This window comes from Microcoleus sp. Aus8_D2 (assembly GCF_036702665.1).
Lineage (GTDB): Bacteria > Cyanobacteriota > Cyanobacteriia > Cyanobacteriales > Microcoleaceae > Microcoleus.
On record NZ_JAUBUN010000052.1, the window covers coordinates 1 to 48,592 of the forward strand.

Consider the following 48,592-nt stretch of genomic DNA (forward strand, 5'->3'; position numbering starts at 1 on the left):
GTTTTGATTGGTTTGGCGATCGCTGGTTTAGGTGTCGGGTTACTAATGCCGAATATGAATGTGTGTTTGACCTCATCGACTCCGGCTGTGTTGCGGGGGCGAATTCTGGGCGGACTTACTACCAGTTTTTTTCTAGGTCAATTTATTTCACCGTTTGTGAGTCAACCTTTGAGTCAATGGGCGGGCTTAGGTACAACTTATGGGTTGGCGGGTGGATTGATGCTGGGAATGATGGTGATTACCGTTGGACTGATGGCTCGTTGGAAATCAGAAATACGGTCTTAGTCTACACTCCAAACCCTACTTTTTTTCGATCTATTTTTTCAACAGCTCAGAAACAGTCTTAAATGCGTAACCTTTTGACTGCAAAGACTTGACAATTATCTCAGTTGCTGCTATGGTTTTCGAGCGATCGCCTCCGCCGTCGTGCATCACCACAATCGAACCCGATCGCACATTATCAATCACCCGATTTGCGATATCATCTACCGTGTGAGTTTTCTCATAATCTTGAGAATCCACATCCCACATAATCAGTTTTTTGTGCATTTGGGCGAGCAAATAAGACAAAACTACAAATCTCCGCCCCCAAGGCGGGCGAAAATTGATACTGTCCTGCTTCACCCCATAATCGCGCAAAAGTTTGTCAGTTTTTTCAATCTCCGAGAGCAAATATTCCCGGGGTTTAAACATCATATCTTTGTGAGAGTAGGAATGGTTTGCCAACTCATCTCCCCTCGCCACAATCATTTTCACAATTTCGGGATGTTTCTCAATATTGCGGCCGATTTCAAAAAAAGTCGCTTTAACTCGATAGCGGTCTAAGATATCTAAAAGCTGATTTGTATAGGGAGGATAGGGGCCGTCGTCGTAGGTGAGAGCAATAACTTTTGTTTCGGTATCGGCACGGTTGATGCCGAAATAATTGTGAAACTTAGTAACGTTAATCAGCAACGATGCTGCAAAAAAGAATGCTATCGTGAACAGCAGAAACTTTGGTAAATTTTTACCGATTCGCATAGCTGGATGGAAGCTCGATCGAGCATTAAAGTGGATTGCTGTCAGATTACCACAATTTGCTGCTCAATTATAACCTCGATCGCCCTTGTGAAGTCTGCAAAAAAACGCCGGCAATAGTGCCGGCGCATACCTGTTGTTGAGGTTCAACGCTAGAAGATGGAAGAGAATACAGGTGAAAAGTGCGATCGCGCGTGAAGTGATTTGAAGAGAGAGCCACCTAGATGGCGACAGCGCGATCGCAAATTCCCGCATTTCAAGCTATACCCTCCACCAACAAAGTAATCTTGTCAATTCCTACCACATAAACCAATTCCCCGGGTTTAAAAGTTATGCCTTTATCGCACTTAGCGGGCCACCAACTACATTGGAAGCGGACGCGGCCGCATTCGCCCGATCGAATTTCTTCTGCAACGATGGCTTCTTCAAAATAGTCAAAAAACATGATTGCGGCTCCTAAAAATGGGTTGGCTTCAGTTTTGAAGGCGAACAGTTTATGCTGATACCGAAAGATTTAAATTCTGCCTTCTACATAACTGCCGTTTGATAACTCCCCACAGACAGATGCTTTGCAATTACCCTTCCACAATCAGAGTCACATTGTCAATAGCGATGACTCGAACCGCGTCTCCGGGTTTAAAAGTAATTTCTTGGTCAGATGTTGCAGGCCACCAACTACTTTGAAAGCGGACGCGACCAGATTCTCCCGGACGAATTTCTTCTTCGACGATCGCTTTTTGGTCTGGGGCGATATCTTTTGGCGCTACATGGGTATGGGCTGTTTCTGCATCGCCGAGAGCGGGTTTTTCTTCACCAGCAGCCGTCTCTTCTGCTACCTCAGTGCTGGAATTGTCCGCACTGCTGACGGCTGCTTTTGTTTGACTAACAGCGCCGACTTGTTCCTCATCAGCGAAAGCTAAGATGCCTTCTTCTTCCATAAAGCTTGCTTCTTCGACATAGTTAGTAGACATGGCGGATGGCTCCTGAAGATAGGTTGTGTTTAACTTGTGGAGGCAAAAAGCTCTCGCTTTTCCAGTTTGATTCAAATCTCAGATTTTTTATTCCACAATTGCAAGCTGGAACTTAAATCTTCCCTTATTCAAACCGATACAAACCCTCAACTTAAGTCTTGGAGATTCCTGAATTTTAGACTGACTTTCAATCTCTCAGATTTAATGAGAGTGTAAATCTAAAATCTAAAATCTAAAATCTAAAATCGACTGACCACTCCACACCTCAGAGTTTTTCCGAACTAAGCTTCAACTACCAGAGTAATATTGTCAAGTCTCAGGACGCGAACCACAGCACCGGGTTTCAACGTTATTTGTCGTTAGCGGAACCCTAGAAGAGGATCGATCGCACGGAGCCGGCAACCAACTTCTTTGGAAGCGCACGCTGCCGCATTGATCGGGCCGAATTTCTGCTTCTACGATCGCTCTTTCCAAATGGCTGACAGTCATATTTTTGGCTCCCAATTTCAAATTCTTCGTAATCTTCAAATGCGATAAACTTATAACCAGACTCGGTAAATCCCTAATTCCCAACTACGCTTCAACTATCAGAGTCACGTTCTCAAGTGCCAGGACGCGAACCACTGCACCGGGTTTCAAAGTTATGTCTAGATCGCACTTGGCAGGCCACCAAGTGCTCTGAAAGCGCACCCGGCCGGATTGGCCGGGACGGATTTCTTCTTCTACGACGGCTTTTTTCAAATGGTTGAGACTCATAACTTGGGACTCCTGAGTGCTGATTTCTCGGATGCGCTTGAGAGGCAAAAACTTGATAGCTCGATTAGCTGGCTCGATCGGCAGCTAGGCTGCAACAATCAGAGTAATGTTCTCAATTCCGATGACGCGAACCACGTCACCCGGTTGAAAAGTCATCTCTTGTTCGCACTTGGCAGGCCACCAACTGTTTTGGAAGCGCACGCGGCCGGACTCTTGAGGGCGAATTGCTTCATCGACGATCGCTTTTTCGGAATTGTCAAAAGTCATGATTGCTGGCTCCTGATTATAAGTTTGACTGAACTTTGAGATGCAAAAAACTGATGGCTAGGGTCGTTACTCCATCGCCAGCTAGGCTGCGACAATCAAGGTAATGTTGTCAATGCCGACAACACGAACCACATCCCCAGGTACAAAAGTTATGTCTCGTTAGCGGAGCCCTCGAAGAGGATCGCATTTTGCAGGCCACCAAGTGCTTTGAAAGCGCACCCGGCCGGACTCTTGAGGGCGGATTTCTTCATCGACGATCGCCTTTTCATCAGTGTTAATAGACATAGCAGCTTGCTCCTGAATGTAAGTTCGACTTGATTTGTGCGGATGTCAGAAGCTTGTCTGTCAACTTCCCCTCCACACTCAACAGTCTCGCTGGTCAACCTCGGCTGTGTCAGTCGGCAAAAGTCCTTATAAGTCGGCTGTTTGAGCCCGTAAGCGAGTCGGAAAAAGTCTGTTAGAGTTGTTTGATAATAGGTAACGCTAAACCTGGTGACTCAATGGAAGCGGATCAAGCACTGGATTTTACTAACTCGTTACTTGTGGCTCGAAACCTGAAAACTCTCGACAACCTTGACAGCGCTATCTTTCGCGAAGCATGGATCGGGGTGCAAGGCAGGACGTACCAACAGGTTGCAGAAAGTGAAGGATATGGAGTAGGGACTGTTAAGGATGCTGCCTCTAATTTGTGGAAGCGGCTTTCAGCCTTATTTGGAGCAGGCGAAAAAGTTAAAAGAGACAACCTGCAAGCTGTAGTAGAGCGGTATTGGCGCAGCTACTCGAAACTAGAACCGCAGTCGGGGCAAATTGTTCCGGCGCAAGCACATCTCGGACTAGATTCGGAGTTGGAAATCGAAAACCCGAACTTTTTGGGCCGGTTTGGGGCGATCGAGGATCTGAATACTCTGGTAGCCCAAGGCGCTAAAGTGATTGTGATCCAAAGTGCCGGCGGTATGGGCAAAACGACTTTAGCCCGACAGTATCTGAAATCTCAAGGGTTCGATCGCGTAATTGAACTATTGATGGCAAAAGAGACAGAAAACCTCACAGCCTTAGAGAGTGCGATCGAAGAATGGCTCAAGCAAGACTTTCAGGAAGAACCCGGGCCCGACTTTGGCGTCACCCTCGGGCGCCTGAAGCGGCAACTTCAGACTCTCAAAGTCGGCGTCTTGATTGACAATTTGGAAGCAGCCCTCGACGGACAAGGTAAGTTTATTGAACCCCACCGGCTTTACGTCGAACTGTTGCGAGTTTTGGCTGACGCGGCGGTGCAGTCGATAACGCTGATTACCAGTCGCGATCGACTTTGCGACTCTGACGTAACCGTCGAACACTACCTGCTTCCGGGATTGGAGGTGGAAACTTGGCAGCAGTATTTTGGCGATCGCAACATCAACATAGATGCGATCGCCCTCCAGGAAATGCACAAAGTTTACGGCGGCAATGCCAAAGCAATGGGCATTCTTTGGGGGACAATCCGAGAAGATTTTGACGGAGATATGGCAGCCTACTGGCGTGAAAACAGCGACGATCCGCTGGTGGAAACCGACTTAAAAAATTTAGTTACCAGTCAATTCAACCGCCTCCTCGAACTCGATCCCGAAGCCTATCAACTCCTTTGCCGTTTGGGCTGTTACCGCTATCAAGACGTGCGCACAGTCCCCACTGACGGACTTTTGTGTTTGCTCTGGGATGTGCCCGAAGCCGGACGCAGACAAATCATTAAATCGCTGTTGCACCGATCGCTAGTCGAGTCTCAGAAAGGCGAATACTGGCTGCATCCAGCAATTCGGGAAGAAGCAGTCGATCGGCTCTCGCCCGCAGACTGGGAGACAGCCAACCGCAAAGCAGCGGAGTTTTGGACTGAAAGCGTAGAGACTATCGAGACAGTAGAAGATGCCCTGAAAGCTTTTGAAGCGTACTATCATTACGTAGCAATTAGCTCTTTCGAGCAGGCCGCTAGCGTCATCCTCAAAAAAATCAATATCCAGTTTGCCAAAGATTACAAGCTCGGCCGAGCGCTGTACAAATTAGGTTTCTTGCAGCCAATAATTTCAGCAACTACTCGCATCGTCAACAATGTTACTTCTGACTATTATTTGAGCGGTCTTTACAGTATTTTAGGCGTTTCTTACCGGATATTAGGCGATATTAATCAAGCCATAGAATGTCACCAAATATCGGAAATAAAAGCAACTAAATGTTTGCAAAATATAGCAAAAAGTAGCGAACCGGAAAACTGCAAACAAGCTAATCTAGAATTTTGGAAACTTAACGCTGCCATCAATATAGGGTTTTGCCAAATAGAAATGCTGGAATTAGAACCAGCTCTGGAGATATTTGTCAAGATGAAAAAATCGCGGGAGGAAATCGGGATTATCGGGATTAACAGTTATTCTATCGATGTCGGCTTAGCTTTTCTCAACTCCTGTGTCGGAGTCAAAAAAGCAGCGGAGGATCTCGCCGAAAAACTTTATGCCGATCGCGAAGAGAGTCAGTTGGTGGGTACGGGATACAAGTTAGTGTTTCTAGCCACCACCTATAAAAACCTGGGAGAGCCAGAAAAAGCTTTGAGCTTGTACAGTCAGGCGATCGCCCAAACCGACGAAAACCTGTACAGCACCGTCAAAGCCAAAGCTCTCAGCGGTATAGCCGCGCTGTACCGAGAACGAGGAGAATTTGAACAAGCGATGCAGTACCATGCAGAAGCCATAGAAATACTCGATCTACCCAGCGCGAAATTAGACCGAGCCGAAGCTTACTATCAACTAGCGCTGACAGAACAAAAACTCGGTAACATCGAGCCAGCCCAAGAAAATTTTGACCGCGCCATTCAACTGTTCAGCGAAATGGACGCCAGCAAACAAGTAGAAAAAGTACAATTATCCGCGCTCAAAAATCCAGAAAAAATACCTAATTAATTCTCAAAAAATGAGAAAAAAGATACAATCAAGTAAACCACAACAGTAAAATTTGTAGACATGAAACTAAAACGATTGGGACACGTAGCTGTCTGCGTGCAAGACATAGAAAAGTCTGCTGAGTTCTACCTAAATTTGGGCATGGAGTTAGTCTGGAAAGATGCAGACTGGGCTTATTTGAAAGCAGGAGAGGACGGACTGGCGCTGTTGAGTCCGAGTTATGACCAAGCAGGGCCGCATTTTGGGTTCGTATTTGACGATCGCACCGAAATGGAATCCGCCTACCAACAGCTTAAAGCTGAAGGTGTTTCCGTCACCCAGATTCACGAACACCGCGACGGTACAGCGTCTTTTTACGGCAGAGACCCCGACGGTAACGGTTTTGAGTACCTTTACGAACCTGTCTGAAGTTGATTAGTCCACTTCTGGACGTATTAGAACCAGAGAAACCGGGGTTTTTATCTAATTTGTGACCATAACCAAGGATTTTGGTAAAAAACCCAGATTTATGACTGCTTGTACGTCCAGGAGTATCAGATTTTGTCGATCGTGCGATTCACTAAGGATCGCAAATTAAATAACTTAAAATTTTAATTGTTGTTGTGTAAGTTATTTAATTCTCATTGCTAAGTTGTGGGCAGAAACAGTAGTAGTTGTAGGGTGTGTCGCCACGAACAAGCCCGAACTACCGATCGACAATTTAACAGCGACGCACCCGATCGCAATGGTTTGATAAACAAACACAACTATTATTTAGCAATCTTTTGTCAAAATGTAGTCCAGGACGCATTAAGGCCAAAGAAACCGGGTTTTTTACCTAATCTGTTGGTAACAACCCAGGATTTTCGTAAAAAAACCCGGTTTCTGACAAAGGAGTGCGCCAGGACTAAAAATGGTATAAATTGCCGACAGCAAGCGGCTTTTCGCCCCCAATACACGAGATGTCCACCCTCAATCAGACTGAACAACCCGGTTTCTTGGTGCAGGAGTGCGTAAGCTGAGGATACCTGCGGGCACTGTGAGCTCGTGGCACACTGCCCGGAACCTCCGTACAAGTGGCAGAATAAAGTGACATACTGACACCAATGCTCCCACAGTACAGTGCAGGCCACGAATCCGAAATATATCCACAACTTCCGAAAATCGGCTCGATAATCTAAAATCTAAAATCTAAAATCTAAAATTCTCATGTTCCAAAGAATACAAGTCAGAAACCGCTGGACATCGATCTTCAAACCCTGGGAAGAAGCAGATCCTTGGCTGTTTGCAGCCTGCATCGGCCTCACCATCTTCGGCGGAATCATGATTCGCAGTGTCGAAATCAACCAGGGGCTGATCGACTGGTGGCGGCACTGGGTAACAGGCGGAGTCGGTTTGTTCCTCGCCATCATCATTTCCCGCTGTCGCTACCAAATACTGCTTCAGTGGAAATGGCCGATTTATATATTAATTAATTTGTCGCTGATTGCAGTGCGGTTTATCGGTACTACAGGGCTCGGTGCCCAGCGGTGGATCAATATCGGTGGCTTTTACCTGCAACCGTCAGAATTTGCCAAAGTAGGGATGATCATCACCTTAGCAGCTCTCCTGCACGAGAAGACTGTCCCGACTGTGCGCGATATGTTGAGAATGCTGGCGATTATGGCCGTACCCTGGGGATTGGTCTTTGCGGAACCAAATTTAGGTACTTCGCTGGTGTTTGGCGCGATCACAATGGGGATGTTTTACTGGGGTAATGTCAATCCAGGCTGGCTGATATTGCTGTTCTCTCCTTTATTCTCAGTTCTCCTCAATAACGTGTCCACACCGATTTGGATAGGCTGGGTAGTCGTTGCGGGTATTATCGCTTGGCGAAGCCTACCTTGGCCTTGGCTGGGGACTTTCGGTGCTGTGCTGGTGAATGTGGTGTCGGGACACGTCGGACACGTATTTTGGGGCGTGCTGAAGGATTATCAAAAAATGCGGCTGACAGGGTTTTTGAACCCCGAGAAAGACCCTTTAGGCAGCGGATATCACTTGATTCAATCTCGGATTGCGATCGGGGCCGGGGAACTCAAAGGCAGGGGTTTGTTTCACGGAACCCAAACTCAGCTTAACTTTATTCCCGAACAGCATACGGACTTTATCTTTTCAGCGATTGGCGAAGAATTGGGCTTTATTGGCTGCATTTGCGTGCTGTTGGTGTTTTGGATCATTTGTTTCCGGTTGGTGACGATCGCTCAAACAGCTAACGATAATTTTGGTTCCTTGCTGGCGATCGGCGTACTGTCAATGTTAATTTTTCAGGTATTCGTAAATATTGGGATGAACATCGGCTTAGCGCCGGTTACGGGGATTCCGCTACCTTTCCTCAGTTACGGGAATGCGTCGCTGCTGAGTAATTTTCTCGGACTGGGGCTGGTGGAGTCGGTGGCGAACCAGCGACAGCGCAAGAAGCGTTGGAATTAGCGGATGATATTTTTTGAGGACGCGAGCGTCCGAACGATCAAACGTCATAATAGGTTTGATCGTTCGGACGCTCGCGTCCTGATATTTTTTGAGGAGTGAAGTCCGAACGATCAAACGTCATAACAGGTTTGATCGTTCGGACTTAATACCACCTCCTTTGTTATTCATCCCCGTTATAAATTGTAGGGTGCGTCGCTCGCTGGCAGCCTGGTTGAGGGCGAGAATTATTCGTGGCGACGCACCCTACGTCTCTGAGATCGTAAAGTGGGTAGCCAACCCGCATTTAGTATTAGTCTTGATATTTTTTGAGGACTTGCATTCCCCACTACAAACCTGTTAAGGTTATTTGACAAAATTAGATATGAGCAGATTACTCATTCATATTCTTGTAAGTAGCAACCGCCGAAGGCGAACTCCGGTTTAAATAGCGGAATATCCAATACTTAAATACCGTATCCAAGATCACTGGAAAAGTCGCAATGAACAGAAATATAAACTGCCTATTTTCTGGCAGTCCCAAATGCCTCGATACACCTTCGAGAATTATTTCCCAACCGTGCGGCGAGTGGAATCCCACAAACACATCCGTAAACAAAATAATTACGAAAGCCTTAGCACTGTCGCTGAGTCCATAAACTACGTCATCCATGAAAGACTTTAAAACTTCAATCTCTTTCTTGTTAGTGACGAGAATCGCGGCAAAGGCAATCACGGAAATTAAATCGGCAAAAATATTTTTAATTGCTCCACCGCTTTCTTTGCGGTATTCCTCCGCTAGCTCAACTGCTTTCTCGGCAACCTTCTTTTCTTTTTCATCTGAAGAAAGCGACGGAGCCGTGCCAATTAACGTTTGAAATTTGAGGTGCTGCTCAAATCTCTCCAGTTCTTTGAAGGCTTCTTCTTCCAGGTCAACATTGATGAATACGGGAGCATTTTGCTTGACTCGAAAGTGGTCAATTACTGGCCCGACTATAAAGTTTTTGGCAATTTGATTTGTCAGCAGGGGAACTAAAATCAAAAGTAAAATAAATCTCAGAGAAATAACTGTTTTTACTTTGGAATTTCGGAAATTTCTAACTACGTCTTTTTCCGCTTCTGGATCTAACTCTTTAGTAATTCGATTCAAAGTTCCCAAAAGCGATCGGGGTAATAAATTTACCTCTTCAGAGCTAGTGTCAACCTCCCCATGAGTTTGATTACCATTAGCTAATCCTTTATTGGCGTCAGGTTGAGAACTGCTTGTAGATTTTACCTGCACGTTTACCGAACTGACAAGTGGGACAATGGCAGTTGATTTACTATTATTAATATACTTGTCAATGACTCCATCAATAAACTCTAGCTTCTCGAATACCAGGGACGATCGATCTTTGTTGTCGAAATCTAATCCGTGGTGGTGGGGAGCCGCGCTGTGCCCCGCCTGCGGTTTGGCGCCCACCCGATCTGGCAATTCCAAAAAAGAACGGCTAGCATTAAACTCAACCATTCTGGTTTGGATGACCTTGAGGTATTTTTGCAGTTCGGATTTAAAGTAAGACAGGGTGCTATGTCCGTAATCTCCCGATCGCTCGGAGATTCCTTGGCCGCCAAAATGCTCATCTTCGATCGCCTTAATTGCTAGCGCAGCATCATAGGCCTGTTCTAGTGCCCTTTCAGGCGTTTCTCTATACCACTGGTTAGCGCTGTAGAGATATTTTACAAACCTGTTCCACAGAGAAGTATTCATAGCTGGAGCCGATTAGTTAGTAGCAGACATTAGTCATTAAAGTATTCATGGTATGGTAACAAATTTACATAAATTAGGAACCGTTTCCGCAGATTCTATTTGGATTGTAGGAGGCGCCCGCAGTGGCAAAACCGCTCGCTTAGTCGAGCAGTTCTGCCTGTGGAGCAAAACTGTCAAGCCTTTGCCCGCAAACGTTTCAAGCCGCGGGCGTTCCGGGTGGCGGCGGGCGGGACAAACAGCCCCAGCAATTTTAGTCTTAGCAGCTAACGGGGACAACCGGCTGGAATTAGCCGATCGCATCGCCGTAGCTACCCAAGGAAAATATGCCTTTCACTCCACAACACCCTTCGGTTTTTTTGAACAGGAGGTATTGCTATTTTGGCCGCTGCTGGTTGAGTCGCTGGATTTGAGGGTTCAATTTCCCCTGAGGCTGCAACCTGAAACAGAATTGGAACTTGCAGCGAGACTCTGGCGTCGCGAATTAGACGAAGGGATTTTGCAACAAACAGGGGTAAGTCCAAACCGAATGGTGCGTCGAACTCTAGACTTATTACAACTTGCTGCTGTCAGCGGTACGCCGAGAGAAGAGATTAAGAGCATTCTCGAACAGGGATTTGCTGGCGAGGGCGGCTCGAATAGCCTGTGGACTAGCATGGGAGAGTTGCTGGAAAGATGGCGGGAATGGTGCTTGACGCGGGGGCTGCTGACTTACGGGATTATTTGCGAACTCTACTGGCGCTATTTGTTGCCAAATGCCACTTACCAGCAGCAGTTGGCCTCTCGATACCAAGCTGCGATCGCCGACGATGTTGACGATTATCCGGCCATCAGCGGCTATTTGTTCGATCGAATGCTCGATTCTGGTGCAGTGGGGGCATTTTCCTACAATCGCGATGGAGGAGTGCGTTTGGGTTTGGGGGCTGACACGGAATACCTCGCCCGACTCGAAAGCCGGTGCCGAAGCGTGGAAAATTTGGACGCAAAAGCGGGTTTAGCGCCAGAGATTGGGGAGTTGGCGGTAAATTTGGCAGTGAATTCTGAGGCTTTTTATCCTTTAGGGTTGAGTTTGCCCGGATCGGTTCGCTCGCTCGAAACCACGAACCGGGCGCAACTGCTCAGAGAAACCGCCGAAATCATCGTGGATGCGGTGAAGTCAAAAGCCGTGGAACCGCAGGAAATAGCCGTAATTGCTCCAGGGATGGATGCGATCGCCCGTTACAGTTTAACGGAAATTCTCGCCCGAGATGGTATCGCCGCCGAATCCCTCAACGATCAGCGTCCCCTATCGACGACGCCAGAGATTCGAGCTTTGCTGACTCTGCTGGCGTTAGTTTATCCTGGACTAGGCCGTTTAGTCGATCGAGACGCAGTAGCCGAAATGCTGGTAGTCTTGGGAAGCCAGAAAGAGCGGGAACTGGAACCTGAAGACTCTAACCCCACTTTCAATCTAAAATCTCAAATCCAAAATCTCAAATCGATCGACCCAGTGAGAGCAGGTTTAATCGCCGATCACTGTTTTTGTCCAGATCTCGATCGACCTCAACTGCTGTCAATTACTGCCTTTCCCCGGTGGGACAGACTGGGACACCGAGCGGCTTTGGCCTACGAGCAAATTGTCGAGTGGATCGAAGAACAGCGGTCGCAACAGCAAGAGCGGCTGTTGCCGAGTCCAATTGCCCTGCTCGATCGAGCGATCCAGAAATTTCTGATTTCCGACAGATACCAGGCGTACGATCGGCTAGCAGCCCTGCGCGAGTTAATGGAAACGGCCGCCCACTACTGGGAAATACACGGGCGAATGCAGCGAGTAGAACCAACCAACGGCGGCGACTCAGAAACGATCGCCCGGTTCATCCAGTTGTTGCGCCAAGGAACCGTCACCGCCAACCCGTTTCCAGTCCGTTCCGAAGGCCCAGAAGCCCGAGCCGTCACCCTCGCCAACATTTTCCAGTACCGCAGCAGCCGCCGCGCCCACAAATGGCACTTTTGGCTGGATGCCGGCTCGCCCCTGTGGCTGAGTGGCGGTGCGGCGACTTTGTTTGGTGCTCGCTTATTCGTGCGATCGCAACTGGGGCGTCCCTGGGAAACCGCAGACGAAACGGCGGCCGACCAACAGCGGCTGCGGCGAATTCTGGTAGATTTGTTAAGTCGTTGTTCCCTGCTTTACCTTTGTCACAGCGAACTAGCTGTCAACGGACAAGAGCAAACCGGGCCGCTTCTGCCTCTAATTAACAGCTCTGTTTCTTGTCAGCAGTCAGCATCAGGCTTTCGGCCTTCGGCAGCAGGAAATAAAAATTATGAATGAAAGATTTTAATTTTTCCTGTATGGAAAAATAATTGGGGCTGACTCGCAGCCCGACTTTTAGCTTCGAGCGAAATGTTGCGATATTAAAGTATACCCAAAACAGTCATCAAAACCTGCAATCATTAATATTTTTAGCGAAAAAGATGCCGGAGTTAAAAAATATCTATAGCCCTGGCAATTTTGATTTAGTATGTTAGAAATGAGCGGGATTATTAATCAATAATAAGCCAGATTTGTGGCGACAAACTGATACTAATCAGTTCTTAAAGTTAATCGGGATCATCGTTTAAAGGAGCCAAAATAATGCCCAGTGCAGTACCACCAGAATTTCTCGGAAATGGGCCGATATTCAACCTCGGTGACGAAACGATCGGGCCGACGCCAACTCCAGAGCCAACTCCGACGCCAACTCCAGAGCCAACTCCGACGCCAACTCCAGAGCCAACTCCGACGCCAACTCCAACCCCGACGCCAACTCCAACCCCGACTCCCACTCCGACTCCCACTCCCTCCGACGACACATTTGGCGGCATAGACGACACATTGGGCGGAGGCAAAGGTACCGTACCCTCAATCATCGGGGGCGTGCTCCGGGGCACGGAAACCAACGACTCGTTAGTTGGGAGTCCCGGGCCGGACGTGATTTCCGGGCTGCAAGGCAACGACAACCTGCAAGGAGCCGGTGGCGACGATTTATTATTTGGCAACGATGATGACGACGTACTGTACGGCGGGCCAGGCAACGACGTGCTCGACGGCGGTTCAGGACTCGATACCCTGTACGGAGGCAAAGGCAGCGACTCCCTCGACGGGGGAAATAACCCCGACCTGCTGTACGGCAATGATGGCAACGATACGGTAATCGGAGGCGAAGGCAAAGACACGGCTTACGGGGGCAAAGGCAGCGACAGCTTGCGCGGCGGCTCGAGCGACGACAGCTTGTTGGGCGATCGAGGGGACGATATCCTGTGGGGCGACCAAGGTAACGACTCGCTCTTCGGCGGCGACGGCGAAGACTTGCTATTTGGGAACGAAGGAGGCGACTGGCTCTACGGAAACGCCGGCGCAGACACAATTTTTGCCGGCGACGGCGACGACATCGTGTTCGGCGGTGCCGGGGAGGACATCGTGGACGGCGGTGCTGGCAACGACGTGCTTTGGGGCGAAGCAGGCAAAGACATAGTGGCAGGAGGCGAAGGTAGAGATGTCTTCGTCATCGGTGCCTTCAGTTCCCCCAGCGGCAGCAGCAACGGCACTAACCCGGCATTTCTCACCACAGGCGGCCCCGATATCGCCGATGCTGACATTTTCACAGATTTTCGCCAAGGCGAAGATGCGATCGGGCTGAGTGGCGACCTCAAGTTTGAAGATTTGGTAATCTTCCAAAGCACAGACAGCAAAGCCGGCAGCACGATTATTCGCAACGGCGTCAGTGGCGACTTTTTAGCAGTATTGCCCGGAGTAGACAGCAGAACCCTGGGACGCAGCTCATTTGTAATTGCCCCCACAGTACCAGGCAGCGCCACCCCGCTGCCCCTGCCCACGCCGACTCCTTCTCCAACGCCGACTCCGACGCCCGAACCGACGCCGACGCCGACTCCGACTCCTTCTCCGACACCGACTCCGACTCCGACGCCTAGTCCGAGTCCGAGTCCGATATTCCCGACGCCGACATCAAGTCCAACGCCGATATTCCCGACGCCGACATCAAGTCCGACGCCGATATTCCCGACGCCGACATCAAGTCCGACGCCGAGTCCAACTCCCTCGCCAATCAATCAACTTCCAGTAGCAGTTAACGACAACTTCACCACGGTTTCAGGTCAAGCTCTCACTTTCAACGTTCTGTTGAACGACACCGATGCGGACAAGAACCCTCTGACTGTTACGACTTTTACCCCAACAGCGAAAGGAAGTCTGACTCCCTTGGGCGGTGGCGACTTCAAATACACCCCGAATGCTGGCTTCTCTGGTTCTGACAGCTTCAGCTACTCGATCTCAGACGGCAACCGCGGCACTGCTCAGGCGACAGTAACTATCAATGTCAGCAACCCGCCACAGCTAGTAATTAACGATGGTGTGGTAGTTGCCAAAAGTGCTCCTACTCAGACAATCACCGCCGCCGATTTGTTGGTAACAGATCCCGACAATACGCCATCGGAAATTGTTTACACGATTACCAAAGCCCCCGACGCTACTAGAGGTTTTGTGCAAAGGGGCTCCACTTTTCTCAACGTCGGCGGCAAATTCACCCAAGACGATATCAACAACAACATCGTCAAATACAACTTGCTGGCATCAGGCGGCAGCGACAGTTTCACGTTTACAGCCTCCGACGGGTCTTCAACGCTCGGGCCGGCATCCTTCAGCATTACGGTGGTAGATAATATTGTCGATCGCACCGCACTTCCGGCCAGCACCTTTACAGGCAGCAACCTCAGCGACTACATCATCGGCGGTGCCGGCAACGATACCCTCTCTGGGGGCGACGGCAACGACATCATCGACGGCAGGGGCGGCGACGACCTCGAATTCGGCGAAGCAGGCAACGACTCGCTGCTGGGTTCGATCGGCAACGACACCATGGACGGCGGACTGGGCAACGACACCCTCAACGGCGAAGACGGCATAGACTCGCTGATAGGCGGACTGGGCAACGACCTGATGTTCGGCGGCAATGACAATGACATCCTAGGCGGCGGTGACAACGGCGACACCATTGACGGCGGCACCGGCAATGACTCGATATTGGGAGAAGCCGGCGAGGACTCGATACTTGGAGGCACCGGCACCGACACATTATTGGGTGGAATTGGTGACGACTCGATCGAAGGCGGTGCAGGCGACGACATCCTCGACGGCAGCATCGGCAGAGACTTGCTCGACGGCGGTATCAATAACGATTCCCTCTCCGGCGGCGACAGCGAAGACACGATTTTGGGTGGAGAAGGCAGCGACACCGGACTCGGAGGTGCGGGCAACGACTACATTTTGGGCGAGGGCGGCAGCGACTCCCTGTTGGGCGAAGCGGGCGACGACACTGTAGATGGCGGTGCCGGCAGCGACTGTCTCAGCGGCGCCTTCGGCAACGACTTGGTATTGGGTGGCGATGACAATGACTCGCTTTCCGGCGGTGCGGGCAATGATATTTTGGGAGGCGGGATCGGTTCAGACTTGCTGACCGGCGATGCTGGTAATGATTTCTTCTACTACGAAACTCCGAGTGAAGGTGTGGATATCATTGCTGACTTTAACGCCAATGGCACCGGCACCGACAGATTCTTGTTCAGGTCGTCAAATTTCGCCGGTTTAACCAACTCGGGAACTACTAACGATTTCACCAGTTTTATCGTCAGGAATATCGGCAGCGGCGGCGACAACATCAGCAAGCAAGAAGTGATTTTGTTTGAATCTAAATTTGACAACGCTCAAGCAGTCAATGCAGTGTTGAAGAATCAAAACGGTTCGAGCAAAACAGGAGCTTTCTTCGTGTACCTGAACAATACTTTTAACCAGTACGTTCTCGGCTTTGACCCGAATGTGGCAGACGACAGTCTCCCAGCTTTCGATTTGGCAGTGTTGAATTCTATTCCTACAGTGCCGGGAGCTCTGAGCACCGTCATTACTGCCTCTGACTTTAAGTTTATTTAGTAGTTTTTGAGTAGCGTCGCAAGGAGTCGGAACCATGGCCAGTGCAGTACCACCAGAATTTCTCAGAGGAGAGCCTCCATTCCTGTTTCGGGATGAGAGGGGCAATATTACGGATATTATCGGCACCGTGCCCTCGCCTGTGGCGTCGTCTACGGGTACAACTACGTCGTCTACGGGTACAACTACGTCGTCTACGGGTACAACTACGTCGTCTACGGGTACAACTACGTCGTCGCCCGGTACAACTACGTCGTCGCCCGGTACAACTACGTCGTCGCCCGGTACAACTACGTCGTCTACCGGTACAACGGCGATTTCGATCGTACCCGTGGTTAGACCAATTACGACTGTACCCACGCCTCCCCCACAGCCGCTGTTTGTCGATGGTGTAGTTGTCGCCAATGACGGGAATAACTATTTAATTGGCAGCTTGTTCAATGACACGATTTCCGGGCGCGGCGGTGACGACACGCTTCTGGGTCGGGACGGGGACGATATCATCAGGGGCGATGACGGTAACGATTCTCTCAACGGTGGCGCTGGTAAAGATATCGTTGAGGGCGGGCGCGGCAATGACACGGCGCGGGGCGGCAAAGGCGATGACTTGGTTTCTGGCGAACTGGGCGACGATGTAGCTTTTGGCGACCAGGGTAATGATGTTGTCTTGGGTTTGGAAGGCAACGATACGCTGTACGGCGGTAAAGGCAATGACTGTCTGCGCGGAGGTGGCGAAGACGACCTGATTTTTGGGGACAAGGGCAATGACACTGTTTCTGGCGACACGGGTAACGACTGCCTGATCGGCGCTGCTGGCAATGATATTCTTTTGGGCGCCGACGGCGGGGATGTTATCAGCGGCGGTCTTGGTAACGATACTGGTGAGGGTGGCGAGGGTGATGACCTGCTATTTGGAGGAGATGGCAATGATGCTCTGTCTGGAGATGCTGGGGATGATATTCTTACGGGCGATCGCGGGTCTGATACTCTGACAGGAGCCGATGGTTCGGATATCTTTGTTCTCGGTAGGGTGGGCACGTCGGTTTCTAGTAACGGGTTTCTGACTACTGGCGGCCGGGATATCGGTGATGCTGATTTAATCAGAGATTTTAAGGCTGGAGATTCGATCGGTCTGGCTGGAGGTCTCAACTTTACACAGTTAAACATCTTCCAGGGTCAAGGCTCGAATTCCAGCAACACGATTATTCAGGACAAGCAAACTGGCGAATTTTTGGCAGTGTTGCTTGATGTGCGACCTAGTTCGCTAGATGAATCTAGGTTCACTACAGCTCAAATACCGCGCGTACAAGACAATCCCTTTACTATTCAGGGGACAAGTCCTTCAACAACGACTGGGACAACGACTGGGACAACGACAACGACAACGACGGGGACAACGACAACGACAACGACGGGAACAACGACGGGAACAACGACTGGGACAACGACGGGAACAAAACCTTCGACAACCACGGGAACAACCACGGGAACAACCACGGGAACAACCACGGGAACAACCACGGGAACAACCACGGGAACAACCACGGGAACAACCACGGGAACAAGACCTTCGACAACGACGGGGACAACGACGGGGACAACGACTGGCTCAACAACTGGGACAACGACTGGCTCAACGACTGGCTCAACGACTGGCTCAACGACGGGGACAACGACGGGCTCAACGACTGGCTCAACGACTGGCTCAACGACGGGGACAACGACTGGCTCAACGACTGGCTCAACAACTGGGACAACGACTGGGACAACAACTGGCTCAACAACTGGGACAACGACTGGCTCAACGACTGGGACAACAACTGGGACAACGACTGGGACAACGACTGGAACATTGCCGACACAGGTTCCGAGTCCGAGTCCATCACCGGGGACAACTCCGAGTCCGAGTCCGAGTTCTTCTATAGTCCCGACTCCAACTGCTACAACTCCAACTCCTCCGCCTTTCGGTGGGGGGCCGGTGCCGCCGAGTTTTACCACTCCGACTCCTAACGAACTCCCGATCGTCGAAACTGGTAAAACGCTGACAGCTTTGCAGAATTCGCCTCTGTCTCTGAGTATTTCGGCACCTAGCGACCCGGAGGGCCAGCCACTGTCGATCGGGATTATCGGAGTACCCAATCCGAATTTCGGTCAAGTAGTAGTCGGTACGACTCCTGTTGCGATCAACCAAAAACTGACTGTTCAGGAATTACTCGGCCTGCAATTCCAACCAAAAACTGATGTAATCGGGCAAGCTGGTTCGTTCAGCTACAGCGTAGCGGACGACCAAGGAGGCACAGCAGCAGCCTCAGTGGCGATTAACATCAACTCTTTCGATGCGTCCTCAACCCTTCCGACGACGCTGGCGCCGGTGGCTGCCGATGACGGCATCGTATTTACGAATACGAATAATTTGCTGCCCACCTTCATCGACGTACTCGCCAACGATTCCAGCCCACAAAAAGGGCCGCTCAGCATTATCAATGTCGGCACGCCGACACTGGGCATAGCTGTGAATCTGGGCACTCAGGTGCAGTTCATCCCCGGCAACGTAGCGGGTACAACTACTTTCACCTACAGCGTCAGCGACGGATTCGGGACACTTCCGGGCACAGGTACGATCGCCGTTTCAATCTTGCCGGCTGATAGCGGGCCTAACAGGTTGGTTGGGGGCTCTTTGCCAGATAATTTGAACGGTTTTGCAGGGGCAGATACTGTTGACGGCCAAGGCGGCAACGATACGATGAACGGCGGTTTGGATAACGATGTGCTCGTAGGCGGCCTGGGTGCAGATACCATGACGGGCGGCGGCGGCAGCAATCAATTCCGCTATACCAGTCCTGCGGATGGTGGGCTGGCCTTTGATGCGGCTTCTTCGGCGGCCATCAATGCTGCGATCGCCGCAGGCGGATACGATGTGATTACTGATTTTACCGGTCTCGGTGTGCCGATCGCCGATCAGTTTAATTTTGCCCCCGGATTCCCAAATTTGGGCAGTAGCACCCAAGTTCTGCTGAACGTGCAGACAACTGTTTCTGCAAATATTTTGGGAGGAAGTGCATTCTTGTTTGCCTACGATTCTGGCGGCAATACATACATCATTTATGACGGCAATGGCAATAACCTCGCCGGCAACGATTCTCGCATTCTAGCCAAGTTAAATGGTGTAACAGGAGTTTCTTCTCTTTCGGGATTTGACTTCACCTTTATCTAGGACATTCCTGCACGCACCAAAATCAAGGTTCGTAGTGAGGACTTTAGTCCGCATAAATCCGAGGACTTGCATTCCGAACGGTCAAACCGCAATCAAGGTTCGTAGTGAGGACTTTAGTCGCATAAATCCGAGGACTAAAGTCCTCACTACGAACAGTTAAATCTGATTTTCATCATAAAAAAGTCCCAATAAAGGGGCGAGAATCGCACCGAAAACAAAGCCACCGGCGTGGGCCCAGTAGGCAACTCCCCCGGATTCCATGCCCACACTTGCCGGGGCATTCAAGGAAGCCAGGCCGCTCAATGCTTGCTGTGCAAACCAAAATCCTAGAAAGAAGAAAGCCGGGACTCTGACTGTGGTAATAAAAATGCCCAAAGGTAGTAGAGTAAGAACTTTGGCTTGGGGATATCTGAGAATGTATGCTCCCATGACGCCTGCGATCGCGCCGCTAGCGCCCAGGGACGGAATAGCCGATGATGAGGAAAAAAACCACTGAGTTAGTGATGCTAAAACGCCGCAAGTAAGGTAAAATATTAAAAATTTGACGTGTCCTAAACGGTCTTCTACGTTGTTACCAAAAATCCACAAAAATAACATATTTCCGGCAACGTGGAGAAAGCCTGCGTGCAGGAATTGCGAGCTAATTAGCGTCGTCCATTCGGGAAATGGCGAAACTGGCAGAGACACCCGACACATATTGCTTAACTGGCAAGGAACGACCGCCCAAGAGTAGAAAAATTGCGTTAATTGGCGATCGGGTAAACTGAGTTCGTACAAAAATACTAATACGTTTGCAGCAATCAGCCCGAAGGTGACGTAGGGAGTGATACTGGTGGGATTGTCATCGCGTAAGGGAACCACAGCTTTTTTTTCCTCAACATCAAAATATTGGCAATACGATAACGCATTTATACCCAAGGTGTCTCCTATCTAAAGGAAGAAGTCAGTTGACAGTTGACAGTTGACCTGTGACAGTAGTCCTCTAGTCAGTAGTCCTCTAGTCAGTAGTCAGTAGTCAGTAGTCAGTAGTCAGTAGTCCTCTAGTCGGGCCGTCGGGCCGTCATTAGTTATTAGTTATTAGTCATTAGTCATATCATGTCCGGTCGATTACCATTAATATGGTAGGGGCCCGTGAGCCAACAATACTCGCCAATAATTGACAATCTCAAAAACCCGCCCCGGTCGATCGATCGCGATCGATCGACCGGACTTGATATCATTAGTCAGAAGGAAGAGGGGCTTGGCTGCTGTTGCGTTCATCTTTGCTAAGAGAAAGTGTTTGATCGTTCGGACTTTTATGCGGACTCGCATTCCGAACGATCAAACCTATATTTTTGTGGTTGTTTGAGGGGGCATGATATTTTATGCTGCTATTTCTATGAAAATTCCTACACTTTCTACGGCAATTATACTCACCGCGCACAAAGCGTAAATCCCTGTTCCTAGATAAATCCTCTTTTATATGCTGTTTCAATGGCGGCGGCGACCCAGTGGGTGGCGGGAATGTCGATAAAGCGAATCTAAGGGCGTTTGTCTGGTACGGAAAAGGCTTTGCTGACGATGGCGGCAAATTGGGCGCGGGTGAGGTTGCTGTTGGGGCGAAAAGTGCGATCGGGAAAACCGCCGATTACCGCCCGTTCTACTAAGCCGTCAATGAATATTTTTGCCCAATGATTTTGAATGTCCAAGAAGCGATTTGTGCTGGAAACCATTGTGATAAGAATCAGGAATCAGGAATCAGGAATCAGGAATCAGGACGAACCGCGAAGACGCGAAGGACACGAAGGAATCAGGAATCAGGAAGAAAGAAGGAATCAGGACGAACCGCGAAGACGCGAAGGACACGAAGGAATCAGGAATCAGGAAGAAAGAAGGAATCAGGACGAACCGCGAAGACGCGAAGGACACGAAGGAATCAGGGAGAATGATAAAGGAAGCAGGAAGTAAAGCTTGTGTTTTTTCGTAGGGTGCGTCGCCATATTTAATCTCTTGGATTCAATCGCAAATATCCTGGGGACGCACCTTACACATCGGGTTTAAAAAAGCAAACCAACCATTTGTTTGTAGCACGATTTTTGCTCAATAGTATAAGAATTGAGATAAATGGTATTAGAAGACCAGGGGTGTTGGTGCGGATCGATGAGATTGTGAATTTTGATACAGAGATTTTTGATGGCTCCGCACCCTAGGGCTACAAGCAGGTTCGATCGTTCGGAATGCGAGTCCTTCCTGATTGACTAAAAGTTAGAGGAAGGACTGGAGTCCTGACTGCGCACCGAAGTTAATGAGAGGACTGAAGTCCGAACGATCAAACCTGCAAACTTCGGTGGCGGCGCTGATAACAAACTGGCATTTTCTTACAAAAGCCGGATGATATTGATGATTTTTTGTCAGTATAATGGAGCGGGATTCCAGCGACCTGCAAGTTCGTTGACGGTGGGGGCGATGCCGCGCTTGACAAAGCGAAAACGCACGTTTTCTTTAACTAAAGGTTGCTTGATTTGTTCGGTACTGGCGTAAGCTTTTAGGTGCTAAATTTTCGCTCTAATTCCTGTTCGGGATTCGGGGAATGAGATGCCGGAATTTGTGGGGCTGATGATTCCCATGTCGGTCAATTTAAATTGTTCTGCTTTGACTGCACCGCCAAAGTTGAGATAGTTTGTTTCTAAACACATTTGGCAAAAAGCTAGGTGGTGGTTGACGCCTTCTGCTGCTGCTTCTTGGACATACATTTGAGGTAAATTGGGAAATACTCCCAGGGCTTTGCTGTTAGTTTTGGTGAGATATACTGTGATTTGTTGGGTGGTAGTTAAACCGCGCCCCATAATTTTTCCTACGCGTGAGAGGATATCGCGGCGCGATCGCGCCGCGATACTGATTTTGTAGTCTGATCCCAAGTTACGGAAATTTCGCGATCGCGCAAATCGATCGCCCGCACGAATACTACTCCAAAGAGTCGGCGTGCATTTCTACTGCTACATCCCCCGGTTGAAAGCGGTTGTTAATCCAAGCGATAGTTTCTACTAAACTTAGAGTATCGGGCACGGAGAAAGTTGTTAGGCCTCGCTGCTGCAATTCGGCTACTACTAAATCGCGAGTTAGGATCATTTCCTGTGCTTCGGTTGTACCAAATGCGATCGCCCCAGAATCCCGTACGCCGCCTTCAAACCCGCCATGTCCTGCTGACCAAAAAATAGCACCCATTAAATAAAACTCTGCACCTTGCAGTTACTAGATGTCGGCTTTTTAAGCTTGGGTTTTATTTGACCGCAAAGGCGTATATTTTATTATTATACAGTCGATAAAAAATCTTGCTACAATATAATTATTGGGTTGGTTTCATCCACCCAATGTGTAAGGTGCGGAGCTATTCGACAAGTAGATTAAATTTAGGGATTGTTCTCGTGCGACGCACCCTACGAATACTGTTGCATGATGAGAGTAAAAATGGTATTACATAGCAAATTTGTAGTTGCACTCTTGGTGGGGGTTTTCACCCCTGGGCACAACTACAAACTTGTTAATCCACCTACCGATTACATTTTGACAGCGGGGCTAGTCGAAGGTTTTGGCGCCTGAATTTCTTGCGAAACTGCACGGGCGCGGAAGAGTTTAGCAACGACTTGCTCGCACTTGGACAAATCCGCTTCTATCTCTGTAAAAATGTCAGTTGATACCGGATCTGTGAACTTCGCCCGCAGGTTGTTGATATCGACAACACCTGTTTGCAAATCGCCGAGAGTGCTCCGCAGCAAGAAGGTTTCATCGGTTCCTTGCATCGAGGCTTTTAATTTAGCGTATTTGTCAGCAATTTGGGCGGGAATTGAGGGTTTTTCGCCGAAATCGTTGAGGCGGTTTTCGAGAGCGAGGATGTGTTGCTGTTTATTTTGGATGATTTCTGCAAGGAGCGATCGCAAATCGCTATCTCCGGTTTTTTCCGCATAATGTTGAAAGGCTTCGCAAGCATAGCGTTCCCCTGCGAGGGCGGTATTCAAACCTTTAACAATGTCGCCTTGTGTGGAGCCGCCCCAACCATTAGCTAGTTTCCACCATTCTGCACTGGCGTCGGTTTCTTCGGGTAAACCCACTGCTTTGCCGCCGTAACCGAGGCGGGCTAGAATTGCAGTGGTAAATATGCCTAAATCTCCCGGTTGGCGGGAAGTAATCAAGTTACCGTCAACTACTAAAGCTTCGTTAATGTAGTTAGCTCCGGCATTGATCATGTCGGTTTTAATTGCTAAGAAACCAGTCGCATTTTTGCCTTTCAGCACGTCGGCTTCAATCAAAACTTGCGGCCCGTGACAAACAGCAGCGACTATTTTTCCTTGCTCCATCGCTTCTTTGACAAACCGCACTGTATTCGGGTTTGTGCGCATTGTATCGGGAGCCATACCGCCGGGAATTACGACTGCATCGAATTCTTCTGCTAATGATTCGGTGGTAGTTCCGTCAGCTTGCTGGGCAACTTTACCATTTTTCCCTGCATATTTTTCGTTAGTGCGGGAACCGAGGACAACTACATCAAATCCTGCTTGTTTTAAGCCGTTGTAAGGAACTAGAAATTCGGAATCTTCAACTCCATTTTCGATGAGTATGGCAACTCGCTTGCTTTTGGCTCCGTTATCTGCTGTCATAATCAGTTTCCCTTAAGGTAGCATTTTCTATAAAGTTAATTTATTTGTGGCTGTTTTAGCGTCTGGCTAAGGTTATAAATTGGTTGGTGAGAAAAGGTGCTATGTGAGTCTTTGGAGGTAGGTAGATATGTGTTAGCCGCGCGCTACAGATTGGTTTGTAGTGCGGACTTCAGTCCGCAGCATTATGCGGACTGAAGTCCGCACGTGCGTTCCGTTTTTGTTATGGTAATCGACAGGACATGATATCAATCAAATTTTAGGACGCTGCTCACAGCAGCGTCCTAATTATTTTTGCCAGATTTTTTTGATGGTTTGAGTACATCGCCAATAGCCTCAATGGACGTAAGAAGCGCCGTTAATGTCGATCGTTGTTCCGGTAGCGTGCGCGGCCAAACCCGATGCTAGAAAGGCGATAACGTTAGCGACATCTTGAGGAGGGGCGATTTTGCCGATCGGGATATCGCGCACAATCTGTGCTTCGCCGCACTCCTGAATAAACTGATTAGACATTTCCGTACTCACAAATCCCGGCGCCACAGTAAAAGCCAAAATATTATCAGCAGCGAATCCTCTCGCAATGCTGCGAGTCAAAGAAACAATCGCACCTTTTGATGCGGCGTAGTGCAGATAATTCGGGTCATCACCGCGAAAAGCAGCGCGACTTGCTATATTAATAATCGTACCGCCATTGCGAGTTTTAAAATGCAGAATCGCTTCCCGGCACAAGTCAGCAACCGCAACTAAATTAACTTGTAGAGTTTGCTCCCAAACCGACGACCAAAGATCGAAATCGTCCTCGATACCAGCCGACTGCATGATGCCAGCATTATTAACTAAAATATCAATATGACCGCGCCATTTTACAGCATCTTGCCACAAACTTGCCGCCACCTGTGGTGACATCAAATCTGCTGCTAATAAATAACAGCGATCGCCCGCGACACTTGCTGTTACCGATTCCGCCGCTTGCTGACTGCGACAGTAATGCAAAATCACCTCAGCCCCAGCATTAACAAGAGTCCGCACCGTCACTGCACCAATCCCTTTCGAGCCGCCCGTCACTAAAATTACCTTTCCCGTTAAATCAATCATTTCTCTCTCTCGATCTTTTCTCTTTCTCTGGGTACTCTGCGCCCTCTGCGGTTAATAAAAAAAATAAATCCCCTTCACAAACGAAATAGAACTGCTATATGATTGTAGAAGATAAAAGGTTCTGCTTAAAATACAACTAAAATATCGCCATGAAAGCAGTTGCGTTCGATCGCTACGGTGGGGCCGAGGAATTGCAGTACCGAGAATTGGACAAGCCGATCGCCAAATCCAACGAATTGCTAGTCAGAGTTCGCGCTAGCAGCGTCAATCCCGTAGACTGGAAAATCCGCCAAGGACACCTGCAACTACTCACAGGATTTAACTTTCCTCGAATTGTCGGTTCCGACATCTCGGGAGTAGTCGTAGAAGTCGGCTCGGAAGTTACCAAATTTCACCCCGGAGACGAAGTTTATACATTCTTAAATCCCATAACTGGCGGTGCTTGCGCCGAATACGCTGTCGTGCCAGAATCGAGTGCAGCAATTAAACCTCACAACATCACCCATGTCGAAGCCGCAGCAGTACCGATCGCAGGTTTAACGGCTTTGCAAGCGCTACGGGATTTGGGTGAAATTAAAGCAGGATACAAAGTATTGATTAACGGCGCTTCCGGCGGAGTCGGGATGTTTGCGGTGCAAGTTGCGAAAGCAATGAACGCGGAAGTAACCGGAGTTTGCAGCGCTAAAAACCGAGAATTTGTCAATAGTTTGGGAGCAGATTTTGTTCTGGATTACGCAGAAATTGAGTTTACTCAACAACCCCAAAAGTATGATATCATCTTGGATGCTGTCGGCACAAAAACATTTGCTGAATGCGAAAACGTGCTGCAACCGGAAGGAGTTTATATCTCGACTTTACCGAGTTTCGACAACCTCGCACCGATGTTGGCGAGCTGGTTTATTCCTGGTAAAAAAGCTAAATTTATTCTCGCCAATCCCAACCCAGCCGACTTGGGGATTTTGCGGGAGTTAATCGAATCCGATAAAGTTGAGCCGATTGTCGATCGCACTTACAGCTTAGCAGAAGTAGCAGCAGCCCACGCCTACAGCGAAACAGGCCGCGCTGTCGGCAAAATTGCGATCGCCATTGACAGTTAAAAAAAAATCATGTCTACCAAATGGGCTTAAAGTCAAAAGAGCGATCGAACTTAATCCAGAAACTGATTTCTGCTACCACCTGCACCCAAGACTAATAAACGTAAAACCTAAATAAAATCAAAAATACCTATGACTGCGCCCTCAGAATTGGAGACATCCGAACCAGGTTCCGACAACAACCTCGAACAAGTTAGCCTGGAAAATAGCATTGCACCCATCGCCGATGATTTAGTGGATGTCAGTAACTTAGAAGACGAAGAAGTTAGCGAGGAAAATAACATTGCATCCATCGCCGATGATTTAGTGGATGTCAGTAACTTAGAAGACGAAGCAGTTATCCTGGAAAATAGCATTGCACCCATCGCCGATGATTGCGTGGGTGTCAGTAACTTAGAAGACGAAGAAGTTATCCCGGAAAATAGCATTGCATCCATCGCCGATGATTGCGTGGGTGTCAGTAAATTAGAAGACGAAGCAGTTAGCGAGGAAAATAACAATGCACCAATCGCCGATGATTTAGAGGCTGTCAGTAAATTAGAAGATAAAAAAGTTAGAGCTAAAAATAGCATTGCATCCATAGCCGATGATTTAGTGGATGTCATTAACTTAGAAGACGAAGCAGTTATCCCGGAAAATAACATTGCACAAATCGCCGACAGTTTTCTGGGTTCCCGCAACCTAGAAAATGAATATCTCGATGAACTTCCAGACGAAGTTGAGATGTCTTTGTTCGACCATTTAGAAGAATTGCGGCAGCGACTTTTCTACTCGCTAATTGCCGTAGCAATCGCTGTACTTGGTTGTTTTTTGACCGTTAAACCGATCGTACAATTGTTAGAAGTACCCGCCGGGCCCGTCAAGTTTTTGCAACTAGCTCCTGGCGAGTATTTCTTTGTTTCGATTGAAGTAGCCGGATACAGCGGTTTGCTGATTGCAAGTCCGTTTATTTTTTACCAAATAGCGCTATTTGTGCTACCGGGTTTGACTCGCAAAGAACGCGGGTTGCTGGGGCCAGTGTTTTTCGGTTCGAGTTTCCTGTTTTTGGGCGGGCTGGTATTTGCTTATATTGCTCTGATTCCGGCGGCCCTGAACTTCTTTGTTACCTACGGGGCGGATGTTGTAGAGCAGTTGTGGTCGATCGACAAATACTTTAAATTTGTACTGTTGTTAATGTTCAGCACCGGCTTAGCTTTTCAAATCCCGATTGTCCAAGTATTGCTCGGCGTTTTGGGCATAGTTTCTTCTAAGAAAATGCTATCTGGCTGGCGTTATGTCGTCTTGGGTGCAGCAGTTTTGGGTGCTGTTTTAACGCCTTCTACCGACCCTTTGACGCAAAGTCTTTTGGGAGGTGCGGTGCTCGCTCTTTACTTTGGCGGCGTCGGTTTGGTGAAGCTTTTGGGGCGGTGAGAATTACCAAGAGCAGAGAATGCAAAAAATCGATCGCTCCCCGTAGGGACACAAGCCCCGCCTAAGTCCCTACAAGGGTTGTATGTCAAGTCCGAGCGATCGCTTATATAGCGATCGCAAATGATTTGTAAATCATGAATCATGTATAATGAGGACGTTAATCTAAGTAGGAATTGAGATGTCCCCCAAAAAATCGGCAGAAGAATTTGTGGAGCATGAAGTCCAAGCTTTATTGGAACTCGAAAATTTTATTGGCAGCAATCCCGATCCAAGAGAACTCACTCATAGCCATTTCTGTCCGTATGCTAATCGAAGGGATCGAACGCGAAACAATTCAAGAAATCTTGGGAGTATCGTCTCCATTTGTTAGCAAGTGGAAAATTAATTATGCGTTGCATGGAATTGAAGGGCTACGCTTAAATCATCAAGGCTCGCGGGGCCAACTTAAGCCAGAAGAACGAGCGGAAGTCATCCAATGGTTAACCAATAAAAACCAGTGGGATTTATCCGAATTATCAAATCATATAGCAGAGCGGTATCAGATTCAATTTCAATCAAAAGCTAGCTACTATCAACTTTTTAAATCAGCGGGAATTAGCTGGAAAAAATCTCAAAAAAAGAATCCAAAGCGTGATGAAGAACTCGTCAAAAAAAAGCACCAATAAATTTGTGAGATTCTGGAAGAACACCGCTCGGCTATAGAGTCGAGAAAGCTTGTGGTGTATTTGATTGATGAGTGTCATCTCAATAGGGGAGATGTCTGTGGCTATCTTTGGGGAAGGCGCAACGAGAGAATAGAAATACCCCTGCTGAATGAGAGAGAAAAACAAACTTATTATGGAGCAGTAAATTATTTAACAAAACAGTTTGTTCTGCGAGAATATGCAACGGCAAATTCTGAGAATACAGTCGCTTTCTTAAAAGACTTACAATATTTAAATCCCGAAGCCAGACATTTGATTATTTGGGATGGAGCCAGCTATCATAAATATAAAGAAATGAAAGCTTACCTAGAAGAAATTAATCAAGGTAAGGAGCGGGATGAATGGCCTTTAACTTGTGTCCTGTTTGCTCCCAATGCTCCGGAGCAGAATCCAGTCGAAGATATTTGGCTTCATGCCAAGACTTGGGTGAGAAAATTTGGGAAGCGGCTCAGTTCTTTTGCCTTGGTAAAATGGTTTTTCAATTTTACTATACAGTCACAAAGCTTTGAATTTCTCAAGTTACACAAATTTGGTATTTTTGAACCAACACTCAATGGAACTGCTGCTCGATCGAACCCTTAATTCATTTACGAATGATTTGCGATCGCTTATATTTATACCAATTTAAAACGAAATAACAGTATTCTTGTTCCCCCCTTTACTCCCCCCACTCCCCCTTCGGGGGGCGGGGGGGGTTGGGGGGAGTAAAGGGGGTAACGCGAGTGTTGCACAATTTTAGATAAATGGTATTATTTACGAGTGCGATCGTCCGCAAAAGCGATCGCTGATTAATCGGACATGATATTAATCAAGCCGTTTCTTAAAGAAATCGGGTCTCTTCATGATGTAAAATAAACAAGGTCGATTTATAAATCCTTGAAAAAATGCGAGAACTTTACCCGCCAAGACAACCTTATAACGAAGGAAAACTCAAAGTTTCTGACCTCCATACCATTCATTTTGAAGAATCAGGCAACCCAGAGGGAAAACCTATTGTATTGCTACACGGGGGGCCGGGAGGTGGATGTCCGCCTTTTTACCGACAATATTTTGACCCTAAAAAATGGCGTTTGGTGATGTTTGACCAACGCGGATGCGGTCAAAGTAAACCTCATGCAGAATTGCAAGAAAATACAACTTGGGATTTAGTCAACGATATTGAGCAACTTCGAGAATATTTAAATATTCAGCAATGGGTTGTTTTTGGTGGTAGTTGGGGAAGCACTCTATCCTTAGCTTACAGTCAAACCCATCCCGACCGTTGTAAGGGTTTAATCTTGCGCGGCATTTTTATGTTGAGACAAAAAGAAATTCGCTGGTTTTATCAAGAAGGAGCAAGTTATATTTTCCCGGATGCTTGGGAGGAATATGTTAAACCTATCCCTATAAATGAAAGGGACGATTTGCTAACAGCTTATTACCAACGCTTGACGAGTCCCGATGCTCAAATTAGATTAGAAGCGGCTCGTGCTTGGTCAATTTGGGAAGGGAGTACAAGTAGATTATTTCCAGATTTAGATTTAAAGCAAAGGTTTGGAATTGATGCTTTCGCGGAGGCGTTTGCCAGAATTGAGTGCCATTATTTTATAAATAAGGGATTTATAGAGCCGGAAGATAAATTGCTTTTAAATATCGATGGCATCCGCAAAATTCCGGCGGTTATCGTTCAGGGAAGATATGATGTTGTTTGTCCGATGATGTCGGCGTGGGAACTGCATCGTGCTTGGCCTGAAGCTGAGTTTATTGTAGTTGCAGATGCCGGACATTCGATGAGCGAACCGGGAATTCGCGCCTGTTTGATCGACGCAACAGATAAGTTTGCAGACAGGTAGTCATCCAAATTGCTAATGGTTAATTGCTGATTTTAAATTAGTCCTATAAAGATTTTATATCGAATCTGGTAGCATCTGAATTATTCAACTCCCCGTTCTCTCTCTGTGTCAAGAGTGTTCTAGAAAGGTTCAATCATTCCCATGCAACCGGAAACGATATTATGCGTGAGAATAATTTATTGGTGAGTATTAGGCGATCGCTCAATTTTAAGGTTTATAAAAAATATAGAGACACGATCGCCCGCGCCTCTATAATTTACTAAAAGTTAAAATTCCACACCAAAGTTTTGTCAAAACTTTGACTACATTCGGAACTGTTCTACTTCTGGCGTGTAGCCGATCGGCAAAATGTAATCTAGATTCTCGTGGGGACGAGCAATTATGTGATACGAGAGCAACTTTCCGCCATCGACCTTTTTAACTGATTCAATTCCAGCAGCCACGGCTGCTTGCACTTCAGAGATATCTCCTCTAACTATAATTGTCCAGTAGGCACGGGTTATCTTTTCATAGCGAACTAAAGTAACTCGGGCGGCTTTCACCATTGAGTCTGCAACTTCTACGGCAGCGGGAAATCCTAAGACTTCAACCATTCCAACTGCAACACCCATTACAACATTCTCCTAAGTTTCACAAGATAGCTGAGACTCATTGTAGGTGAAAGTGTTGACAGAAATTGGTGGGGATGATTTTGGTCAGCCCAAAATTCGATCGCCCTCCTGTTGCAGCCCCACAAGCTGTAGCGGGCTTTTAATCCTACAGTCTGGCGCCCAGCAAAGCCCGCCACAACAGAGTTTGACTCAAAAAAACTGCGAAAATTAGCTGCGGGGACAGCGACGGTTTCTCGGCCCCCACAGCTCGGCTGACAAGTTCGCCTCACGATTTTTGGGACTTTCAACTTAAAAAATCTACCCCGATCGCACACAAAACTTTACAAGCCGCGATTCAGGGGCGATCGCTCCTAACTGATGACTGATAATAGACTTCTTGCCAAAATAGCTGGGACGGGCTCTTCGGCCCATCCCACAAGCAAAAAATATTTTTGTGGGATGGGCCGAAGAGCCCGTCCAAAATTTTTTAATTAAAAGGAGTTGAGCAATCTTGCCTACTAAGGACGGCAGGACTGAGGACTAATGACTAATGACTGATGACTAATGACTCAAAACTCGTCAAGCAACCACTCCGAGGCTCTTTCACCCAAATCTAGGGGAACGCTGACAGCTTTACCCAACCGCGGGCGATCGCGAGTATTGACAATATATTCTCTCACCTGTGCCGTGCTGCCCCAGCCGTTGAGGTAATTCGCCACCGCATCCAAATGCTCGAAATAATCAGCCTCCGTCATCGGAAAAGACGCCTGTTCCAAATATTTCCACATCACCTGCACAAAAATCTTGCCCCGCGTCCGCCGCAATCTGATATCGTAAGACTTTCCCCATTTTTCTAGGAGTAGCTGGTGTAAATCCTTGCCCGTCATGGTTGCTCCTGAGTGAATCTGTTAAACAATAAAAGACAAAGTTCAAAAAATGTAATAATACTCTAATAAAGGCTGGAAGGCGCATTCTTAAAAGGAATTTTCGCTGCCTCAAATTTGTGCGAGCAGATTAGCACCGATCGTCCTCCTTCCTCTGCACGTACAGGTTGGCTGACAAACAAACAAACCTAACTTAAAACCGTAAAGGCAGGTCATGGCTCAAACTTCTGCTGGAAATCCCGATGTCCCCGATATGGGGCGTCGCCAATTTATGAATTTGCTGACGTTCGGTACAGTCACAGGTGTGGCACTGGGCGCGCTCTATCCCGTTGTCCAATATTTTGTTCCTCCGTCGAGCGGGGCTGTTGGTGGCGGTGTCACGGCTAAAGATGCCTTGGGTAACGACATCATCGTTAGCGAATATCTGACTTCGCACCCTGCGGGCGATCGCAGTTTGGCCCAAGGCCTCAAAGGCGACCCCACCTATCTTGTGGTGCAAAAAGACTTAACTCTGGCTGAATACGGCATCAATGCAGTCTGCACTCACTTGGGTTGCGTCGTGCCTTGGAATGCTAGCGAAAACAAGTTTATGTGTCCTTGCCACGGTTCTCAATACAACAGTGAGGGCAAAGTGGTACGCGGCCCCGCACCTTTGTCTCTGGCCCTGGCCCACGCCACTGTCGCAGATGACAAGGTGGCTTTTACCCCTTGGAAAGAAACAGATTTCCGCACCGGTGAAGCACCTACCTGGTCATAGTTATTCGTTAGTAGTTATTCGTTAGTAGTTATTCGTTAGTAGTTAGTCGTTAGTGGTTAGCAGTTAGTTTCAATAACCAATAACTAATAACCAATAACTAATAACCAATGACCAATGACCAATGACCAATGACCAATGACCAATGACTAAATTGTCTGAACCTTTGAGATTGAATACTCTGATGCCACAAACTAACTTATCTGCGATATTTCGCCGCAGTGCCAGGACGATCGCCAAAACAGCTTTAATTGCGATCGCCGCCGCCGGATTTTTTCTCAGTAGCGACATCGCACTTCCCCAAGCAGCATTTGCTTACCCTTTCTGGGCTCAGCAAACAGCACCAGCTACTCCCCGCGAAGCAACTGGCAAAATTGTTTGCGCTAACTGTCACCTCGGTGCCAAACCAACAGAAGTTGAAGTACCGCAATCCGTTTTACCTGACACAGTGTTTGAAGCTGTGGTCAAGCTTCCCTACGATCAAAGCGTGCAGCAAGTTACCGGCGACGGTAGCAAAGGCGGCTTGAATGTCGGCGCAGTTGTGATGTTACCCGAAGGTTTCAAAATTGCTCCCGCTGACAGAATTCCCGAAGAAATGAAGGAAAAAGTCGGCGATCTTTACTTCCAACCTTACAGCGAAACCCAAGAAAATATTGTTTTAGTAGGCCCGCTGCCTGGTGAACAATACAAAGAATTGGTATTCCCAGTTTTGTCGCCAAATCCCGCAACTGACAAGTCAGTTCACTACGGCAAATATCTAATTTATGTCGGCGGAAATCGCGGTCGCGGTCAGGTTTATCCTACAGGCGCCAAGAGCAACAATACTGTTTATAATGCTTCGGTAGCTGGCACTATTTCTAAAATTGCTCAACCGGAAGATGGCGGCTATGAAGTGACAATTCAACCAGCAGAAGGTGCAGCGGTTGTTGATACAATTCCCGCCGGCCCAGAACTGATTGTTACTGAAGGACAAACAGTTGCAGCCGGCGAATTGTTGACAAGCAATCCTAATGTGGGCGGCTTCGGTCAAAAAGATGTGGAAATTGTGCTGCAAAGTGCCAATCGAGTTACAGGAATGATCGCTTTCGTGGCTTTGACCATGCTGGCTCAAATCATGCTGGTTCTCAAGAAGAAACAGGTCGAAAAAGTTCAAGCTGCTGAAATGAATTTCTAAGCGGGACTTTTATTAGTTGGGTAAGGTACTCTGTTATTAGTGTCAACTTAACCTCTTATGTAGTGCCAGACTACGGTCTGACGATTAAGGCCTAGATCCCCCCTAACCCCCCTTCTTAAGGGGGGAACAAGAGTTTTCTCAAAGTCCCCCTACAACCAGGGGGATTTAGGGGGATCGGGACTTCGATACAAACCTGAGATACAAAAGTTTTTAGGATTAAGTTCATACTAATGGTGCTGTGTACACACCCAACTATCAGGTAAGTAAGGCGGGGAATACCCGCCTTATTCTTTAATAAATAACAAGTAAAATAATGGCAATTGATGAGAAAACAATTCAAGTAGGGTCACTGGAATGGTTTTATCGGGAAACAAATCCGGTAAACGAAAGTGATAAATCACCGGTGCTGCTGCTGCACGGTTTGCCCTCGCAAAGCTTTACCTGGACTGCAATCATGCCGGATTTGGCAGCCCAGGGATTTCGATCGCTCGCGCCGGATTGGGTGGGCTACGGGCGATCGACCAAACCAGACAAACGCGACTTTGCTTACACTCCCGATTCCTTTGTTGACGCCCTCAGTGGCTTTATTCAGACTCTAGAGTTAAACCGAGTTTCCCTAGTCGTCCAAGGATTTTTAGCATCAGCGGGCATTCAATACGCTTTACGAAATCCCGATAAAATCGATCGTTTAGTAGTCATCAATACACCAATTTCAGCAGATATCAAATTGCCTTGGAAAATGCAGCAGTTGGGACTGCCTTTTATTGGCGATATGCTGACGCAAGACCCGCTTTTGGTGGACAGAACCCTCGAAGGGGGAAGTCGCATTAGGGTATTAGACAAGGATTTAGATGTTTACCGCCGTCCGTTTTTGAAGAGTTCGGATGCAGGGCGATCGCTAATGAACACAGTCCGCAACATTCAACTGCCAAAGTCAATGGCAGAAATTGAATCCGGCTTGCAAGGATGGACACAACCAACCTTATTTGTGTGGGGTTTAACCGACCCTTGGCTGAGTGTTGAACCAGCTAAAAAATTAGTCAGTTCCATGAAAAATGCCGAGTTAGTCACTCTAGAAGAAGTGGCGCATTATCCTCAAGAACATTGGTCAGAAAAAGTTGGCGATGCTATGATAACTTTTCTGCGCCGTCAGGAGGTAAAATAATATTTTGTACCTAACTCTCGGTGCCAAGTAGGGACGGTGCCCCTGTGCCCGCCCGCAGTGCCCCTGTGCCCGCTCGCAACGAGAAATCTAAAATCTAAAATCTAAAATCGCTATGACTCGTCCCCGTTCATTTTTCGCCTTGATGATGGCCTGTTTGATGGCATTTCTGGTTAGTTGCAGCAGTGTCGAAGCAAAAGTTCCCACGACTTACACAACAGCCCAGATCCAGCAAATTCAGCGCTATGTTCCTACTCTGACAGAGTTCCGATCGCGCATGGACAACCTAGGAACCCTAATTCAGAAAAAAAATTGGGTTGATGCCAAAACTTACATTCACGGGCCTCTAGGCGAATTGCGCGGCACCATGAAAACCGTGTCGGGCAGTTTGTTGCCGAAATCTCAACAGCAAGCTGCTGATTTGACCAAGAGTTTGTTTGCTGATTTGGTGGAGATTGACAACGCTGCTAAAGTGGCTGACTATGCCAAAATCACGGCTAGTTATAGCAAAGCTGTGAAGGATTTCGATACTTTCTTGCAGCTAATTCCTAAAGCCTAATCGCTTGAGGAAGTAGTTATTGTAGGGTGCGTCAGGGCTGAAGGTTTGGAACACAGACGAAGAACTTTCTCCCTGACGCACCCTAGGGTTATTTATGGTAGTAGTTATTGTAGGGTGCGTCAGGGCTGAAGGTTTGGAACACAGACGAAGAACTTTCTCCCTGACGCACCCTAGGGTTATTTATGGTAGTAGTTATTGTAGGGTGCGTCAGGGCTGAAGGTTTGGAACACAGACGAAGAACTTTCTCCCTGACCCACCCTACTGTTATTTATGGTGGTAGTGCGCACCATATGAGAATAATCTAAAATCTAAAATCTAAAATCTAAAATCGCATGGTTCGCGTTGCAATTATTGGTTGCGGTATTGTCGGGGCTTCGATCGCCTTTGAATTAAGTAAATTTCCCGAATTAAAAGTCACTGTATTCGACAAACAGCCCCCAGCACAAGGTTCTACAGGTGCGGCCCTCGGCGTTTTGATGGGAGTTATCAGCCACAAAACCAAGGGCCGAAATTGGCATTTGAGGGAAACCAGCCTTCAGCGCTACGAAACTTTGATTCCTGAATTGGAAGCAGTTACTGGGCGGAAAATTCCTTTTAATAAACAAGGAATTTTGATGCTGTGTTCGGAAGGAGAAGATTTAATTAAGTGGGAAAAGCTAGCAGCAACTCGCAAGTCTCAAGGTTGGAAATTGGAAATTTGGGATGTGGAACGAGTGCGCGAGTTTTGCCCTCATCTTGATTTAAAGAATAACATAATTGCTGGGATTTATTCGCCTCAAGACCGGCAAGTCGATCCGACGGCGCTAACTTTGACTTTGGTGGATGCTGCTCAACGCAATGGCGTGATTTTTGAGTTTGGGGTGGAAGTTGCAGGGGCGGCGATCGCTGATAGTGTGGAGTTCGATCGACTAATTGTATCTGCTGGTTTGGGTTCTGCTGCTGTCACTGCATCGTTAAATCAATTGGTGGACATTCGCCCGGTGTTGGGACAGGCGCTGCATTTGCGGTTGAAAAATCCGTTGGGAAACCCAGATTTTGCGCCAGTAATTACCTGGGATGACATTCACATTGTACCTTTGGCAAATCAAGAATGTTGGGTGGGGGCGACGGTGGAGTTTCCCGAAAATGGCGGAGAAGTTGAGGCAAATGCTGATATGTTGGATAAAGTGATGGCAAGGGCGAGATCGCTTTGTCCGGCCTTAGCCGAAGCTGAAATCATCCGAAAATGGTCGGGATTGCGCCCGCGCCCGGAAGGACGCCCAGCCCCAATTATCGAAGCGCTTCCCAGTCACAGCAAGGTTCTCATCGCTAGCGGCCACTACCGCAACGGTGTGCTGCTGGCCCCTGCAACCGCGCGATCGATCAGAGAAGCAATTTTGCAATAATTAACAAATGTTAATACAATAAATAAAGCCATTCATATCTTACATCTAAAAATGTCCGAAAAACCCTTAGGAAAACCCCGCTCCTTGTGGCGAGTAATTTTGCTATCTGGAGTCAGCTTGCTGCTATATTACGGCTGGTACAAATGGATTATTCAAGAAGAATTGCGGACTTATAACGGCAAGGGTTGGTCGGGGACACTTTGCTTATTGCCCTTTGTGTTAGGAGTAGCCATCCCCCAAGCTTTGCGGATATTCGACCCCGACGTTCCCGGATGGTTTGGTTGGTTTTCCTTCGTGGGAATTGCTTGGATTTACATCGTACAGTTCAAACTTTACAACACAGTTAACGAATTGTACCGCCAAGAAGGGCTGAAAGAACCGCTAACAGTTTGGTGGATGTTTGTACCAGGTTTAAATTTAATTGTCGGCTTGCGGCAAATTCATTTCTTAAGCCAGTTTTGGGCAAGAAAACAGGGCATTGAAGTCAAGGATAACTTAGCCGAAAGCCTTCCTTTTCTGTCAGCGAACGCTTAAGGTAAAAATTTTTACACCGATATCATAGGTTTGTAGTGAGGACGAAGAGTCCTTTATCATAGGTTTGTAGTGAGGACGAAGAGTCCTTTCCATTTACACCGGAATAATGATTTTCCGAGTGTAGTGCGAGCTTAAGAGCTCGCGTGAGAGTGCGCCAGCATCACTCCTTCCTCTCTGTTGGAGTTAATCAGGACTCTTCGTCCTCACTACAAACCAGTTAATCACCAGAACCGATTCGGTAAATCCGCCAGAATCTGTTTAAGTTCCGGTTCATTAACCCGCTTAATTGCTTTCGGAATACTTACCCACTGCCGCTTTCTCTTGCTAGCTTCCGGCCAAATTTCCAGAACTGCGTCCACTTGCAGTAAAAATACTTCTACCTGACAAGTATAGCCGGACTTTTGATACTCATAAGTTCCCAGTAAATCCGGGAACACTTTACCCAACAAACCTGCTTCTTCCCAAGCTTCCTTGGCTGCGGAATCTTGGGGAGTCATGTCAGGTTCAATCAACCCTTTGGGAATCACCCAGCGCTTACCAGTTGAAGAAGTAATCAGCATTACTTCAATTTGTCCGTTTTCAATACGGTAGGGAATTACTCCCGATTGGTCTACCAATACAGCGGTTTGTATACTCATAATTTCTGCAATATTTCTGGGTGTAAAAGCTGCTGCAACTTGATTAATATAGGACTTACGTATAGGACTAAAGAAACCGGGTTCTTTACCAAATCTCCGGGATACAGCCCAGGATTTTCGTAAAAAACCCGGTTTCTGGCCACCCGTGCGTAAGTTCGATTAATAGTTGACAACTAAACAATAAAAACTGCACGGCTGATTCTAGATGATTCACCATTTGATACAACAAACCGGAGAATAGACATATTTCGCTTTCCCCTCTGTTGAAAGTAGCAAATGTAGATGCACTGAGGCTGAAAAATAATATTATTGTAATAATAGCGCCCCATCCTCTACTGACACGCAGATAAAAGCAGATCGCCAAAATCTGCATTTATCTGCGCCGGTATGCGGTTTGACGCCTAATCTTTCTTCGCCTTAGCCTCCAAATTTTCCATCCGACTCTTCAAATCTTGATTCTCCTTCTTCACCTGGTCTAATTCCTCACGCAACTGCTTCACGGCTGCATCAGAACCAGCATTTTTCTGCACTCTTTGTACGGCTTCATCAGCCATGCGGCGGACGCGCCCGTCTGGAGTTTGGTCAGCTAAAGAACGCAAAATGCGAATAGCTTTGCGAGTTTCCATTTGTCCTAAACCGACAACAACAGATACTTGAGTCAAGAAAAAAGTCTCTTTAGAAAGTTCAGCCAATCGGTGCAAAATCCGTTCTAAATTGAGCTTAGTTTGACCAGTCGAAATTGTCCCCAAAGAGCGAATAGCAGCCAAGCGCAAAGCTTGCGGAGTACCGACGGCTGTGTATTTCAAAATCAGGTTCAGCGCATCTTCAGAAGTTTTCATTTGCGCCAAACCAGAAATAGCACCCGATCGCACAACCTCATTCCAGCCCTCGCGCTCTTTCAAAACCAATTTTAACTCTTTGAGTACCTGTTCGTCCGTGGGTTTTTCGTCGGGGTTAGCGCCTGCGATCGAACCCATCGCACTCGCTGCGGCCGCTTCTACATAATAGCTGTCATCGCCTTTTTCAACGATCGACCTCAGCGCCTTATAAGTCTCGTGAGTCTTGATTTTACCCAGCGCATTCACCACAGCGCGGCGAACCCGAGCATCTTTATCCTTCAAACCAGTTACTAAACCATCAAAAGCTTGGTCGAGTTTAATATCAACCAACTGACCTGCTACTTCCGCCCGCACAGCCCAAAACGGCTCTTTCTTGAGAACTTCTGACAGTGCTTTCACAGCTTCCAAGCCTCCCTTTTTCGCCAAAGCGTGGGCGGCGTAAATCCGGGAAACCGGGTCTGGATCGAACTGTAACTGAGCTTTAAGTTCGGCAACTCCATACTCTAGAGCAACTGTTTTTAAGTATTTATTGCCGACATCAAAACTGATATATGCGGGCTTCTCTTCTAGGGGGAAATAGAAACTTTGCTCGCGTTCGTGAACTCGAACCGTGAAAGTTTTTATATTAGCAGCATTTCGCTCATCTGCATCTTTTTCCGGTTTGTAGCCGAAGCCGATCGGAATTTTTAGGTCAAAGACATCTTTACTATTACCGTTACCATTTTTGTTGTCTTTTACCTGAGTTTGGGTAATAGTAACTTTGGCTAATTTGCTGTCGCCGTCCCAGGAATAAGCAACTTTATAATCTGGATGACCGCCGCGATAAACGTACTGGTCAAACAAAAATGTCAGATTGCGACCGGTAGCTTTTTCGATCGCCCTGAGCAAATCGATCGTTTCCACAGTTTGGTGAGCGTTATCCCGCACAAAAGTGTGAATTGCTTTGTAAAATAACTCGTCGCCCAACTCAGCGCGAATCATGTGATAAACGCAAGCGCCTTTTTCGTACAAATGGCGATCGTACAATTCAATGGCTTCGCGGTAAACGTGAGTCACCATCGGGCGGCGGTAGCGGGCGCTGTCTTCAGCTAAATAGTTGCGGGCTTCACCTAACATATAATAAGCCGCATCTTCTTGGCCGTATTCTTTGTCAGTCCACAACACCTCACAATAGGAAGCCATCCCTTCTTTGATCCAAGCATGAGACCAATGTTTAATTACTACTAAATCGCCGAACCACTGGTGAGCTAATTCGTGGGCGACCAAGCTTTCTGTACCGCGATTGTCGAGGCTGGCGCGTTCGTCTAACAAGCACCTATCTGTTAGCAAAGTTGTGGAAGTATTTTCCATCCCGCCGAAGATGAAATCATCGACGCAGACTTGAGCGTATTTAGGAAAAGGGTAAGGATAGCCAAATGCTTTAGAGAAAAATTCAATCATTTTGGGCGTTTTGCCCATGCTGCGCTTACCGTCAGCTTCGCGGCCTTTTTCGACGTAATAATTAACTGGTTTGCCGTTCCATTCGTCTTTAATTTCGGCAAAATCTCCGACTGCTAAGGTCATTAAATAAGTCGGATGTACCTGAGTTTGCGACCAGTGATAAATCTTGTCGTCGCCATCGTTTTTTGTGCTAATTAATTCGCCGTTGGATATTGCCAAAAATTCTCGGGGAACTTGCACGCGAATTTCGGAAGTTGCGAGTTGTCCGGGATAGTCGAAACAGGGAAACCAGAAGCGGGAATCTTCGTCTTCGCCTTGAGTCCAGACTTGTGTTGGTTTGTCGGGATAGTGTTTGTCTGGCCCGACAAAATAGAGGCCGCGCTGGGGTTTTTCGACCGAGTACGCGATCGCAATTGTAATTGATTCGTAAGCTGTTGTTGGTTCGTGCAGTTGAATTTGCAGCACTTCCCCGTCGCTGTCGAAATTCTGCTCGGTTTCCCCGACTTTTACAGATTTAATATTCAGGTTGACAGCATCTAAGGTTAATTTGTCAATACCGCTGCGGACTGGATTTATGCGGATGCTGCAAGTGCCGCGAAAACTTTGTTTGGGAATATCGAGCACTAAATCGAGGAAAATATGCTCTACTTGTCCGGGTCGATCGGGGTTGTAGTGGGGTCTAGCACCGGGCATCTCGAAGGATTTGTGACCGTTTTCAGTATCAAAGTAGTTGTTTGACATTGTGATTGAGGAGTTGTGAGTCGATCGGCGATCGCAGGCAGCAGCTATCGGGCGGAACTGCCAGCTTAATTACAGAGTAGCGCGTCCTAGTTGCTGTTGTCGCTAATCTTGGTGAACTACCCACCTGCCCGTGCGAGTACGCTATGACGGGGGCTTCCAGCTTCGCGGGGAATCGCATCTGTCAAGACCGAAATCTTTCCAGGTTGACTTACATTCCCTCCACTGGCAGCAGCACTAGTTCCTAATGCCAAAAACCGCAAGGCTTCATCCCTAATATTCTTCGCAGCATTGATATCTCGATCGTTGCGGCTGTGACACTTGGGACAATCCCAATGACGCACGTTCAAAGGCATGGACGATACTTTGTGGAGACAATTATTGCAAGTTTTGGAGCTAGGGAAAAAGCGATCTATCTCGATGTAGAGCTTGCCTAGTTTCTGGGCTTTATACTTGAGCATTGTTCCAAACATACCCCATCCAGCATCGCTAATCGCTTTGGCTAGACAATGATTGCGTACCATGCCTTTGACGTTGAGATTTTCTACTGCAATAACTTGGTTTTCGTCTACTATCTTGCGGGATAGTTTGTGTAGAAAATCGACCCGGACTCTTTTGATTCTAGAATGAACTCTGGCTACTAATCTTTTAGCCTTATGTCTGGTATTACTCCCTTTTTGTTTACTCCTGGAGAGTTTTTGCTGCTTGCGCTTTAGGTTGCGACTGTGTTTATTGAGGTGTTTAGGGTTTGTATATTTGCTACCATCACTGGTTACAGCAAAGTCAATCAGACCAATATCTAAGCCGATAGCCTTGCCATTAGCATCACTTTCCGGTGTTTCTAGTCCATCATCAACCAAGATCGAAGCATAGTATTTACCATCAGTATTTTTAGAAATAGTAACGGTTTTGACAGTGCCGTCTAGTGTTCGATGAATGACGCAATGCACCTCACCAATGATTGGCAATTTGATAGAACTGTCCCCTACTTAGACCTTCTGAGGATAACTAATAGATTGTCTTCCCTGCTGCGATTTGAAACTAGGAAAACCGCCACGTTTATCAAAGAAGTTTTTGTAAGCAGTAGATAGATTCAGTGCAACTACTTGGAGTGATTGAGAATAAGCATTCGTCAGCCAAGGATATTCCTTTTTGAGATTTGGGAGTAATCCTTGAATTGCACTTCTGCTTAGACCTTTACCAGTATCTTTGTAGGTCTGCTGACACAGGTTCAAACTATAATTCCAGAACCAACGACAACAACCGAAAGCACCCGCCAAATATGTCTGCTGCTCGGCTGTAGGATAGATTCTGAATTTATAGGCTTGGTACATTATCGGTTATCGGCATCTCTGATAATATTGTAGCAAGGATACTAGGAGAATACAAGGAATTTGTTCGTTTCCTCATACACCGCCTCTCTTGTCGAGAGCTACGCTTGTCGAATTGGTCGGCGGTGCAATCGTCTTCTCACGAGCCACCCGTCCCGCCGAAGATAGTGAGTACACCTATAGCGGGGGAATTCCCGTCTGTCCAGTTAAAAATTCAGGCGATCGTTGCCGGGATGGAAAAAAAGATTTTTTAGCTACAATATCAGCAAGGCTAATGTCTGCAATCATCAGCCTGCAATTGAAATTCAGAGGGAAATCTGCATGACAGCTACACTATCAGTTCCCAGTTCGATCGCATCTTGGCTTGGTGACGAAGCCGAAGACTTGCTCACCCATCAAGCAAAAATTTCTAAAGATTTGTTACACCTGCCGGGCCCGGATTGGGTCGATCGCATTTTCGCTCAAACCGATCGCTCTCCTCAAGTTTTGCGATCGCTCCAGCAACTATATTCTAGCGGACGCTTGGCAAATACCGGCTATTTATCCATCCTGCCAGTAGACCAAGGAATCGAACACTCAGCCGCCGCTTCTTTTGCACCAAATCCCATCTATTTTGACAGCGAAAACATCATTAGACTAGCAATCTCTGCGGGCTGCAACGCTGTCGCGACAACTCTCGGAGTCTTAGGAAGCGTATCTCGCAAATACGCGCACAAAATCCCTTTCATTCTCAAACTCAATCACAACGAACTGCTGACTTATCCCAATCAAGCCGACCAAATAATGTTTGCAACCGTCGAACAAGCTTGGAATTTGGGAGCAGTTGCAGTCGGAGCAACAATTTACTTTGGTTCCCCAGAATCAACGCGACAAATCCAAGAAGTTAGTCAAGCTTTTGCCCACGCTCACGAGTACGGAATGGCAACAATTTTGTGGTGCTACCTCCGCAACGATATCTTCAAACAAGACAAAGATTATCACCTAGCCGCTGATTTAACAGGTCAAGCAAATCACTTGGGAGTGACAATTCAAGCTGACATTATCAAGCAGAAATTGCCCGAATTTAACAACGGCTACGCCGCAGTTGCTAAAGCCAGCGGCAAGAGTTACGGCAAAACCGACAGCCGCGTGTATTCGGATTTGACAACCGATCACCCGATCGATCTAACCCGCTATCAAGTGCTCAACTGTTATGCAGGAAGGATGGGTTTAATCAATTCCGGCGGTGCTTCAGGAAAAACCGATTTTGCCGAAGCAATTCGCACGGCGGTAATCAACAAACGCGCAGGCGGCTGCGGCTTAATTTCCGGCCGCAAAACTTTTCAGCGTCCCTTTGAAGAAGGTGTAAAATTGTTCAACGCCATTCAAGACGTTTATTTGTCGCCCGAAATCACGATCGCCTAAACATTCAAAAATAAGATATAGCCTTTCTGGTGTAACATGAGGTGCTCTTATGGGCATTGGGCATCGCTGCACTAGGCATTGGGCATGGGGCATAGGGCATGGGGCGAAGCGAAGCCCAGGGATGGGGCATTGGCTTGCGCAGGTCATTGGGCATTGGAACCCGTGTACCTCACCACGCTTGAGAACCGCTATAGGACGTAAGCTGGAAACCGCGACTATACAAACGATGTCTGGATAGTGCGCGCATCCAAAAAGATCGCCTAATTTTAAGCACCCGGTCCTCAACCCGCTATACCAGCGGGTTTTTTATGTATAGATGGGGGTGTCAAGCGCCCCGTCTTCTGCTCTCAGCTTCGGCAATCCCCTAAAATACACATATTTTGTTGAGAGTTTTGCTCCATTTACCGAAAAAAACTATATTTGGCGATCGCTAAGTGATAACTTGTCATTTTTCCTAAAAATTGCTTTGATTGTACTAATTCCGGAAGTATAAAGTATCAAGCAGAAGTTTGTCGGGTGCATCTCAGTTTGGTGTTTGGCAAATATGTCTGTAGGGGCTATAGCATGACCTCCGTGAATATGAAATTATAACTAATAACTTATATGCGGTCATGCTATAGCCCTCTTCTCTTCAAATCAAAAGTGAGATGTACCCAGTTTGTCTTAATTATGCCTTCTACCTTTTAATTGATTAAGTAGGTAGGTAGGCGGGATTAAACCGAACAATGTAACAGTATGTAAACATGAGGTTTAAATCAGCCAATATAAAACATTTGGACACTTGACAATTGTTTGCATAGTTGTGTTCTAAAGCGCCGACTTACTTAACCCAAATAAAATAATGTTCAAAAAACTCTTGCTACTCAAGGCAAACTCCAAACCACTAGCTTCATAATTCTCAATTATTCAATCTCAAATCTCAAATTGTATAACCCTAGGTGTGTGTATTAAAAATGAATGTTTATAATACTGAATTATACCCCTTTAAGCTCACATTTTGCGATCGCGCCCCCCTATGAACCATAATCCCGGCAAATTCGGCCTGCGTGCTACCCTCGTCGTTCCGTTCGTCGTACAAATTTTTGTGGCTGTTGGGCTAGTGGGCTACCTGTCCTTCCGTAATGGACAGAAAGCGGTCAACAATGTTGCCAGCCAGTTGCGCCGTGAAATCGCAGCTCGCGTCCAAGTTCACCTCACAAGCTACTTGGCTAAGCCTCATTTGATTGAGCAAATTCACATCAATACGATTCGCCAAAAGTTACTAGATCCCACCAATTTTCAGCAAATGGAAGCCTATTTTTGGCAACAAAGCCAATCCCTGAGTTCCAATATTGGCACCATCGCCTTTGCTAATTCAAAAGGGGAATTCGTAGGGGCTAATAAACCAGAAGGCTACACAGTAATAGCGAACGAAACAACTGGTAACGCTATCCGTAGATATGCAGTTGACAATCAAGGCAATCGCATCAAACTAATTCGAGAAAAGCCCAATTATGATGCTAGAACTCGCGATTGGTATAAAGCCGCTGTCCGCGCCGGCACCCCAACTTGGAGTGCGATCGATACTTCCGCTTTAGGCGACAGGCTAGACCTTTCAGCAGTCTACCCATTTTACGACACTACAGGAGCGCTTCAGGGCGTTTTTCTGACCGATATTTCCCTGGGACAAATTAGCGAGTTCCTGCACAATTTCACTGTTGGCAAATCTGGGAAAATTTTCATTATCGAACGCAACGGACTTTTAGTTGCTACTTCCACAATTACCAAACCTTCTACAGTTAACGCTAGTGGAAAAACCGAGCGCCTGCACGCTGAAAAAATTAGCGATCCTTTAATACAAAACACAACTCAATACTTATTTCAGCAATTGGGAAATTTAAATAAAATAGATACTCCTCAGCAAATGGAATTTTTGCTAAATGGCAAGAAACAGTTTCTACAAGTTGCCCCTTTTCGAGATGAATTAGGTATTTTAGATTGGCTAGTTGTCGTAGTTGTCCCCGAATCAGACTTTACAGCAGAAATTGACGCCAACAACCAAACTACCATCTTGCTGTGTATTGTTACTTTAATTGTCGCAATTATCGTCGGCATTTTCACCGCTTCCTGGATTGCGAAACCACTGCTAAAACTTTCTCAAGCATCCGCAGAAATTGCCGCCGGAAACTTAGATCAGCACGTCATACCCAGCAAAATAAATGAAATCGGACAACTGGCACATTCATTCAATAGCATGGCCAGGCAACTTCAAGAATCTTTTGCCGCCCTAGCCAAGCAAAATGAAGACTTAAAAGACCTAGATCAACTCAAAAATGAATTTCTTGCCAACACCTCCCACGAACTCCGCACTCCCCTCAACGGCATCATTGGCATCGCTGAATCCCTGATTGACGGAGCAACCGGAGAACTCCCCCAAAAAACTCAAGCTAACCTAACTTTGATTGTCTCCAGCGGTAAGCGCTTGTCTAATTTAGTCAACGATATTCTCGATTTCTCTAAATTGAGGCACAAAAATTTGGAACTGCAACTAAAGCCCGTAGATTTACGAGCAGTTACCAATGTAATTTTGACCATGAGTAAACCCCTAGCTGCTCCCAAACAATTGCAACTTGTAAACTCAATATCTCCTGAATTGCCAGCAGCTTTAGCTGATGAAGACCGCCTGCAACAAATCTTGCACAACCTTGTGGGCAATGCCATTAAATTCACCCCTTCAGGTACGGTAACAGTGTCGGCAAAAGTAGTTAATCATCCTCAGCAATCGGTAGTAAGTTATCCGAAACCAGCAACTACCAATTCTCTATTGGCTATTACTATTTCTGATACAGGAATTGGTATTGCAGAAGGTCAATTTGAGAGAATTTTTGAATCATTTGAGCAAGCAGAAGGAGCTAGCACTAGAGAATATGGCGGTACAGGATTGGGTCTAGCTGTGAGTAAAAAATTGGTTGAACTGCATGGGGGTGAAATTATAGTTGAGTCTCAGCTTGGTGAGGGTTCGCATTTTACATTTACCTTGCCTATCTCCAATGTCAAAGTTGAACCAAAGCCGTCGATTCCTGAAGTTAACACAACTCAAAATTACGACTTAGCAATCCCCCTGCTTAACCAAGATTTACCGCTGACGATAAGTCATGCAAAACAGTTCAAAGTTTTGATTGTTGATGACGAACCCATTAACCGTCAGGTACTAATCAATAATCTTTCCCTCTACAATTACGCCATTACAGAAGCAAGTAACGGACAAGAGGCTTTGGCAGTAATGGAAGGCGGTTTTATCCCCGATTTGATTTTGCTAGACTTGATGATGCCGCACATGAACGGTTATGAAGTTTGTCAAAAAATTCGCGAGCAATTTCCAGCCTATGAACTGCCGATTGTGATGCTGACTGCGAAAAATCAAGTAGCAGATATTGTGGAGGGATTTGAATCGGGAGCTAATGATTATTTATCCAAGCCGATTCAAAAACAAGAAATGCTTTCCCGGATCAGAACTCATATTTCTCTTGCCAAAATAACTTCGGCTTACGGGCGATTTGTGCCGCGCAATTTTCTAAAATTTTTAGAAAAAGAGAGTATTATTGATGTTCAACTCGGCGACCAAGTACAGCAAGAAATGACGGTAATGTTTTCTGACATTCGCTCCTTTACAACTTTGTCCGAAGCGATGACACCTCAAGAAAATTTTAATTTTATTAATTCTTATCTCAGTCAAGTCAGCCCAGTGATTCGCCAGCACCGAGGCTTTATTGATAAATATATTGGCGATGCAATTATGGCGCTGTTTCCTGAGTCAGTTAATGATGCTGTGCAAGCTGCGATCGCGATGCAGAAACAAGTAGGGCTCTACAACGACCACCGACAACAGCAAGGTGAGGTTCCGATTTCTATAGGTATTGGCTTGCATACAGGCAATTTAATGCTGGGAACCGTTGGCGAATCAGAACGGATGGATACGACGGTGATTGCGGATGCTGTTAATTTGGCGTCTCGTTTGGAAGGCTTAACTAAGCTGTACGGAGCGGGAATTTTGATTAGCGAAGATACTTTATCTCGGCTGGAATCTTTAAAAAATTGCAATGCTCGTTTTCTCGATAGAGTCAGGGTGAAAGGGAAAACTGAATCGGTTGCTGTTTATGAAATTTATGATGAAAAACTAGGATTGTCTAATCAGTTAAAGACGCAGACTCAGGCAATTTTTGAAGCAGGAGTCAAAGCTTATCGTTCTAAAAATTTTGCAATCGCTCAATCAATCTTTGAAGAGGTATTAGTTAAAAATTCTGAAGATACAGCCGCTCTACTTTATGTGAAACGCTGTCAGCAATATCAACAATATGAAGTGCCCGAAGGATGGGAAGGTGTGGCAGATTTAGATTTTAAGTAATTTGATTTGGTTATTTGTTATTGGTTATTTGTTATTGGTTATTAGAAACTACTAACTACTAACTACTAACCACTAACCACTAACTACTAACCACTAACTACTAACTTTCGCCCCAAAAATGTAATAAGTAGTTGGATAGTAGTTAGTGGTTCCAATGAAGAGCCTAAACCCATATCACTCTTCCTCTGCCTCGGCTGGGAAAAAATAGATTATATCACAATACGTTTGTATCGTCAGGTGATTTAACCGCAGAGAGCGCAGAGGGCACAGAGAGAAGATAAGCTGTGTTGCATCTAGATTGCGTATAGTATTAGAGAGGGATAGGGTCCGATGGGGAGAAGGGGAGAGGATTTGACGATTGTTCGATCGGGACTCGAAATATACAATTTAAATGCACAACAGCTTAGAGATGAATACAGGACAATGCAATCGGATTTGATATTATTCCTCGCCCCTTTGCGTTAGGAGGCAAATTACCGGAGCATGACTCCAACAGTGATTCCTGCGGTTGCTAGCATCAATCCACCTGCTAGGCCATAAGTTGTACCTAAACTTAGCCATTGACTCAAAGGTTGACTGACGAAGGGTGAAGTAAATTGACCTAGGAAAAAGCTGGTGGTAAGTCCGCCCAAAATTCGCCCTCGCAGAGATGCGGGAGTTGATGAGGTCAAACACACATTCATATTCGGCATTAGTAACCCGACACCTAAACCAGCGATCGCCAAACCAATCAAAAC

At 47.0% G+C, this 48,592-nt stretch carries 38 protein-coding genes and 4 pseudogenes; 20 read left to right on the top strand and 22 right to left on the bottom strand.

Translation table 11 applies throughout. From position 1 onward, the window contains the following. Positions 1 to 285: pseudogene (locus tag QUB64_RS28200) on the top strand (hypothetical protein); the annotation flags it as partial. Positions 286 to 315: 30 nt separating this feature from the next. Here the strand turns inward: QUB64_RS28200 and QUB64_RS28205 are convergent. The 7 genes from QUB64_RS28205 to QUB64_RS28235 all read right to left on the bottom strand — a co-directional run bounded on the left by QUB64_RS28205 (position 316) and on the right by QUB64_RS28235 (position 3,296). Beyond that, entirely contained in the window at positions 316 to 1,020 is a 705-nt protein-coding gene (locus tag QUB64_RS28205; protein WP_333277035.1) for a polysaccharide deacetylase family protein, read from the bottom strand. A 253-nt stretch (positions 1,021 to 1,273) separates the two neighbouring features. Then, a complete protein-coding gene (locus QUB64_RS28210; RefSeq protein WP_333277037.1) occupies positions 1,274 to 1,462 on the bottom strand; it encodes an NfeD family protein in 189 nt (62 codons plus the stop codon). Between the two features lie 130 nt (positions 1,463 to 1,592). Continuing rightward, entirely contained in the window at positions 1,593 to 1,988 is a 396-nt protein-coding gene (locus tag QUB64_RS28215; RefSeq protein ID WP_333277039.1) for an NfeD family protein, read from the bottom strand. A gap of 309 nt (positions 1,989 to 2,297) precedes the next feature. After that, on the bottom strand, positions 2,298 to 2,477 hold the full coding sequence (locus QUB64_RS28220; RefSeq protein WP_333277041.1) for a hypothetical protein: 180 nt from the start codon (positions 2,475 to 2,477) through the stop codon (positions 2,298 to 2,300). A gap of 84 nt (positions 2,478 to 2,561) precedes the next feature. Further along, positions 2,562 to 2,744: an NfeD family protein gene (locus tag QUB64_RS28225; RefSeq protein ID WP_333277043.1), complete on the bottom strand. Its 183-nt coding sequence runs from the start codon at positions 2,742 to 2,744 to the stop codon at positions 2,562 to 2,564. An 84-nt stretch (positions 2,745 to 2,828) separates the two neighbouring features. After that, complete coding sequence (locus QUB64_RS28230; protein WP_333277045.1) at positions 2,829 to 3,011, bottom strand: NfeD family protein; 183 nt, start codon at positions 3,009 to 3,011, stop codon at positions 2,829 to 2,831. Positions 3,012 to 3,170: 159 nt separating this feature from the next. Next, positions 3,171 to 3,296 (bottom strand): NfeD family protein, encoded by a 126-nt coding sequence (locus tag QUB64_RS28235; RefSeq protein ID WP_333277047.1) that lies wholly within the window; start codon positions 3,294 to 3,296, stop codon positions 3,171 to 3,173. Positions 3,297 to 3,511: 215 nt separating this feature from the next. On the opposite strand from QUB64_RS28235, the gene QUB64_RS28240 reads away from it, so the two are divergent. Both QUB64_RS28240 and QUB64_RS28245 read left to right on the top strand, forming a co-directional pair. After that, the gene (locus tag QUB64_RS28240) at positions 3,512 to 5,932 is read left to right on the top strand and encodes a tetratricopeptide repeat protein (protein ID WP_333277049.1); all 2,421 of its coding nucleotides are present in this window, start codon (positions 3,512 to 3,514) and stop codon (positions 5,930 to 5,932) included. A 60-nt stretch (positions 5,933 to 5,992) separates the two neighbouring features. Continuing rightward, the gene (locus tag QUB64_RS28245; RefSeq protein WP_333277051.1) at positions 5,993 to 6,340 is read left to right on the top strand and encodes a VOC family protein; all 348 of its coding nucleotides are present in this window, start codon (positions 5,993 to 5,995) and stop codon (positions 6,338 to 6,340) included. Positions 6,341 to 6,541: 201 nt separating this feature from the next. Here QUB64_RS28245 and QUB64_RS28250 read toward each other — a convergent pair whose 3' ends face one another. Next, entirely contained in the window at positions 6,542 to 6,676 is a 135-nt protein-coding gene (locus QUB64_RS28250; protein ID WP_333325799.1) for a hypothetical protein, read from the bottom strand. A gap of 444 nt (positions 6,677 to 7,120) precedes the next feature. Between QUB64_RS28250 and rodA the strand changes: the two genes are divergently transcribed. Further along, positions 7,121 to 8,380 carry a rod shape-determining protein RodA gene (gene rodA / locus QUB64_RS28255; protein ID WP_333277053.1) on the top strand — a complete coding sequence of 420 codons (1,260 nt, stop codon included), beginning with the start codon at positions 7,121 to 7,123 and terminating at the stop codon, positions 8,378 to 8,380. Between the two features lie 370 nt (positions 8,381 to 8,750). Here rodA and QUB64_RS28260 read toward each other — a convergent pair whose 3' ends face one another. After that, on the bottom strand, positions 8,751 to 10,106 hold the full coding sequence (locus tag QUB64_RS28260; RefSeq protein ID WP_333277055.1) for a proton extrusion protein PcxA: 1,356 nt from the start codon (positions 10,104 to 10,106) through the stop codon (positions 8,751 to 8,753). Positions 10,107 to 10,158: 52 nt separating this feature from the next. On the opposite strand from QUB64_RS28260, the gene QUB64_RS28265 reads away from it, so the two are divergent. From QUB64_RS28265 to QUB64_RS28275, 3 genes are all read left to right on the top strand, one after another. After that, positions 10,159 to 12,411 (top strand): recombinase family protein, encoded by a 2,253-nt coding sequence (locus QUB64_RS28265; protein WP_333277057.1) that lies wholly within the window; start codon positions 10,159 to 10,161, stop codon positions 12,409 to 12,411. Between the two features lie 303 nt (positions 12,412 to 12,714). Beyond that, the gene (locus QUB64_RS28270; RefSeq protein WP_333277059.1) at positions 12,715 to 16,062 is read left to right on the top strand and encodes an Ig-like domain-containing protein; all 3,348 of its coding nucleotides are present in this window, start codon (positions 12,715 to 12,717) and stop codon (positions 16,060 to 16,062) included. Between the two features lie 34 nt (positions 16,063 to 16,096). After that, positions 16,097 to 19,273 (top strand): calcium-binding protein, encoded by a 3,177-nt coding sequence (locus QUB64_RS28275; RefSeq protein ID WP_333394283.1) that lies wholly within the window; start codon positions 16,097 to 16,099, stop codon positions 19,271 to 19,273. A 156-nt stretch (positions 19,274 to 19,429) separates the two neighbouring features. Here the strand turns inward: QUB64_RS28275 and QUB64_RS28280 are convergent, their stop codons facing one another. From QUB64_RS28280 to QUB64_RS28290, 3 genes are all read right to left on the bottom strand, one after another. After that, entirely contained in the window at positions 19,430 to 20,134 is a 705-nt protein-coding gene (locus QUB64_RS28280) for a rhomboid family intramembrane serine protease (protein WP_333277065.1), read from the bottom strand. Between the two features lie 252 nt (positions 20,135 to 20,386). Continuing rightward, positions 20,387 to 20,533 carry a hypothetical protein gene (locus tag QUB64_RS28285; protein ID WP_333277067.1) on the bottom strand — a complete coding sequence of 49 codons (147 nt, stop codon included), beginning with the start codon at positions 20,531 to 20,533 and terminating at the stop codon, positions 20,387 to 20,389. Positions 20,534 to 20,793: 260 nt separating this feature from the next. After that, on the bottom strand, positions 20,794 to 20,985 hold the full coding sequence (locus QUB64_RS28290; protein WP_333277069.1) for an S-layer homology domain-containing protein: 192 nt from the start codon (positions 20,983 to 20,985) through the stop codon (positions 20,794 to 20,796). 1 nt (position 20,986) lies between these two features. On the opposite strand from QUB64_RS28290, the gene QUB64_RS28295 reads away from it, so the two are divergent. Continuing rightward, positions 20,987 to 21,220 (top strand): hypothetical protein, encoded by a 234-nt coding sequence (locus QUB64_RS28295; RefSeq protein ID WP_333277071.1) that lies wholly within the window; start codon positions 20,987 to 20,989, stop codon positions 21,218 to 21,220. A gap of 584 nt (positions 21,221 to 21,804) precedes the next feature. On the opposite strand, the gene QUB64_RS28300 is transcribed toward QUB64_RS28295, so the two are convergent. From QUB64_RS28300 to QUB64_RS28315, 4 genes are all read right to left on the bottom strand, one after another. Beyond that, the gene (locus tag QUB64_RS28300; protein WP_333277073.1) at positions 21,805 to 22,170 is read right to left on the bottom strand and encodes a hypothetical protein; all 366 of its coding nucleotides are present in this window, start codon (positions 22,168 to 22,170) and stop codon (positions 21,805 to 21,807) included. Between the two features lie 46 nt (positions 22,171 to 22,216). After that, positions 22,217 to 22,477: a hypothetical protein gene (locus tag QUB64_RS28305; protein ID WP_333277075.1), complete on the bottom strand. Its 261-nt coding sequence runs from the start codon at positions 22,475 to 22,477 to the stop codon at positions 22,217 to 22,219. A gap of 332 nt (positions 22,478 to 22,809) precedes the next feature. After that, the gene (locus tag QUB64_RS28310; protein WP_333277077.1) at positions 22,810 to 23,907 is read right to left on the bottom strand and encodes a DJ-1/PfpI/YhbO family deglycase/protease; all 1,098 of its coding nucleotides are present in this window, start codon (positions 23,905 to 23,907) and stop codon (positions 22,810 to 22,812) included. Positions 23,908 to 24,240: 333 nt separating this feature from the next. Beyond that, positions 24,241 to 24,999, bottom strand: coding sequence for an SDR family NAD(P)-dependent oxidoreductase (locus QUB64_RS28315; protein WP_333277079.1), 759 nt, complete (start codon positions 24,997 to 24,999; stop codon positions 24,241 to 24,243). Positions 25,000 to 25,148: 149 nt separating this feature from the next. Here QUB64_RS28315 and QUB64_RS28320 point away from each other — a divergent pair, with 149 nt between their 5' ends. From QUB64_RS28320 to pip, 4 genes and pseudogenes are all read left to right on the top strand, one after another. After that, on the top strand, positions 25,149 to 26,096 hold the full coding sequence (locus QUB64_RS28320) for an NAD(P)-dependent alcohol dehydrogenase (RefSeq protein WP_333277080.1): 948 nt from the start codon (positions 25,149 to 25,151) through the stop codon (positions 26,094 to 26,096). 639 nt (positions 26,097 to 26,735) lie between these two features. Continuing rightward, the gene (gene tatC / locus QUB64_RS28325) at positions 26,736 to 27,503 is read left to right on the top strand and encodes a twin-arginine translocase subunit TatC (RefSeq protein ID WP_333277105.1); all 768 of its coding nucleotides are present in this window, start codon (positions 26,736 to 26,738) and stop codon (positions 27,501 to 27,503) included. A gap of 178 nt (positions 27,504 to 27,681) precedes the next feature. After that, positions 27,682 to 28,789 (top strand): annotated as a pseudogene (locus QUB64_RS28330) (IS630 family transposase). A gap of 302 nt (positions 28,790 to 29,091) precedes the next feature. After that, positions 29,092 to 30,039: a prolyl aminopeptidase gene (pip, locus tag QUB64_RS28335; protein ID WP_333277083.1), complete on the top strand. Its 948-nt coding sequence runs from the start codon at positions 29,092 to 29,094 to the stop codon at positions 30,037 to 30,039. Positions 30,040 to 30,341: 302 nt separating this feature from the next. Here pip and QUB64_RS28340 read toward each other — a convergent pair whose 3' ends face one another. Both QUB64_RS28340 and QUB64_RS28345 read right to left on the bottom strand, forming a co-directional pair. Further along, positions 30,342 to 30,650 (bottom strand): carbon dioxide-concentrating mechanism protein CcmK, encoded by a 309-nt coding sequence (locus tag QUB64_RS28340; RefSeq protein ID WP_106149684.1) that lies wholly within the window; start codon positions 30,648 to 30,650, stop codon positions 30,342 to 30,344. A 548-nt stretch (positions 30,651 to 31,198) separates the two neighbouring features. Continuing rightward, positions 31,199 to 31,516 (bottom strand): DUF3067 family protein, encoded by a 318-nt coding sequence (locus QUB64_RS28345; protein ID WP_333124350.1) that lies wholly within the window; start codon positions 31,514 to 31,516, stop codon positions 31,199 to 31,201. Positions 31,517 to 31,727: 211 nt separating this feature from the next. Between QUB64_RS28345 and petC the strand changes: the two genes are divergently transcribed. The 6 genes from petC (at position 31,728) to QUB64_RS28375 (ending at position 37,081) form a co-directional block, all read left to right on the top strand. Continuing rightward, positions 31,728 to 32,270, top strand: coding sequence for a cytochrome b6-f complex iron-sulfur subunit (gene petC, locus QUB64_RS28350; protein ID WP_293184104.1), 543 nt, complete (start codon positions 31,728 to 31,730; stop codon positions 32,268 to 32,270). 181 nt (positions 32,271 to 32,451) lie between these two features. Continuing rightward, positions 32,452 to 33,441, top strand: a complete 990-nt coding sequence (gene petA / locus QUB64_RS28355) for a cytochrome f (protein WP_333277107.1) — start codon at positions 32,452 to 32,454, stop codon at positions 33,439 to 33,441. A 313-nt stretch (positions 33,442 to 33,754) separates the two neighbouring features. After that, complete coding sequence (locus QUB64_RS28360) at positions 33,755 to 34,606, top strand: alpha/beta fold hydrolase (RefSeq protein WP_333277086.1); 852 nt, start codon at positions 33,755 to 33,757, stop codon at positions 34,604 to 34,606. 112 nt (positions 34,607 to 34,718) lie between these two features. After that, positions 34,719 to 35,162 (top strand): photosystem II protein PsbQ, encoded by a 444-nt coding sequence (psbQ, locus tag QUB64_RS28365; protein ID WP_333277089.1) that lies wholly within the window; start codon positions 34,719 to 34,721, stop codon positions 35,160 to 35,162. A 332-nt stretch (positions 35,163 to 35,494) separates the two neighbouring features. Continuing rightward, entirely contained in the window at positions 35,495 to 36,547 is a 1,053-nt protein-coding gene (locus QUB64_RS28370; RefSeq protein WP_333277090.1) for an NAD(P)/FAD-dependent oxidoreductase, read from the top strand. Positions 36,548 to 36,598: 51 nt separating this feature from the next. Beyond that, positions 36,599 to 37,081: a hypothetical protein gene (locus QUB64_RS28375; protein ID WP_333277092.1), complete on the top strand. Its 483-nt coding sequence runs from the start codon at positions 36,599 to 36,601 to the stop codon at positions 37,079 to 37,081. A 221-nt stretch (positions 37,082 to 37,302) separates the two neighbouring features. Here the strand turns inward: QUB64_RS28375 and QUB64_RS28380 are convergent, their stop codons facing one another. The 3 genes and pseudogenes from QUB64_RS28380 to QUB64_RS28390 form a co-directional block, all read right to left on the bottom strand. Next, positions 37,303 to 37,719 (bottom strand): NUDIX hydrolase, encoded by a 417-nt coding sequence (locus QUB64_RS28380; RefSeq protein WP_333277094.1) that lies wholly within the window; start codon positions 37,717 to 37,719, stop codon positions 37,303 to 37,305. A gap of 401 nt (positions 37,720 to 38,120) precedes the next feature. Continuing rightward, entirely contained in the window at positions 38,121 to 40,739 is a 2,619-nt protein-coding gene (locus QUB64_RS28385) for a M1 family metallopeptidase (RefSeq protein ID WP_333277097.1), read from the bottom strand. A gap of 116 nt (positions 40,740 to 40,855) precedes the next feature. Further along, a pseudogene (locus tag QUB64_RS28390) lies at positions 40,856 to 42,070 on the bottom strand (RNA-guided endonuclease InsQ/TnpB family protein). Between the two features lie 318 nt (positions 42,071 to 42,388). On the opposite strand from QUB64_RS28390, the gene QUB64_RS28395 reads away from it, so the two are divergent. Together QUB64_RS28395 and QUB64_RS28400 are read left to right on the top strand one after the other, a co-directional pair. Next, positions 42,389 to 43,471 carry a class I fructose-bisphosphate aldolase gene (locus QUB64_RS28395; RefSeq protein WP_333277098.1) on the top strand — a complete coding sequence of 361 codons (1,083 nt, stop codon included), beginning with the start codon at positions 42,389 to 42,391 and terminating at the stop codon, positions 43,469 to 43,471. Positions 43,472 to 44,486: 1,015 nt separating this feature from the next. Continuing rightward, complete coding sequence (locus QUB64_RS28400; RefSeq protein ID WP_333277103.1) at positions 44,487 to 47,855, top strand: response regulator; 3,369 nt, start codon at positions 44,487 to 44,489, stop codon at positions 47,853 to 47,855. Positions 47,856 to 48,328: 473 nt separating this feature from the next. On the opposite strand, the pseudogene QUB64_RS28405 reads toward QUB64_RS28400, so the two are convergent. Then, positions 48,329 to 48,592, bottom strand: a pseudogene (locus QUB64_RS28405) (hypothetical protein); the annotation flags it as partial.

Excerpts from the sequence above, each read along its gene's own strand:
- QUB64_RS28400 (WP_333277103.1), top strand. The coding sequence starts at position 44,487 with ATGAACCATAATCCCGGCAAATTCGGCCTGCGTGCTACCCTCGTCGTT.
- QUB64_RS28380 (WP_333277094.1), bottom strand. The coding sequence starts at position 37,719 with ATGAGTATACAAACCGCTGTATTGGTAGACCAATCGGGAGTAATTCCC.
- psbQ (WP_333277089.1), top strand. The coding sequence starts at position 34,719 with ATGACTCGTCCCCGTTCATTTTTCGCCTTGATGATGGCCTGTTTGATG.
- rodA (WP_333277053.1), top strand. The coding sequence starts at position 7,121 with ATGTTCCAAAGAATACAAGTCAGAAACCGCTGGACATCGATCTTCAAA.
- QUB64_RS28315 (WP_333277079.1), bottom strand. The coding sequence starts at position 24,999 with ATGATTGATTTAACGGGAAAGGTAATTTTAGTGACGGGCGGCTCGAAA.
- petC (WP_293184104.1), top strand. The coding sequence starts at position 31,728 with ATGGCTCAAACTTCTGCTGGAAATCCCGATGTCCCCGATATGGGGCGT.
- QUB64_RS28245 (WP_333277051.1), top strand. The coding sequence starts at position 5,993 with ATGAAACTAAAACGATTGGGACACGTAGCTGTCTGCGTGCAAGACATA.
- QUB64_RS28210 (WP_333277037.1), bottom strand. The coding sequence starts at position 1,462 with ATGTTTTTTGACTATTTTGAAGAAGCCATCGTTGCAGAAGAAATTCGA.
- petA (WP_333277107.1), top strand. The coding sequence starts at position 32,452 with ATGCCACAAACTAACTTATCTGCGATATTTCGCCGCAGTGCCAGGACG.
- QUB64_RS28205 (WP_333277035.1), bottom strand. The coding sequence starts at position 1,020 with ATGCGAATCGGTAAAAATTTACCAAAGTTTCTGCTGTTCACGATAGCA.
- QUB64_RS28215 (WP_333277039.1), bottom strand. The coding sequence starts at position 1,988 with ATGTCTACTAACTATGTCGAAGAAGCAAGCTTTATGGAAGAAGAAGGC.
- QUB64_RS28235 (WP_333277047.1), bottom strand. The coding sequence starts at position 3,296 with ATGTCTATTAACACTGATGAAAAGGCGATCGTCGATGAAGAAATCCGC.
- pip (WP_333277083.1), top strand. The coding sequence starts at position 29,092 with ATGCGAGAACTTTACCCGCCAAGACAACCTTATAACGAAGGAAAACTC.
- QUB64_RS28225 (WP_333277043.1), bottom strand. The coding sequence starts at position 2,744 with ATGAGTCTCAACCATTTGAAAAAAGCCGTCGTAGAAGAAGAAATCCGT.
- QUB64_RS28340 (WP_106149684.1), bottom strand. The coding sequence starts at position 30,650 with ATGGGTGTTGCAGTTGGAATGGTTGAAGTCTTAGGATTTCCCGCTGCC.
- QUB64_RS28360 (WP_333277086.1), top strand. The coding sequence starts at position 33,755 with ATGGCAATTGATGAGAAAACAATTCAAGTAGGGTCACTGGAATGGTTT.
- QUB64_RS28285 (WP_333277067.1), bottom strand. The coding sequence starts at position 20,533 with ATGAACGCAACAGCAGCCAAGCCCCTCTTCCTTCTGACTAATGATATC.
- QUB64_RS28385 (WP_333277097.1), bottom strand. The coding sequence starts at position 40,739 with ATGTCAAACAACTACTTTGATACTGAAAACGGTCACAAATCCTTCGAG.
- QUB64_RS28230 (WP_333277045.1), bottom strand. The coding sequence starts at position 3,011 with ATGACTTTTGACAATTCCGAAAAAGCGATCGTCGATGAAGCAATTCGC.
- QUB64_RS28320 (WP_333277080.1), top strand. The coding sequence starts at position 25,149 with ATGAAAGCAGTTGCGTTCGATCGCTACGGTGGGGCCGAGGAATTGCAG.
- QUB64_RS28345 (WP_333124350.1), bottom strand. The coding sequence starts at position 31,516 with ATGACGGGCAAGGATTTACACCAGCTACTCCTAGAAAAATGGGGAAAG.
- QUB64_RS28270 (WP_333277059.1), top strand. The coding sequence starts at position 12,715 with ATGCCCAGTGCAGTACCACCAGAATTTCTCGGAAATGGGCCGATATTC.
- QUB64_RS28240 (WP_333277049.1), top strand. The coding sequence starts at position 3,512 with ATGGAAGCGGATCAAGCACTGGATTTTACTAACTCGTTACTTGTGGCT.
- QUB64_RS28220 (WP_333277041.1), bottom strand. The coding sequence starts at position 2,477 with ATGACTGTCAGCCATTTGGAAAGAGCGATCGTAGAAGCAGAAATTCGG.
- QUB64_RS28275 (WP_333394283.1), top strand. The coding sequence starts at position 16,097 with ATGGCCAGTGCAGTACCACCAGAATTTCTCAGAGGAGAGCCTCCATTC.
- QUB64_RS28375 (WP_333277092.1), top strand. The coding sequence starts at position 36,599 with ATGTCCGAAAAACCCTTAGGAAAACCCCGCTCCTTGTGGCGAGTAATT.
- QUB64_RS28265 (WP_333277057.1), top strand. The coding sequence starts at position 10,159 with ATGGTAACAAATTTACATAAATTAGGAACCGTTTCCGCAGATTCTATT.
- QUB64_RS28370 (WP_333277090.1), top strand. The coding sequence starts at position 35,495 with ATGGTTCGCGTTGCAATTATTGGTTGCGGTATTGTCGGGGCTTCGATC.
- QUB64_RS28310 (WP_333277077.1), bottom strand. The coding sequence starts at position 23,907 with ATGACAGCAGATAACGGAGCCAAAAGCAAGCGAGTTGCCATACTCATC.
- QUB64_RS28395 (WP_333277098.1), top strand. The coding sequence starts at position 42,389 with ATGACAGCTACACTATCAGTTCCCAGTTCGATCGCATCTTGGCTTGGT.
- QUB64_RS28305 (WP_333277075.1), bottom strand. The coding sequence starts at position 22,477 with ATGGGTGCTATTTTTTGGTCAGCAGGACATGGCGGGTTTGAAGGCGGC.
- QUB64_RS28260 (WP_333277055.1), bottom strand. The coding sequence starts at position 10,106 with ATGAATACTTCTCTGTGGAACAGGTTTGTAAAATATCTCTACAGCGCT.
- QUB64_RS28290 (WP_333277069.1), bottom strand. The coding sequence starts at position 20,985 with ATGGTTTCCAGCACAAATCGCTTCTTGGACATTCAAAATCATTGGGCA.